The sequence below is a fragment of the Hymenobacter sp. J193 genome (assembly GCF_024700075.1).
GTDB lineage: Bacteria > Bacteroidota > Bacteroidia > Cytophagales > Hymenobacteraceae > Hymenobacter.
The window spans coordinates 3495001-3552671 of record NZ_JAJONE010000001.1 but is presented as its reverse complement, the minus strand read 5'-3'; the positions used below and the strand labels follow the sequence as shown (position 1 = coordinate 3552671).

At 58.9% G+C, this 57671-nt stretch carries 47 protein-coding genes and 2 pseudogenes (1 of these 49 running past the window's edge); 19 read left to right on the top strand and 30 right to left on the bottom strand.

Going from position 1 to position 57671, the window contains the following annotated elements; all coding sequences use genetic code 11:
- The 3 genes from LRS06_RS15595 to LRS06_RS15585 form a co-directional block, all read right to left on the bottom strand.
- Window positions 1–914, bottom strand: the 5' portion of a protein-coding gene (locus LRS06_RS15595; protein ID WP_257872313.1) for a CaiB/BaiF CoA-transferase family protein. It extends 220 nt beyond the left edge of the window; 914 of the gene's 1134 nt are visible here — the first part of the coding sequence; it begins with the start codon at window positions 912–914; its stop codon lies off the left edge, out of view.
- Between the two features lie 61 nt (window positions 915–975).
- Window positions 976–1650, bottom strand: coding sequence for an ATP-binding cassette domain-containing protein (locus tag LRS06_RS15590; RefSeq protein ID WP_257872312.1), 675 nt, complete (start codon window positions 1648–1650; stop codon window positions 976–978).
- A complete protein-coding gene (locus LRS06_RS15585) occupies window positions 1650–1967 on the bottom strand; it encodes a hypothetical protein (RefSeq protein ID WP_257872311.1) in 318 nt (105 codons plus the stop codon). Before LRS06_RS15585 ends, LRS06_RS15590 begins: the two co-directional genes overlap by 1 nt.
- Window positions 1968–2194: 227 nt before the next feature.
- Here LRS06_RS15585 and LRS06_RS15580 point away from each other — a divergent pair, with 227 nt between their 5' ends.
- The 7 genes from LRS06_RS15580 to LRS06_RS15550 all read left to right on the top strand — a co-directional run bounded on the left by LRS06_RS15580 (window position 2195) and on the right by LRS06_RS15550 (window position 14331).
- Window positions 2195–3853: a DUF6377 domain-containing protein gene (locus tag LRS06_RS15580; RefSeq protein WP_257872310.1), complete on the top strand. Its 1659-nt coding sequence runs from the start codon at window positions 2195–2197 to the stop codon at window positions 3851–3853.
- A 561-nt stretch (window positions 3854–4414) separates the two neighbouring features.
- Complete coding sequence (locus LRS06_RS15575; protein WP_257872309.1) at window positions 4415–7456, top strand: TonB-dependent receptor; 3042 nt, start codon at window positions 4415–4417, stop codon at window positions 7454–7456.
- A 29-nt stretch (window positions 7457–7485) separates the two neighbouring features.
- The gene (locus LRS06_RS15570; protein WP_257872308.1) at window positions 7486–8439 is read left to right on the top strand and encodes a RagB/SusD family nutrient uptake outer membrane protein; all 954 of its coding nucleotides are present in this window, start codon (window positions 7486–7488) and stop codon (window positions 8437–8439) included.
- A 79-nt stretch (window positions 8440–8518) separates the two neighbouring features.
- The gene (locus LRS06_RS15565) at window positions 8519–9190 is read left to right on the top strand and encodes a RagB/SusD family nutrient uptake outer membrane protein (protein ID WP_257872307.1); all 672 of its coding nucleotides are present in this window, start codon (window positions 8519–8521) and stop codon (window positions 9188–9190) included.
- A 59-nt stretch (window positions 9191–9249) separates the two neighbouring features.
- The gene (locus LRS06_RS15560; RefSeq protein ID WP_257872306.1) at window positions 9250–11352 is read left to right on the top strand and encodes a glycoside hydrolase family 97 protein; all 2103 of its coding nucleotides are present in this window, start codon (window positions 9250–9252) and stop codon (window positions 11350–11352) included.
- Window positions 11353–11435: 83 nt separating this feature from the next.
- On the top strand, window positions 11436–12851 hold the full coding sequence (locus tag LRS06_RS15555) for a T9SS type A sorting domain-containing protein (protein WP_257872305.1): 1416 nt from the start codon (window positions 11436–11438) through the stop codon (window positions 12849–12851).
- A 43-nt stretch (window positions 12852–12894) separates the two neighbouring features.
- On the top strand, window positions 12895–14331 hold the full coding sequence (locus LRS06_RS15550; protein ID WP_257872304.1) for a T9SS type A sorting domain-containing protein: 1437 nt from the start codon (window positions 12895–12897) through the stop codon (window positions 14329–14331).
- Between the two features lie 97 nt (window positions 14332–14428).
- Here the strand turns inward: LRS06_RS15550 and LRS06_RS15545 are convergent, their stop codons facing one another.
- The gene (locus tag LRS06_RS15545; RefSeq protein WP_257872303.1) at window positions 14429–15169 is read right to left on the bottom strand and encodes a class I SAM-dependent methyltransferase; all 741 of its coding nucleotides are present in this window, start codon (window positions 15167–15169) and stop codon (window positions 14429–14431) included.
- A 285-nt stretch (window positions 15170–15454) separates the two neighbouring features.
- On the opposite strand from LRS06_RS15545, the gene LRS06_RS15540 reads away from it, so the two are divergent.
- On the top strand, window positions 15455–16492 hold the full coding sequence (locus tag LRS06_RS15540) for a Gfo/Idh/MocA family oxidoreductase (RefSeq protein WP_257872302.1): 1038 nt from the start codon (window positions 15455–15457) through the stop codon (window positions 16490–16492).
- A 169-nt stretch (window positions 16493–16661) separates the two neighbouring features.
- Window positions 16662–18290 (top strand): DEAD/DEAH box helicase, encoded by a 1629-nt coding sequence (locus LRS06_RS15535; protein ID WP_257873422.1) that lies wholly within the window; start codon window positions 16662–16664, stop codon window positions 18288–18290.
- Between the two features lie 229 nt (window positions 18291–18519).
- Here LRS06_RS15535 and LRS06_RS15530 read toward each other — a convergent pair whose 3' ends face one another.
- On the bottom strand, window positions 18520–20256 hold the full coding sequence (locus LRS06_RS15530; RefSeq protein WP_257872301.1) for an RICIN domain-containing protein: 1737 nt from the start codon (window positions 20254–20256) through the stop codon (window positions 18520–18522).
- A 126-nt stretch (window positions 20257–20382) separates the two neighbouring features.
- On the opposite strand from LRS06_RS15530, the gene LRS06_RS15525 reads away from it, so the two are divergent.
- Complete coding sequence (locus LRS06_RS15525) at window positions 20383–20616, top strand: hypothetical protein (RefSeq protein ID WP_257872300.1); 234 nt, start codon at window positions 20383–20385, stop codon at window positions 20614–20616.
- Between the two features lie 146 nt (window positions 20617–20762).
- Here the strand turns inward: LRS06_RS15525 and LRS06_RS15520 are convergent, their stop codons facing one another.
- From LRS06_RS15520 to LRS06_RS15460, 13 genes are all read right to left on the bottom strand, one after another.
- Complete coding sequence (locus tag LRS06_RS15520) at window positions 20763–23189, bottom strand: glycoside hydrolase family 3 C-terminal domain-containing protein (protein ID WP_257872299.1); 2427 nt, start codon at window positions 23187–23189, stop codon at window positions 20763–20765.
- Between the two features lie 86 nt (window positions 23190–23275).
- Entirely contained in the window at window positions 23276–24568 is a 1293-nt protein-coding gene (locus LRS06_RS15515; RefSeq protein WP_257872298.1) for a sugar MFS transporter, read from the bottom strand.
- A 453-nt stretch (window positions 24569–25021) separates the two neighbouring features.
- On the bottom strand, window positions 25022–25900 hold the full coding sequence (locus tag LRS06_RS15510) for a glycoside hydrolase family 16 protein (protein ID WP_257872297.1): 879 nt from the start codon (window positions 25898–25900) through the stop codon (window positions 25022–25024).
- A gap of 436 nt (window positions 25901–26336) precedes the next feature.
- On the bottom strand, window positions 26337–26696 hold the full coding sequence (locus LRS06_RS15505) for a glycoside hydrolase family 16 protein (RefSeq protein ID WP_374679445.1): 360 nt from the start codon (window positions 26694–26696) through the stop codon (window positions 26337–26339).
- Window positions 26629–28299 carry a 7TM diverse intracellular signaling domain-containing protein gene (locus tag LRS06_RS15500; RefSeq protein ID WP_257872296.1) on the bottom strand — a complete coding sequence of 557 codons (1671 nt, stop codon included), beginning with the start codon at window positions 28297–28299 and terminating at the stop codon, window positions 26629–26631. Before LRS06_RS15500 ends, LRS06_RS15505 begins: the two co-directional genes overlap by 68 nt.
- Window positions 28300–28340: 41 nt before the next feature.
- Window positions 28341–30089: a cellulase family glycosylhydrolase gene (locus LRS06_RS15495; RefSeq protein WP_257872295.1), complete on the bottom strand. Its 1749-nt coding sequence runs from the start codon at window positions 30087–30089 to the stop codon at window positions 28341–28343.
- Between the two features lie 543 nt (window positions 30090–30632).
- The gene (locus tag LRS06_RS15490; RefSeq protein WP_257872294.1) at window positions 30633–31565 is read right to left on the bottom strand and encodes a 1,4-dihydroxy-2-naphthoate polyprenyltransferase; all 933 of its coding nucleotides are present in this window, start codon (window positions 31563–31565) and stop codon (window positions 30633–30635) included.
- Window positions 31566–31590: 25 nt separating this feature from the next.
- On the bottom strand, window positions 31591–32265 hold the full coding sequence (locus LRS06_RS15485) for an HAD family phosphatase (RefSeq protein ID WP_257872293.1): 675 nt from the start codon (window positions 32263–32265) through the stop codon (window positions 31591–31593).
- A gap of 128 nt (window positions 32266–32393) precedes the next feature.
- Entirely contained in the window at window positions 32394–32990 is a 597-nt protein-coding gene (locus LRS06_RS15480; protein WP_257872292.1) for a glutathione peroxidase, read from the bottom strand.
- Window positions 32991–33128: 138 nt separating this feature from the next.
- Window positions 33129–33710, bottom strand: coding sequence for a TIGR00730 family Rossman fold protein (locus LRS06_RS15475; RefSeq protein WP_257872291.1), 582 nt, complete (start codon window positions 33708–33710; stop codon window positions 33129–33131).
- A 133-nt stretch (window positions 33711–33843) separates the two neighbouring features.
- Window positions 33844–35637, bottom strand: coding sequence for an arginine--tRNA ligase (gene argS, locus LRS06_RS15470; RefSeq protein ID WP_257872290.1), 1794 nt, complete (start codon window positions 35635–35637; stop codon window positions 33844–33846).
- 260 nt (window positions 35638–35897) lie between these two features.
- The gene (locus tag LRS06_RS15465) at window positions 35898–36338 is read right to left on the bottom strand and encodes a YbaY family lipoprotein (protein WP_257872289.1); all 441 of its coding nucleotides are present in this window, start codon (window positions 36336–36338) and stop codon (window positions 35898–35900) included.
- Between the two features lie 75 nt (window positions 36339–36413).
- Window positions 36414–37388: an arginase gene (locus LRS06_RS15460; protein WP_257872288.1), complete on the bottom strand. Its 975-nt coding sequence runs from the start codon at window positions 37386–37388 to the stop codon at window positions 36414–36416.
- Between the two features lie 246 nt (window positions 37389–37634).
- Between LRS06_RS15460 and LRS06_RS15455 the strand changes: the two genes are divergently transcribed.
- The 3 genes from LRS06_RS15455 (at window position 37635) to LRS06_RS15445 (ending at window position 39624) form a co-directional block, all read left to right on the top strand.
- The gene (locus tag LRS06_RS15455; protein ID WP_257872287.1) at window positions 37635–39038 is read left to right on the top strand and encodes an arginine decarboxylase; all 1404 of its coding nucleotides are present in this window, start codon (window positions 37635–37637) and stop codon (window positions 39036–39038) included.
- A 95-nt stretch (window positions 39039–39133) separates the two neighbouring features.
- Complete coding sequence (locus tag LRS06_RS15450) at window positions 39134–39286, top strand: hypothetical protein (protein WP_196956721.1); 153 nt, start codon at window positions 39134–39136, stop codon at window positions 39284–39286.
- A gap of 188 nt (window positions 39287–39474) precedes the next feature.
- The gene (locus LRS06_RS15445) at window positions 39475–39624 is read left to right on the top strand and encodes a hypothetical protein (RefSeq protein WP_257872286.1); all 150 of its coding nucleotides are present in this window, start codon (window positions 39475–39477) and stop codon (window positions 39622–39624) included.
- 87 nt (window positions 39625–39711) lie between these two features.
- Here the strand turns inward: LRS06_RS15445 and LRS06_RS15440 are convergent, their stop codons facing one another.
- Window positions 39712–40257 (bottom strand): HAD family hydrolase, encoded by a 546-nt coding sequence (locus tag LRS06_RS15440; protein ID WP_257872285.1) that lies wholly within the window; start codon window positions 40255–40257, stop codon window positions 39712–39714.
- A gap of 67 nt (window positions 40258–40324) precedes the next feature.
- Between LRS06_RS15440 and LRS06_RS25560 the strand changes: the two are divergent.
- The 4 genes and pseudogenes from LRS06_RS25560 to LRS06_RS15425 all read left to right on the top strand — a co-directional run.
- Window positions 40325–40693 (top strand): annotated as a pseudogene (locus LRS06_RS25560) (FAD-dependent oxidoreductase); the annotation flags it as partial.
- 49 nt (window positions 40694–40742) lie between these two features.
- Window positions 40743–41678: pseudogene (gene hemG, locus LRS06_RS15435) on the top strand (protoporphyrinogen oxidase); the annotation flags it as partial.
- 18 nt (window positions 41679–41696) lie between these two features.
- On the top strand, window positions 41697–42491 hold the full coding sequence (locus tag LRS06_RS15430) for a polyprenol monophosphomannose synthase (RefSeq protein ID WP_257872284.1): 795 nt from the start codon (window positions 41697–41699) through the stop codon (window positions 42489–42491).
- Window positions 42492–42553: 62 nt separating this feature from the next.
- Window positions 42554–43513 (top strand): TerC family protein, encoded by a 960-nt coding sequence (locus LRS06_RS15425; RefSeq protein ID WP_257872283.1) that lies wholly within the window; start codon window positions 42554–42556, stop codon window positions 43511–43513.
- Window positions 43514–43600: 87 nt separating this feature from the next.
- On the opposite strand, the gene LRS06_RS15420 is transcribed toward LRS06_RS15425, so the two are convergent.
- Both LRS06_RS15420 and LRS06_RS15415 read right to left on the bottom strand, forming a co-directional pair.
- Window positions 43601–44440, bottom strand: a complete 840-nt coding sequence (locus LRS06_RS15420; protein ID WP_257872282.1) for a carboxypeptidase-like regulatory domain-containing protein — start codon at window positions 44438–44440, stop codon at window positions 43601–43603.
- A gap of 134 nt (window positions 44441–44574) precedes the next feature.
- A complete protein-coding gene (locus tag LRS06_RS15415; RefSeq protein WP_257872281.1) occupies window positions 44575–46710 on the bottom strand; it encodes a biosynthetic peptidoglycan transglycosylase in 2136 nt (711 codons plus the stop codon).
- 159 nt (window positions 46711–46869) lie between these two features.
- On the opposite strand from LRS06_RS15415, the gene purB reads away from it, so the two are divergent.
- Window positions 46870–48234 (top strand): adenylosuccinate lyase, encoded by a 1365-nt coding sequence (gene purB, locus LRS06_RS15410; protein ID WP_257872280.1) that lies wholly within the window; start codon window positions 46870–46872, stop codon window positions 48232–48234.
- Window positions 48235–48387: 153 nt separating this feature from the next.
- Here purB and LRS06_RS15405 read toward each other — a convergent pair whose 3' ends face one another.
- On the bottom strand, window positions 48388–48966 hold the full coding sequence (locus LRS06_RS15405; RefSeq protein WP_257872279.1) for a hypothetical protein: 579 nt from the start codon (window positions 48964–48966) through the stop codon (window positions 48388–48390).
- Window positions 48967–49119: 153 nt separating this feature from the next.
- On the opposite strand from LRS06_RS15405, the gene LRS06_RS15400 reads away from it, so the two are divergent.
- Window positions 49120–50217: a glycosyltransferase family 9 protein gene (locus tag LRS06_RS15400; protein ID WP_257872278.1), complete on the top strand. Its 1098-nt coding sequence runs from the start codon at window positions 49120–49122 to the stop codon at window positions 50215–50217.
- Window positions 50218–50238: 21 nt separating this feature from the next.
- Here LRS06_RS15400 and LRS06_RS15395 read toward each other — a convergent pair whose 3' ends face one another.
- The 8 genes from LRS06_RS15395 to LRS06_RS15360 form a co-directional block, all read right to left on the bottom strand.
- Entirely contained in the window at window positions 50239–51423 is a 1185-nt protein-coding gene (locus LRS06_RS15395) for a hypothetical protein (protein WP_257872277.1), read from the bottom strand.
- Window positions 51424–51436: 13 nt separating this feature from the next.
- Window positions 51437–52078, bottom strand: a complete 642-nt coding sequence (locus LRS06_RS15390) for a hypothetical protein (protein ID WP_257872276.1) — start codon at window positions 52076–52078, stop codon at window positions 51437–51439.
- Window positions 52079–52131: 53 nt separating this feature from the next.
- Window positions 52132–53256, bottom strand: coding sequence for a glycosyltransferase (locus tag LRS06_RS15385; RefSeq protein ID WP_257872275.1), 1125 nt, complete (start codon window positions 53254–53256; stop codon window positions 52132–52134).
- 135 nt (window positions 53257–53391) lie between these two features.
- Window positions 53392–54342, bottom strand: a complete 951-nt coding sequence (locus LRS06_RS15380) for a glycosyltransferase family 2 protein (RefSeq protein ID WP_257872274.1) — start codon at window positions 54340–54342, stop codon at window positions 53392–53394.
- 31 nt (window positions 54343–54373) lie between these two features.
- Window positions 54374–54904, bottom strand: a complete 531-nt coding sequence (locus LRS06_RS15375) for a DUF4199 domain-containing protein (protein ID WP_257872273.1) — start codon at window positions 54902–54904, stop codon at window positions 54374–54376.
- Between the two features lie 64 nt (window positions 54905–54968).
- Complete coding sequence (locus LRS06_RS15370) at window positions 54969–55463, bottom strand: DUF4199 domain-containing protein (protein WP_257872272.1); 495 nt, start codon at window positions 55461–55463, stop codon at window positions 54969–54971.
- Window positions 55464–55543: 80 nt separating this feature from the next.
- On the bottom strand, window positions 55544–56614 hold the full coding sequence (locus tag LRS06_RS15365; protein WP_257872271.1) for a hypothetical protein: 1071 nt from the start codon (window positions 56612–56614) through the stop codon (window positions 55544–55546).
- A 23-nt stretch (window positions 56615–56637) separates the two neighbouring features.
- On the bottom strand, window positions 56638–57591 hold the full coding sequence (locus tag LRS06_RS15360) for a BatA domain-containing protein (RefSeq protein ID WP_257872270.1): 954 nt from the start codon (window positions 57589–57591) through the stop codon (window positions 56638–56640).
- Between the last annotated feature and the right edge of the window lie 80 nt (window positions 57592–57671).

The window sequence follows — 57671 nt, the reverse complement described above, 5'->3', positions numbered from 1 at the left end:
CGCCCGCCTACCTCAGCAATACGTGCCCCCAGCAGCTCTTCCAACCCGGCCCGGTGCGCCACCCGGGCCGGGTTGGTTGCAAACCGCGCATCGGCGCTCCAATCGGGCGTTGACAGCACGGCGCAGAGCTGTTGAAACTGCCGGTCGGCGCCCACGGCCAGCAGCAGGCGGACTCCGTCTGCGGCCTCGTACACGGTGCCGTAGGGCACAATGCTGGGGTGGCCCGAGCCCAGCGGCTGGGGCTCCTGGCCCGTCACCAAGAAACTGGCTGCTTGGTTGGCCAGCGAAGCCAAGGCACTATCCCAGAGCGACACTTCAATTAGCGCGCCCCGGCCCGTCCGCTCGCGCTGATACAGAGCCGTGAGCAGCCCTTCTTTCAGCTGGTGGGCCGTAAGCAAATCCATCAGCGCTACGGGCATTTTCTGGGGCGGCTGGCCGGGCGCGGCCGCGTTCAAGTGCATAAATCCGGCTTCGGCCTGGAGCACAGCATCGTAGCCGGCGCGCGGCGCCGTGGGGCCGTAGCCGGTGATATGACCGTAGAGCAGGCGCGGGTTCAGGGCGGAGAGAGTGGCGTAATCGGCCCCCAGCTTTTCGGCGTCGCCGGGCTTGTAGCTGGCCAGCACGATATCGGCTTGAGTCGCCAGCTCGTGCAGGGCAGCGCGGCCGGGGGCGGTAGTGAGGTCGAGCACCCGGCTGGTTTTTCCCCAGTTGGCGCAGGCAAAGTACGCCGAAACGGTGGTGTCGGTGGCTTCGGCGGCGGTGCGCCAGGTGCGGGTGACGTCGCCGGCCGGGGCTTCAATCTTAAGCACTTCGGCGCCGAGCTCGGCCAGAAACTGGCCCACCTGCGGGCCGGCCAGCACCGAGGCCAGCTCCAGCACCCGTAGGCCGTGCAGTGGCAATTCAGCTGTATCCATGCCCCGAAGGTAGACGCGCGGCGGCAGACTAACGGAGTTTACCGACCGGCACACCCCAACTTCAATCAGGCAGATACCCCAGGTCGCGCAACTCGGCGCGAGGCTCCGCAAGTAGCTGCAGGCGGCCGTGGCGCAGCAAATAAACTACGTCGGCCACGTCCAGCACCTGCTGGTAGCGGTGGTCGGTGAGCAGGATACCGGAGTGCGCCCGTGCCGCCCGCAGGCAGTGGCTGAGCTGCTCGATGTGAACGGGCATAACCCCGGAAAATGGCTCATCCAGCAGCAGAAAACGGCTCCGGCGCGCCAGCAGCACCAGCGTCTGAATTAGCCGCCCGGTTCCGCCCGACAGCCCGGCACGCGTGCTTCCTTCAACTACCTGCTTTTGCAGCGCCGGAAAATCAACCAGCGCCTGCTCCAGGGACACGCCCAGCAGCCGGGCAGCCGAGGCCAGGGCCATACCGGACGGCCACAACTCAGTCTGGGGCAGGTAGCTCATTAGTCCCGGCTGACGGTAAGCTGGCATTACGGGGTGGCCATCTACCCGCACGGAAGCATCAGGCACGACCCGCGCCCCGAATACCGTTTGCAGCAGCGTGGATTTGCCCGAGCCATTAGCACCCAGCAGTGCCACAACCTGGCCGGTCTGTACCCGCAGATACACGCCCGACAGAACGTTGCGGTTATCAAACTGAACCTGGATACCGTCGGCCTCCAGCGTGTGTTGTTTTGCCGGCATCAGAGGGCAACTAAGAAGGCGAGCAGCCGGTGCGCCACCACGAGCAGCAAGGTATCCAGCACTATCACCCCGGCCCAAAGCTGCCAGGGGGCCAGGTGCAGGTTGCGGTAGAGCCAGTACTGCTGCGGCCGAAACTGGCCAATCAGGTAGATCAGCGCCGGAAAGGAGGCCAGTTTTTGTACTACTGCCAGGAAAAGCGGCGAGGGTAGCGGAGTACCCATCAGCAGCGGCGCCGCCAGTATAAGGACAGATATGGGGAGGGTGAGGCTCAGTACAGAGCGGTAGTAGACAGGCAGTACCTTCAGATAGGACAACATGGACAACGGAAATAATAGCTGGAGCCGGGGCCAGCAATTTTCCTGCCACCTGCCCCAACTATATAGCCCCCGTATAGCCGGGCTCCGGCCAAGCGGGAACCGTTAGGAGGTGGATATATGCCGGATGCGCGTCGCGGCACGCGCTAGCAGTGGCTCAAACAACCATATCCGTTATCTTAGCTCACTATCCGCTCTTTTGCAGATTGATTTTGGTGCCCCCGCTTGTTATGAGGCTGTTCTTAGTAGTCGTTCTGTTTCTGATATACCTGCTGCCATGTCGGGGCGCGGCGGGTTCTCTCGACAGCTTAGTAACTGAACTCAACCGGACCCTGGCCCACAAAGCTGATTATGACGCCCAGCGCTGGAGCCGGATTGGCGTGCTCACAAAAGAGTTTCGGGCGTACCAGGGCAACGACGACGCGAAGTTTGCGCTGGGCCTCAGCATCTACAACGAGTACAAGGCCTTTAAATACGATTCGGCTTTTGCCTACTGCCTGAAAATAACCCGGCTGGCCGAGCAGCTTCACAGCCCGCCCAAGCAGCAGGTAGCCAAGCTCCGGCTGGCCTTCGTGCTGCTGTCATCGGGACTGTTCAAGGAAACCTTCGATGCGCTGGACAGCATTCAGCCAAGTCAGCTAAGCGACGCTGATAAAGTTGAATACTACTTTATCAAGGCACGGGCTTACAATGACTTAGCCAATTTCAATCAGGATGATTTTTACCGTCCGGGTTACCTTACCAAGCTGCTGACCTACGCCGACAGCGCGCTGCAATATTGCCGACCGGGCTCTTACGAATGCCTGGCCGTGCAGGCTCTGGTTACCCAGGAAACCGGTAATCTGCAGAACGGCATTGCGGTATTCCGCCAGATCCGGCAGCTGCCGGGCCTGACGCACCATCAGCTGGCCATTGGAGCCAGTACGCTGGCCAACATTTACAGCCGGGCCGGGTACGAAGACAAGGCGTTTGAGCTCCTGCTGCTATCGGCCATTGCGGACGTAAAATCGGCTACGAAGGAAACGGTGGCTATGTCGGAAGTAGCCAATTACTGCTACCGGCGGGGCGACCTGGCCAACGCGTATGCCTTCATCAAGGAAGCCCAGGAGGAAGCTACTTTCTATAAAGCCCGGCAGCGCCAGGTGCAGATCAGCCAGTTTTCCTCCATCATCGACGGCAAGAAAATCGATATCATTGAAAGCCAGCGCAAGTCGCAAAACGTTTACATCATTCTGGTTACGCTGCTGGCTTTGGTAGTAGCGGCTTTTGCCGCCGTCATCTTCGGGCAGCTGCGCAAACTGCGCAAGGCTGGCCAGCTGATTGCGGCAACGATTCTGGAGCTTCGGGAGCGGAATACCGAGCAGCGCCTGCTCAACCAGGAGCTCACCCAGGCCAACAGCGCCCTGGCCGAAGCCAACGCCCGGCTGGCCGAAGCCAACAAGATCAAAGAGGAATATATCGGCTACTATTTCCACCACAACACCCAGTACCTGGATGAGCGTGAGACGCTGAAGAAGAAGGTAGGCACGCTGCTGAGCGCCAAACAGTATAACGGGGTACAGCAGCTGGCCGACAGCATCAACGTCAAGCGGGAACGTAGTGAGTTGTTCAAGGGGTTCGATACGGTATTTCTGCGGCTGTTCCCGGATTTCGTGGGGCAGTTCAACACCCTGTTTCGCGAAGAAGACCAGGTGCACCCCGATGAAGACCAGATGCTGACGGCCGAGCTGCGCATCTTCGCCCTTATCCGCCTGGGCATCGACGACAGTGAGCAGATCAGCCAGATGCTGGGCTATTCCATCAACACCATCTACGCCTATAAAACCCGGGTGAAAAACCGCGCCCTGGTTCCCAAGGAGGAATTTGAAGCCCGCATCCGGAGGTTCTGACGGATAGCCGGCACAGATGGCGTGCCGCCTAACTCTATCCAGAGTCCCTACTTTTCTGCAACCTATTGGTAGGTTGGGGGCCTGAAACTACGCCTACATCACACGCAGCAGCACTGTATCCGCCCTGTATAATTTTCAGGATTATATTACTTATTTATCTATCAGCCAACTATATATATGCACCTGAGGTTGATATTTCTTATACTTTAACTGTAGTATTTTTTGTTTAGCGCAATAGGGCTTGCTTTGTAGAAGCCCGGCCAGCTGGCCAGTACCGCAAGCGTTTGGCCAGGCCACCACTGCTACCCGCAAACGTTACCACTCCGGCCCGCTCTCCGGCTACTTACACGCACAGGTTTCGATGCAGTAGCAAACGCATTGGCTGCTACGACGACTTCTCCATCCTGCTCCGCTTCTCACCAAATCCCACTTCCTATGTTGTTTCCGGTACCTTTTCTATGTGGCCGAAGGCTTCTTACCCGGTTTCTACTCCTATCGGGTTTGGGGACTTTTGTGACCGGCTACCAATCCGTTCAGGCTGCGGGCTACCATTCCGGAGCTGTGCTGCTGCCTATAGCGGCTCCGTACTGGCTGCAAACCAACGGGGCCGTTACGGGTCGGGTGGTAGATGCCAAGGGGGAAGGCCTGCCGGGCGTAAATGTGCTGGTGCGCGGTACCACCAACGGTACTCAGACCGACGCCAATGGTGGGTATGCCTTGGCTAATGTACCCGACAACGCCACGCTGGTTTTTTCCTACGTGGGCTTTACGGCGCAGGAGCTGCCGCTCAACGGCCGGGCGGCTGTTGATGTGACGCTGGCGGAAGACGTGAAGGCGCTCAGCGAGGTGGTAGTGGTGGGCTACACCACCCAGAAGCGTACCGATGTAACCGGCTCAGTGGCCTCGATCAGCGGCACGGAGATTAAGTCGTTGCCGGTGACCAACGTGCAGGAGGCCTTGCAGGGCCGCATGGCCGGGGTAGAAGTAGTGAAAAGCTCCGGCGCACCGGATGCCACGGCCAGCATCCTGATTCGCGGGGTGTCGTCGCTCAACAACGCGCCGCCGCTTTATATCATCGACGGCGTCCGGCAATCCGGCGACAACATCAACATCCAGGATATTGCCTCGGTGGACGTGCTGAAGGATGCCAGCGCGGCGGCCATCTATGGCTCAGCCGCCGCCGGAGGCGTTATCGTTATTACCACCAAAAAAGGCAAACCCGGCCAGCCGGCCATCAACTTCAGCGCCCGGTATGGCGTCACGCAGCCGCTTACCCTTAAGCTGCTGAACCGGGACGATTTTATCCGGCTCAAGCAGAATATTGCTGACCCGGTGTACGTGGGCATGGAGCGCACCGACACCCTGCCCGATACGGACTGGACCAAGCAGATTTTTCGCGACGGAATCGAGCAGAACTACAACCTGTCGATTTCCGGCGGCACTCCGCAGCTCAGCTACCTGGTATCGGGCATCTACAACGACCAGAAAGGCGTGTATCTGAACAACCGCTCGGCGCTGGCCGGTGCCCGCGTGAACACGGAATACCAGCTTGGCAAGCGCATTAAGGTGGGCGAGCAGCTGTACGTGTGGCAGCGCCGCACCAAGCCCGTGACGATTACGCCCATCAATCCACCGTTCCGGACGGTGCCCACGATGGCGCCCTACACCAACGACCCGGCCAACCCCTACGGCCGCAACCCCGTGGGCTTTGCCGGCCCCAACCTCATTGCCCAGATTGGTACGGCCCACATCGACAACACCAAGTCCAACTTCCAGGGTAACGCGTTTGCTGAAATAACGCTGCCCCTGGACTTGAGCTTCCGCACCACTTTCGGCTATACCTACTACCTCGAAAACCAGAACTACTTCCAGGATTCCTACAACACCGGCGCGGTATCGGCCCCCATCAACAGCCTGACCAAGTCGAATGCCATGTACAGCACCCTGCTCAACAACTACGTGCTGTCGTACAACCACACGTTCGGAACCCACGCAGTGAGTGCGCTGGTGGGCTACGAGCAGATTCAGTCGGAGTACGATGCGTTGCGCGGCAGCCAGAATGCGGTGGGCGGCACCTCGTATGCTTTTCTGCCTACGTCGAACTCCATTACGCGCATCACGCCGGGCGGCTACGATACCAATGGGCTGATCAAATCGACGTTTGCCCAGCTGAATTACGGCTTCAACGAAAAGTACCTTTTCTCCCTTTCGGCCCGGCGCGACGGCAACTTTACGGTATTTGGGCCGGGTAATCAGTACGGCATATTCCCGGCGGCTTCAGCGGGCTGGCGCATCAGCGAGGAGCCATTGATCAAGAACGCGCTGCCCATGATCAACCAGCTCAAGCTGCGCGGCAGCTACGGCGTGCTGGGCAACAGCAACATTCCGCCGTACCTGTTTCTCTCGACTTATGAGTATGTAAACGCGCAGAACTTTTACCCCGGCGCGCCACCCAGCCTGGGCTACACCCAAACGCTTATTCCAAACCCAAACATCAAATGGGAAAGCGTGTACGAAAGCAACGTGGGCATCGACGTCGAAGCCTTCAACGGCCGGTATTTCCTGACGGTGGAATGGTACAATAAAACCACCGAAGACATGCTCTACGCGCTGCCCATTCCGCTTAGCGTGGGCATACCGTCCGGGCGCTTCTACACCAACATCGGGTCGGTGCGGAACCGGGGCCTGGATGTGGTGCTGGGCACCAAAGGCACCGCCCGGGACTTCCGCTACACCGCCACCGTCACGGGCTCCTTCAACCAGAACAAGGTGCTGAACCTGGACAACATCAACAGCAACCCCATTCAGGCCGGCGACAACAGCTACGGCAACCCTTCCTACGGGCAGCAAACCGGGCAGTTCCTCACCTATACCAAAGCGGGGCTGCCGTTCGGGCAGTTCTACGGCTACAAAACAGAAGGAATTTACCAGAGCCAGGAGCAGATTGAAGCGCACCCGCAGCGGGAAGGCTACAAAGCCAACATCGGCGACTTGATTTACCAGGACGTAAACGGCGACGGCATCATCAGCGACCTGGATAAAACCATCCTGGGCAACCCCAATCCCAAGCTCACCTACGGGGTAAACCTGAACCTGGGCTGGAAGCACTTCGACCTGGCCTTGCTCTTCAACGGCGTGGCTGGCGTGGACCTCTACAATGGCGTGGCCCCCTACGCGCAGTTTCCCTTCAGCGACGGCAACACCACCTACCAGGTTTTTGGGGCCTCGTTTCTGGGCGACAACCAGCTGACCTCGCAGCCGCGCCTGGGTGTGCTCACGCCCGGCAGCAACGGCTCCCCCGCCACGTTTGCCACCGACCCCAACGGCAACTACTCCTACGTGAGCGACTATTTTGTGGAGAAGGGCAACTACGTGAAACTAAAAAACCTGCAGCTGGGCTACACCTTCGGCGACGCGCTGCTGCAACGGGCCAAAATCAAAAGCGCCCGCCTGTATGTGATGGCCAACAACCTGTTCACCATCACCAACTACTCCGGCATCGACCCCGAAATCGGGGGCGACGTGATTACGCGGGGCATTGATGCGCCCCTGCAATACCCACATGCCCGCATTTACTCCCTGGGCGTGGACCTGACTTTCTAACGCTACGACCTGGGACCTCCCACCCTGCCATGTTGAAAAAATCCGCTTTTCTGGTTTTTGCCGCGCTGCTGCTGGGCAACTGCACCAAAGACCCCAACGATATTGCCCAGCCCGATAAGTACAGCAGCGGCAGCTACCCGGCCAGCCTCGCGGCGCTGTCGGGGGTGCTTACGCCGGCGTATGCCAACCTGCGCTCCTACGAGCTCAATGGCTTTCAGATGCTGTGCAAGGACTTTGCCTGCAGCGAGCATACCGCCGACCTGGCCTATGGGGGAGAACGGTCGTGGACGGAGCTGGCCCTCAATCACCTGAGCGTGGGCAACAGCTACGCCAACGACCTGTGGAAGGGCCTCTACACAGGCGTCAAGAACGCCAACGCCTTCCTGGACCGGGCCGACTTCTACGAGAAAAACTACATGGCCCCCTCGGAGCAGCAGGCCGTGAACACGCTGCGCGGCGAGGCCTACTTTCTGCGGGCGCTCTACTACTACCACCTGGAGTGCTTTTATGGCGAGGGCTACATCGCGGCTGGCGGCGGAAACGACAAGCTGGGGGTGCCGCTCTTCTCGACTATCCCCGCCACGCTGGAAGAAACGCAAAAGCCCCGCGCCTCGGCCCGGGAAGTGTGGGACTTCATCATCAGCGACCTGAAAAAATCGGCGGAGCTGCTTCACGGCATCGAGCGCACCGGCGTAGACCAAGGCCGGGTGACGGAGTGGGCCGCCAAGGGCTTGCTGGGCAAAGCCTACGTGTTCACCCAGGACTGGACCAATGCCAAGCCGGTGCTCCTGGATGTGATAACCAACAGCGGCAAAGCGTTGATGCCCTTCAGCAAGTACAAGAATGCCTTCAATGCGCAAAGCGGCAACGAATTCAACGAGGAGTCCTTGTTTGAGATAAACGTGGACCGCACCACGCCCGGCTACGGCATCTTCATCGACGGAGTGAATGCCAACCTCACTACCAGCCAGGGCCTGATCTGACAACCTCCCCATCTACTACCTGGTCAACAACCCCAATTTCGACCCCAGCAAGCCCGCGTCCTACAAAAACCCGCGGCGGGTGATTGACCCCGAGACCAAGCAAAAGTCGCTGGAGATGCGCGCCAACAAAACGGTGGACCCACGCCTGTACGTGTGCGCGCTTCAACCCTGGATTGACTCGGTAAGCCGTGACGGCTCGCAGTACCGGCCCGTGGTGAAGTGCTCGGGCATCGGGGCGGGCATCAAGCCCCTCTTCCAGGGTTGGAGCCTGAAGAAGTTCGTGACGACCGACAACAACATCTTTGCCTACAGCGCCGCCGACGGGGCCAACTACTACCTGCTGCGCCTGGCCGACGTATACCTGCTTTACGCCGAAGCCTGCAAGAACAGCGGCGACGAAAACCAGGCGCTGGAGTACCTGAATAAGGTAAAGCGCCGGGCCTACGATTACCCCATCAACGACCCCTCACCGGTAGACTACCACTCCTTCTCGGACCAGACCAGCGCCACCGACGAAAATCTGGCCACCAACCCGCTGTACTATGAGCGGTGGGCCGAGCTGTTTGCCGAAGGCCAATGGTGGTTTGATGTGGGCCGCTGGCGCATTGGCGCCGCCGAAGCCGAGTTCTACGGCAATACGCTGCCCACCGGAGGCAAAATTGAGTGGAGCGAGCAACGCTCCTACGCCTGGCCTATTCCCACCAGTGAGCTGAGCACCAACGCCAAGATGGTGCAGAACCCGGGGTATTAATTTTTCCTGCCGCTGGCGCGGCTTCTGCTGGCGTTGCTTGTCTGGCTGATTTTTCTTGTATGCGAATCTGTTTATTGCTTTTGCTGCTGGCTGCCCGCGTAGCCTCCGCCCAACCCGCCTCTCCCCTCACGGCCCAGCAAGGCAACGTGAAGCTGACGGTTGCGCTGGATGCCGAAGGCCGCCCCACGTATGCCGTTTCCTACCGTCAGCAGTCCGTCATCAAGCCTTCCAGGTTAGGCATGAAGCTGGCGGAGGGTCCGGGCTTCGACGGGCCGCTGACGCTGCTGGGCTCCGAAACCAAGGACGTGGACGACACCTGGCAGCCGGTGTGGGGCGAGGTAAAAAGCATCCGTAACCACTACCAGCAGCTTACGGTGCACCTGCGCCAGCCCCAGGCCCCGGGTCGGCGGCTGGATGTGGTGTTCCGCGTGTTTGCCGATGGGGTGGGCTTCCGCTATGAATTTCCGCAGCAGCCCAACCTGAAGTACTTCGTGGTAACCGACGAGGTAACGGAGTTTGGCCTGACCGGCAACCACAAAGCCTTCTGGATTCCCGGCGACTACGATACCAACGAGTACCCTTACACTACCTCGAAGCTGAGTGAGGTAAACAATGCGGCGCTGGTGCAAGCCTCCACGGCCATTGCCGTGCGCGAGGCCCCCGATGCCCAGGCGGTACAAACGCCGCTTATGCTCAAATCGGCCGAAGGATTGTACATCAACCTGCACGAGGCGGCGCTGCTGAACTACCCGGCCATGCAGCTCCACGTTGATCCGCAGACGTACCAGCTCACGGCCCGCCTGGTGCCCGACGCCACGGGCAGCAAAGCCTACCTGCACGCCCCCGACCATACCCCCTGGCGTACCATCATCGTCAGCGATAAAGCCACCGATATTCTGGCGTCCAAGCTCATTCTGAACCTGAACGAACCGAGCAAACTAACGGATACCGGCTGGATCAAGCCCATGAAGTTTGTGGGCGTATGGTGGGAAATGCAGACTGGCAAAAGCACCTGGAACTATGCCAACCGGGCCGACACCCTCACCGAAGCCGGCCAGCTGATTCCGCACGGCCGCCACGGCGCTACCACCGCCAACGTGAAGCGCTACATCGACTTTGCCGCCAAAAACGGCATTCCGGGCGTTCTGGTGGAAGGCTGGAATGTAGGCTGGGAAGACTGGTTTGGCAACTGGAAGGAAGACGTGTTCGACTTCGTGACGCCCTATCCTGATTTTAATGTGCAGGAGCTGCAGCAGTACGCGGCCGGCAAGGGCGTGCAGATGATTATGCACAACGAAACCTCGGGCTCGGCCACGGACTACGAGCGGCGCTTGGAAACCGCGTATACCTTCATGAACCAGCACGGCTACCCGGCCGTGAAAACCGGCTATGTGGGCCGCATTATACCGCGCGGGGAGCACCACGACGGACAGTGGATGGTCAACCACTACACCCGTGTGGCTGAAACGGCTGCCCGCCATCGCGTGATGGTGGACATGCACGAACCCGTGCGCCCCACGGGCCTGCACCGCACCTACCCCAACTGGCTGGCCTCTGAAGCCGGTCGCGGCAACGAGTACAACGCCTTCAGCGACGGAAACCGCCCCGACCACGAAACCATTCTGCCTTTCACCCGCCTCATGGGCGGGCCCATGGACTACACGCCCGGCATCTTCAAGCTGCGCAACTACTCCGCCGACGCCACGCGGCGGGTGCAAACCACCCTGGCCAAACAGCTGGCCCTGTACGTGACGCTCTACAGCCCGCTGCAAATGGCCGCCGACCTGCCGGAAAACTACGAAAAGGAGCCGGCCGCCTTCCAGTTTATCAAGGATGTGCCTGTAGACTGGGACGATACGCGCGTGCTGGAGGCGGAGCCCGGCGAATACGTAACCATTGCCCGCCAGGAAAAGGGTAAGAGCAACTGGTTTATCGGCGCTATTACCAACAAGAAAGGCCGCGCCACCACACTCAAGCTGGACTTCCTGGAAAAAGGGCGCAAGTACATGGCCACCGTGTATGCCGACGCAGCCAGTGCCGACTGGCAGTCAAACCCCGAAGCGTATCAGGTAACGAAAACAATGGTGCGAGCCGGCGCTAAGCTGCCGCTGCGTCTGGCCCCAGGTGGTGGAGCGGCCATTAGCATTATCGTCATTCCTTAGCCGTAAAGTAGTATCTTAAAGCAGTCAATATTTTATCCTAATCCGCCCTTATCCACTCTGTTTTCCGACCTCCTCTATCGTACATGAAAAAGCTGTTTTTACTTTTTTTCTTACTGCGGACAGCTACGGTGCTGGCCCAATCACCTAGCGTAGCTAAAACCAATCCGCAGCGGGTATATATGCACTATATGCCCTGGTTCGAGACGCCCCAGACTTCTGATAACCGGAGGTGGGGCCTGCACTGGACCATGAGCAACAAGAATCCCAATATCATTGACCCAGCTACGGGCAAGCGGCAGATTGCCGCGCACTATTACCCGCTGATCGGTCCCTACGCCAGTTCCGACCCTAACGTAATAGAGTACCATTTGCTGCTGCTCAAATACGCGGGCGTAGACGGGGTGCTGATTGACTTTTACGGCAATGGCGGCAACGACCTGCCCCTGCTGCTGCGCAATACCAACGCGCTGGTACCGCGCACGGCCGATGTAGGCCTCGGCTTCGCGGTGGTGTTTGAGGATCAGTTTGCGGCCACGCTCGCCGATGCTAAGGCGAACATGCAGTACGTGGGCACTAACTACTTCTCGCGCGCCAACTACCTCCAGCTCGATGGTAAGCCGCTGGTCCTCACCTTCGGGCCGCAGAAATACCAGACGCCCGCCGACTGGACACAGATTCTGGGGGTGCTTCCTACGCCGCCCACGTTCTTGCCCCTGTGGTACGAATCGGCTGATGCCGGGGCCAATGCCTCGGGCGAGTTCAGCTGGATTTACTCGGATTTCCTGACTGGCCTCACCAACTTCTACAAGAACCGGGCGCCCGGCCTCGGCGTAGCGGGTGGCGTGGCCTACCCCGGCTTCGACAGCTTTTACGCTAAAGGCGGCTGGGGCGGACCCACCTGGGTGATTCCGCACAACAACGGCCAGACGCTCAAGCAAACCCTGGACCTGGCCACGCAGTACCAAAGCCGCCTGGACTTCGTGCAGCTGGCCACGTTCAACGACTTCGGGGAAGGCACCATGCTGGAGCCCACGCAGGAGTTTGGCTTCGCGGCCCTGGAGCAGGTACAGGCTTTCACGGGCGTAGCTTACACCGTAGCGGAACTGAAGCTGGTTTACCAGCTCTATACCCTGCGCAAGTTTCACGCGGGCAATACCAGCGCCCAAGCTACCCTGGACCAGGCCTTTCAGAAGTTTGTTGCCCTGGATGTGCCCGCCGCGGCCAGTCTACTCAACAGCCTGGGGCAGCCTACGCCCGTGCGCCCCGCCTCTGGTAGTCTGCGCCTGCAGCTTTACCCCAACCCCGCCGGTAGCACCCTGAAACTGTTTTATCCGGCTGAGCTGAAAGGCGGTACCGTGCAGGTACTGGATGCTACTGGCCGGATAGTGATTACCCAACCCGGCCACCCTAGTTTGGACATCAGTGGTCTGGCCTCCGGCACTTATCGGCTGGTGTACAGCAAAGGCAACACCCACCTGAGCCAGTCCTTTGTAAAGTAGATGCTCCCCTATCTTTTCCATTTTCCCACCTTTTCCATTTCTCATGAAAATTTTTACCCAACTGCTGTGTGCCGCCGCCCTGCTGACTGTCAGCCAGCAAACCGCCGCCCAAACCCTGCTCGATAACTTCGAGACGACCCGCTTACTTTCCTACCCGGAGGCCCAGGGCGTCCTCACGCAGGAAGCAGCCAACCCTTTTAAAGGCACCGGCAATAACAGCACCTCGGTGGCCAAGTTTGTGCGGGATGTCAACTCCCCGTACTCTACTATCACCATCCGGCCCAGAAACGGCAAGTTTGCCGATGTGTCGGCGTACAAATCCGGCGCGCAGAAGCTTACGATGAAGTTTCTGAGCCCCGGCCCCGATTTGCGGGTAAACCTGGTAATGCAGGATAAAGACAAAGTAGCTTATCCGGCAGGCAATTACGCCGGCCTGTTCTTTGCCGTTACCACGGCAGCGGCCAACACCTGGGAGACACTTACCTTCACCTTTGAAGCGCCCGAAGGCTCCTTCGACCCAACCGTCACGGCCAAAGACATCGACCAGATTGCCATGCTCATTGCGCCCGGCGCCACGGGAGCCCCGGCCGGTGCTACCTACTACTTCGATGATTTTATGGGCCCGGCTACAGAGGCCATTCCCACCAGCGGTATGCCCCCTATTCTGCTAGATGACTTCGAAACAGACCGCTACGTGGAATACCCGGTGGCCCAGGGCGTGCTCACGGAAAAAGCCCCCAACCCGTTCAAAACCGCGGCTAATAACAGTGCTTCGGTAGCAAAATTCGAGCGTTCGGCCTCCGATATGTATTCTACCATTGCCATCCGTACCAAGAGCGGCTTTTTCGCCGATGTATCGGACTATGCCAGTGGCGCGCAGAAAATGACGATGAAATTCCTCAGCCCCGGCCCCGGCACCCGGGTACAACTGGTGCTCCAGAATGCCGCTACGGTAGCGTATCCGAAGGGCAACTACGCCGGTGACTTCTTCGCCACCACCACGGCGGCCGCTAACACCTGGGAAACCCTGACGTTTGACTTCACCCCCGGGGTTGCTAATGACACGTTCGACCCAACTGTAAAAGCCACCGACATTGACCAGATTGCCCTGCTGATTGCCCCCGGCTCCCAGAACAACGGTGCCACCTACTACTTCGACGACCTGATGGGTCCGGCCCTCGTGACGATGCCTACCGCGAACCGTGGCGCCCAGAACGCCACGGCTGCCTTCGCTGCTGTGTACCCCAACCCTGCTGCCGGCATCACCAAGCTGCCCTACAGCCTGCAGAAATCGGCCGTGGTGAGCTTGGCCGTATTCGACAACCTAGGCCGCCGTGTGGCTATGGTAGTTGACCGGCAGCAACAGCCCGCCGGCCAGTTCTCCGCCGAGCTGAACGCTGCTCGTCTGGCCCCCGGCCTCTATACCTGCCGCCTGACGGTAGATGGCGTAGCCCTTACCCGTCGGCTGAGCGTGCAGTAAGCCTGCGCTTAGCGTAATGTTTTTAAAGGGCCCCAGCCGAAACCGGCTGGGGCTCTTTGTTGGAACTCACCAGAAATACACCCTTACAGCTTCGGGCCTACTCCGGCATTTTACGGCCTAGCCGCACGAACACCTGAAACCGCACTTCCTGCTCTTCCGGCCCCCAGACTTTCGTCAGCTCGTCGGCCAGCAGTAGCACCGCGTCCTGGCCGTGCTGCTTCCGGTATTTTACCACGCTCGACCAGGTGCGCAGGTAGTTCAGGAAATGCTCGGCCGTCCAGCGGCGGGCCTCGGTGAAATGGGCGTATTCCACGTCGGCAAACGGGAAGGGCAAGCGGGCGTACTCGTCATCAATATGCCAGCGGTTCTCGTCCCAGTACGGGCGCATGGTTTCGGCGTAGAACCGGCGGATGAGCGAATCCAGCCCGGCACTTACCTGCACCAGCCCGTAGCCCCACTCGGCCACCACCCCGCCGGGGCGCAGCACCCGCAGCACTTCCCGGTTGAATGCCCCAGGCTCAAACCAATGCACTGCCTGCCCTACCGTTACCAAATCTACGGCCGCATCAGCCAGCGGCGCGTGCTCGGCCGGGGCCAGCTGGTAGGTGATGTTGGGCTGCCGGGGCGCTTCGGCCAGCTGGGCGGCGCTGATGTCGGTGGCCGTAACCTGGGCAAAGTGCCCGGCCAGCACCAAGGCTACCTGCCCGTTACCGGTGGCGCAGTCCCAGGCGTGCGACCGGCCCGACACGCGCAGCAGCAGCCACTCGTATAAAGCCGCTGGGTAGTCGATGCGGTAGCGGGCGTAGAGGCTGGCCTGATCGGAAAAACGGTCGAGCATGATGGGGAGACGGCTAGATGGTTGACGGTTATCCAGCTAATATAGCTGAACAGCTGCCTGGCTGGGATTCGAGGGGAGCGGCCGACACTCTTTGCTCTGGTGGCTATACTGATTTACTCGGCAAACTGCGCAACATTTGCGCAAATGCAGCAGGGTGCGGGGCTTGCGCCCTGCCGATTGGACACCGGTAGGTGGGTTCGTTCAACGCCGGGCAGGGACAAGCCCAGCCCCTACCGCATTACGGACATTAACCAGAAAACCATCTACCCATCTAACCTTTTAGCCATGTCTCTTCCAATTTCCACCGGGCTGCTGGCCTATGGCATGTCGGGCCGGGTGTTTCATGCGCCGTTCCTGGCCGCGCACCCCGGCTTCCAGCTGCAGGCCGTGGTAGAACGCACCCGCAAGGAAGCTGCCGCCACTTACCCCGCGGTGCAGAGCTATAATAGCGTGGCCGAGCTGCTGGCCGATGATACGCTGGAGCTGGTGGTAGTGAATACGCCCAACTTCACCCACTTCGACCTGGCCCGGCAGGCCCTGGAAGCCGGCAAGCATGTGCTGCTGGAAAAGCCCGTTACGGCTACCCTGGCCGAGCTGGATGTGCTGCTGGCGCTGGCCGAGAAACAGGGCAAACTGCTGTTGGCTTACCAGAACCGCCGCTGGGACGCCGACTTTCAGCTGGTGCGGCAAGTGGTGGAAAGCGGCCGGCTGGGCCAGCTCACGGAGGCGCACTTCCGCTTCGACCGGTTCAAGCCCGGCCTTAACCCCAAGGTGTTCAAAGAAGACCCCATCGTGCCCGCCAGCGGCTTCCACTACGACCTGGGCGCCCACGTGCTGGATGAGGCTCTGAGCCTGTTTGGCCGCCCCGAGCAGGTGCAGGTGGCCCAGGCCAGCCAGCGCCCCGGCTCCCGCGTGGTCGATTTTTTTCACGCCCACCTCACCTATGCTGCCGGCCTGCAGGTATTCGTGACGGTGAGCTTGCTGGCTGCGGCGCCGGTGCCCGCCTACGTGCTGCACGGCACCCAGGGCTCCTTCCAGAAGCGCCGCGCCGACGTGCAGGAAACTCAGCTGGCCGCCGGCATGCTGCCCACCGACGAAACCTATGGCTGGGAACCCGCCGAGGCGGCTGGTCAGCTGACGTTGGCGGAGGCAAACGGGCAGCTTTCCACCACCACTCTGGAGGCCCCGCGCGGCAGCTATCCAGCCCTTTTTGAGGCCGCATACCAAGCTATCCGCCACGGGCAGCCGTATCCCGTGCGGGCCGAGGAGCTGCGCTGGCAGCTGGAAATTCTGGAGCAAACCGTACGGCCGGCCCACGGCTGAGCTTCTGCGCGCGGCGGCCCGAAATCCTTCTATCTTTGTTTCCACCAGAATACCAGCTGCCGCAAGCTGACCAGGAAACCAGGGTCAGCCATTCATCATCTTAACTCGCTGAACCTTGACGTTTCACGAATTCAACCTCCACGACGACCTGCTGGCCGGCGTGGACGCCATGAACTACCAGCAGGCCACGCCCATCCAGGAACAGGCCATTCCGCGCATCCTCGAAGGCAAAGACCTGATTGCCTGCGCCCAGACCGGCACCGGCAAAACCGCCGCTTACCTGCTGCCCCTGCTCGACAAGATTTCGCACGCCAAGCACGGCACCACTTCCACACTAGTGCTGGTGCCCACCCGTGAGCTGGCTACCCAGATCGACGAGCAGATAACCGGCTTTGGCTACTTTGTGGAGGCCAGTTCCATTGCCATCTACGGCGGCGGCAAATCGGAAGGCTGGGAGCAGCAGAAGCGTGCCCTCACCTCCGGCGCCGACATCATTGTGGCCACGCCCGGCCGCCTCATTGCCCACATGCAGATGGGCTACGTGAAGTTTGAGGACCTGAAGTACCTGGTGCTCGACGAAGCCGACAAGATGATGGACATGGGCTTCTCCGATGACATTCTCAACATCGTGCGGCAGTTGCCCAAGCAGCGCCAGACGCTGCTGTTCTCGGCCACCATGCCCAGCAAAATCCGGGACTTCTCGCAGCAGCTGCTCCAGAACCCCGAAGAAATCCGGCTGGCTGTGAGCAAGCCCGCCGCCGGCATCGACCAGCAGTTCTACCTAGCCTTCGACCGTCAGAAGATTTACCTGCTCGAGCACATCATCAAAACTCAGGACGTGCAGAGCATGGTGCTTTTCACCAGCCAGAAAGCGGCGGTAGGTGGCATCGTCCGGGCCATTAATAAGCTCGGCATCGAGGCGCGCGGCATCAGCTCCGACCGGACCCAGGAGGAACGCGAGGAAATCATGCGGGCCTTCAAAAACAAGCAGTTCCCCATCCTGGTCGCTACCGACGTACTCAGCCGGGGCATCGATATCGATTCGCTCAGCCACGTAGTAAACTACGATATTCCGCGTGCCGCCGAGGACTACGTGCACCGCATTGGCCGCACGGCCCGCGCCGCTACCAAAGGCACGGCCATTACCTTCATTGCCGATCAGGATCAGGACCGGGTGCTGAAGATTGAGAAGCTGATTGAGCGCGAAGTTGAAAAGCAAAGCATTACGGAAGCCCTGGGTTTGGGCGAAGCGCCCGAGTTCGATCCTAAGCGCTTCAGCGGACTGCGCGGCAAAACCGGGGGCCGGCCCGAGCGCGGCGGCCGCTCCGGCGGCGCGGGCCACGACCGGGGCCCACGCCCCGAGGGTAGCCGTGGCCCCCGCGAAGGGGCGCGCTCCGGCGGGCGCGGCGACAAAGGCTCCCGGCCCGAGCGCGGCGACAAGCCCGACGCCGACCAGCAGGCCCGCATTGTGAAGGCCCAGGCTGCCCTGGCTGCCCTTGATGCCGGCCAGGCCCCGGCCCAGCCCTACCAGCGCCCTCCGCGTGAGCCGCGCCCCGAAGGCGAAGCGAAGGACGGCGCAAGCCAAACCCGCCCGCCCCGCCGGGAACCCCGGGCCCCACGCCCACCTCGCCCCGAGGGTGAAGCCGCCAGCTCCGTTCCTCAGGCCGAAGGTGAGCTAGCCGCCGAAGGCCAGCGCCGCCGCAAGCGCGGGGGCCGCAACCGCAAGCGCAGCGGCCGGCCCGCCGGCTCGGGCGCTGAGGCTACCCCGGCTGCTCCCGCCTCCCCCGGCGCCGAGTAACAAGCTCCAAACCGCAAGCAAAAGGCACCGCTACAGCTGTAGCGGTGCCTTTTTGTGGCCTCCTGGCTCAGGTAACAGCAGGTTTGACTTTATTGCTAATCGCCCGAAAATGAACAAAAAACTCATTTTGGGCTGAAACCTGGATAACGACTGCCGAATAAAAAAACACCTTCTCCACAGCGCGGAGAAGGTGCTTGAATGAGTCCCTACCTTCAAGTCTCAGGACTGACTATTTCACCAGAACCAGTCGTTGGCTCTGCGTCTTACCGTTAAGTTGCAGGCGGCAGGTATAGATGCCCGCCGGCAGTGTTTTTCCATCCAGAGTGAGCCGATATTCCCGGCCGCCCTCAGCCGTGGCGTCGAAGAGCGTGGCTACCGGCTGGCCCAGGGCATTATAGAGCCGCACCTGAGCCGGAGTACTCGCCCCAGCGCGGAACTGTACGGTAGTACGGTCGGTGAACGGGTTTGGATACGCTTCCAAAGGCTGCTCCAGTACAGGGGCGGCCGCCTTGGTGACGTTGCCCGAAATGCGGGCTGCGGCCCCGGCAATGTACCAGCGCTGCCCCCGGTTGCCGTTCTGGTCCCACAAAGCCAGCTGGGTGCCGGCCGCAGAGGAGGCTCCGGGTACTTCAATCACCCGCGTTCCCGTCAGGGAAGTCATCAGGTAAGCGCCGTCGGCCGTGCGCTCAATTTTGAATTTCTGGCAGTTGTTGTTCAGGTAAGGCCAGAGCTGCAGCTTGGCACCGTTGCTGGCGCTGCAGTTCACCACATCAGCCGCCAGCCCCCCTTGCGCGTTGGTAATCTTGTAGGCGCCATCGCCCACGGGTGCGAAATCCCACTTCTGGCACGTGAGGTTGTTGTACGTGCCCTGGGCAATAGCCTGCCCCTGCACGCCGGTGCAGCCCCAGGCATCCCACGATAGGCCGCTGTTCTGGTTGGTGATGCGGTAGCGCCCGGCCGCCACCCAGTCGCGCGTTACAAAGGGCCACCCATCGGCTCCGCTCCCACCCATGTTGGCAATATCCAGCTTGGCGTTGCCGTTGTCGTTGCCATCGTAGTAGTGCATTGACACGAAGTTGGCCCCATTCTCGCGCAGCAAGCCAAAGTGGCCAGGGCCGATGTACTTGCCGGAAGAGGATAGGATGCGCGTGCCGCCGTTGCTGCGCAGGTCTACGTTATTTTTGTCTTTGTAAGGCCCGTTGATGCTGGTGGAGCGGCCCATTACCAGGTAATACGTGCTATTGACGCCCTGGCAGCAGGCGCCACGGTTGACCACGAGGTAGTAGTAGCTGCCTTCCTTGAACAAGTACGGCGCTTCCCAGGAGGCCCGGCTACCGCCTGCTACGTGTACCACAGCAGCGCCCGCCTTCTTCAGTCCCGTAGCGGCGTCCAGCTCAATAATACCAATGCCGCCAGAAAACGAGCCGTAGGTCATGTACACCCGGCCGTTGCTGTCCTTGAGCAAGGCCGGGTCAATGGCGTTGATGTCCGTTTGCGTGGACGATGAAACCACCATGCCTAAGTCCGTCCATTTGTAGCTGGCCGAGTTCTGGTCGAGCGTGGGGCTGGTAGCCACGCCAATGGCCGAACGCGGGGAGCCGAACGTGGAGCAGGAATAATAGAGGTAATACTTGCCGTTCATGTACAGCACGTCGGGCGCCCAGAACGTGCCGTCGAAGCCGGGCACGGCTTGGTTGACCCACGCGGGCCAGGTGCCAATGGGAAACACCGATTTGGGCGCCTTAGTCCAGCGAAACAAGTCCGTAGAATAGGCCGCGTAGATGCCCGCACCGGTCGTAAACATCCAGTATTTGTTGCCGTCTTTAATGAGCGTCGACGGGTCGTGTGAGCCAGTAGCTCCATCGAGGGCCTTCACCGGGCCTATACTGACAGTTAGCAGCACCCAGAGCAGCGTGGCTGCCTTAAGCGTCCTCTTGCACACGTTCAACCAACTGGTTTTCTCCATGTACTGTTCAGTTACTCTGCTGCTAAACGTTGCAGCGCTGCCGTCAGCCGCGTTTATCCGGCTTGAAGGTCCCTTTTCGTGTAGTGAGTGCCTCATAGGAAGAATGTGGGAATTGAATGGGAAAGAATGAAAACAGCACAATCGATTGTGAAAAAACATAAAAAGATATTAGAAGACGTTCACAATCGATTGTGTAAAGAGGTACAGATTACCATTCCAACCCCTTTGCTACACAAACTCAGAGAAGCCGCCGCAAGTTCTGTTCTGGATATTGACCAAAACATTCAGGCTTTCAGACAATACAAAGGAATAGAAGTTAGCAGTAAGTGCCAAGGCCTTAGCCTGATTTTTATTGAATAACATCTTGGCTTTCACTATACAGCCCGTGTTTGGTTACAAAAGGTGCCCTTGTACATAAGCCAGCATATGTGCTATGCCCACAAAAAAGCTGCGCCTCTTGCAGGAGACGCAGCTTTCACTCTTCACTCACCCTTATGCGTAAATCCTTAGTACACTTCCAGCGACCGGCTGTACGAGTTATTGTCTTCCAGCCATTCCTTCAGCTTTTTGTCGGCGTCGATGGTAGCACGCACGGTGGTTTTGCCAGCGGACGGGGCCTGCCAGGTGCTTTGCGTGGCCGGAACAAGCGTAGCCTGACCCGGCTGGAGCGTTAGGCTGGTGCCGGGCGCACTGGCCACCGCAGCATTGTTCACGCTGAAGCTCAGATTCAGCTTTTGGCCCGTTACGGGGGCATTGCCCAGGTTTCGTACCAGCGCGTAGAACCGCACCGCCTCCCCTGCTCTGGGGAATCGGGGCAAGCTGAACACCTCCGTTACTTTCAGGTCGGGACGGGCTGCGCCGCTTTTCAGGGTAACGTCCTGGGTTAGCGGCAGACGGTCGGAGGCGCCCCCGACGCGCACGGTGTAGCGGCCGGCATTTACCTGGTAGGCTTTCTGCTGCTCGTTCCAGCGGTAGAAGTCCTCGGCCGTAAGCTGGAAGGTCACGGTTTTCTTTTCGCCGGGAGCCAGCGTCAGGCGCTCAAAGCCTTTCAACTCCTTTTTGGGCATCCACACCGGCGAGTTGTGCGTGGTGAGGTAAAGCTGAGTTACTTCGTCCCCGGCCAGCTTGCCGGTGTTCTGCACATCCAACATTACCTGCACTGGGGCACCGGCTACGAGCGAGCTAGCGGAGGTGCGCAGGTTGCTGTATTGGAAAGTGGTGTAGCTAAGGCCCGCGCCAAAGGCAAACTCCGGGGTCAGGGCTTTTTCGTCGTACCAGCGGTAGCCGTTGCCGAAGTCGTCGGTGAAGTCGTCGTTCCACTCGGGCAGCTGATTGTCGGCGGTGGGCATGGTCACGGGCATGCGGCCGGCGGGGTTGTAGTCACCAAACAGCACATCGGCCAGCGCCGTACCGGCTTCCTGCCCGGCGTAGAAGGAATACACCAGCCCTTTCGCGGCGGGCAGGCTTTCGTGCAGGGAGCATACGCCCCCGCTTTGCAGCACCACCACCACGTTAGGGTTCACGCGGGCCAGCGCCCGAATCAGGCGCTGCTGCATGCCGGGCAGCACAGTAGAGTTGTTCACCCGGTCGCTGCCGCCGTTATAGCCCTCCCCTTCCTGAGTCAGGTCGAGGCCACCGGCAAACACCACCACATCGGCCTGACGGGCCAGCTCGGTAGCGGCCCGGAAGCCGGTGGTGTCGATGCTGTTGATGTCGCAGCCCTTGGCGTAGTACACCTTGGTCGCGCCCAGCTTGGTATCCAGCGCCTGCTTGAGGCTCACGGCGTAGGCCGGAGTAGTTTCGCTGCTGCCAAAGCAGTTCAGGTTCGACTGGTCGGCGTTGGGGCCGATAACGGCAATGTGCTTGGTCGTGCTTTTGTTGAAAGGCAGCACGTTGCCCGTGTTTTTCAACAGCACCACGGACTCGCGGGCACCCTGCAGGGCTACTTCCTGGTGCGCGGGCGTATTGGCCGATTTAGCAGGTGTGGAAGTCGGATAGAAATCCAGCATACCGGCCATGATTTTGGAACGCAGCACGTTGCGCACGGCCGCGTCAATCACCGTCATGGGCACTTTGCCGCTGGCGACTAGGCCGGGCAAATCTTTCTGGTAGTCGTCGGAGCCCATGCACACGTCGTTGCCGGCCACAATGGCTTTCTGACTGTCGTGCACCGCGTCCCAGTCGGATACTACATAGAACGGGAAACCCCAGCGCTGGCGCAGCACCGTGTTCATCAGGTACGGACTCTCGGCCGCGTGTTCCCCGTTGATCAGATTGTAGGACGACATCACGCTGAGCGCGCCTCCTTCCTGCACTGCCATGCGGAAGTTGTAGCCGAACTGCTCCATCACGCCCCGGTCGGTGAATATCTGGTTGCGGCTGTGGCGCGTGCTCTGCTTGCCCTCAATCATGAAGTGCTTGGCCGTGGCCATCACCGGGGTAGTCTGGATGCCGCGAATGATATAGCCGCCCAACTGCCCGATGAGGAAAGGGTCTTCGCCACCGGCCTCGGCGTTGCGGCCGGCGCGCGGATCCTGCACAATATCGAGGCACGGGCCCAGCTGCTGATGCTTGCCATAGGCCCAGAACTCCTCGCCCATGGCCTGACCCAGGCGGTACGCCAGGGCCCGGTTCCAAGTAGCAGCCACGGCCATACCGGTCGGAAACGACGAAGCCCGCTCGAAGCGCACCCCGTGGGGGCCATCGTCCATCACGAAGCCGGGCACTTTCAGCCGCTCGTTGGTGGGCGTGGTCATGAAGCCGTTGTTGTAGAGCTGGGCCAGCTTTTCCTCGGTGCTCATCTGCTGCAGCAGGCTTTCCACACGGGCATCGGCGGTGAGCGGCAACTGCTGCGCCTGCCCCGAGTGGTAGCCCAGCAAACCCAGTGAGAAAACAAAGGCCGTGCGGCGCAGTGGTAACAGAATACTCAGCATGAAGCTAGCAGATGGGTGGAACTCCAGACCGTAGCTTTACTACGGTACTATGTTTGAAGGAAGGATAAATACAGATTACAATAACCCTAAACGTCTTGGCGGACGTGTCCTTTCAAACCATACCAAGTGATGTACAGGTAGCAGAGGGCTGGCAGCAAGAAAGCCAAGCGCAGTGCGTGTACTCCACCTCCACCTAAGTGGCTGTCAGCTATCATGCCGAACAGTGGCGGAATAATAGCTCCACCTACAATGGCGGCTGACAGCAGCCCTGATGCATCCTCCGTGTGCCGCCCCAGCCCGGCCACAGCCAGCGTAAAAATTACTGGGAACATAATTGAGTTCATCAGCCCTACCGCCAGCAGACTCCACATAGCCACCGCTCCACTGGTGTTCATTGATACGATCAGCAGCAGAACAGCTCCCACGGCATTGACAGCCAGTACCCGTCCCGGACGCACGTTGCGAAGTACAAAAATACCAGCAAACCGACCGATCATGGCTCCCAGCCAGTACAGCCCTACTTGGTAGCCTGCTGCTGCCGCCGACATGCCAACTACCTCCGGCTGCTGCAGATAGGAAACAATGTGCGAGCCAATGGCTACCTCGGCGCCGACATAGGTGAAGATGCCTACCAGTCCCAGCACTAGGTGCCGGTAGTGCCAAGCCCGGCGCGTGTCCCCGGCCGCGGCCGGGGCATGCTCTACCTGCGGCAGTTTTAGAAAAGCCAGCACTGCGCTGATAAGAATCAGCACCGCGCCAATTACCAGATAAAGCTGCTGCACGGCTGATACGTCTAACCCGGCAGCTTGCGCGGGAGAGAGTTGCTTGAGGTCAGGCAGGTGAGAGAGAATCAGCATTGAGCCCAGTGGCGGTGCAATGGCCGTAGCCAATGAGTTGAAGGCCTGCGTGAGCGTGAGTCGGGAAGAGGCCGTTTCAGGCGGGCCTAGGATAGAAACGTAGGGGTTACCAGCTACTTGCAGCGTAACAATACCCGTCGCCAGTACAAACAGGGCACCTAGGAACAGGGCGAAAGTGCGGCTCTCAGCAGCGGGGAAAAACAAGCAGCAGCCCAGCGCCGCTATCAGAAAGCCTACCAGCATGCCGCGCTTATAGCCCAGAATTTTGACCACCCAGCCAGCGGGCACACCCATAACCAGATAAGCGCCAAAAAAGCAGAAGTTAACCAAGTTAACTTCCGTGTAGGAGAGTGTGAAGAGGCCTTTGAGGTACGGAATCAGGATGTCGTTCAGACAGGTAATGAACCCCATCATGAAAAACAGGACCGTGAGCGAAGCCAGAGCCGACGTGTAGCGTGGCGACGCCCCTGAAGGGTCGGTAGTGGCGGGGGCAGAAACTGAGGAGGGAGCGGCCAGAGCCATAGTCGAACGAAAAAAAGGTGAGCAAACAGCCCGGGAAGGGCACAAAATAGCCTATACCCGGCCGGTGCGACGGCAGCCGACCGGGTATAGGCTGATCAGGAGCGGAGTGGCAAAGCTATAGCAATATTAATGTTGCCCACCTAGTTTCTGCGTGGTTACCTGTCCGCCCGTTTCCAGACGCAGTTGGTACAGAGTGCAGGTAGTTTTTTTCATCACGCTAGAAGGTGAATTGATGCTGGTTTCGGTAGCACTGAATTGCATTGTCGCAAACAAACAGAAAGCAGTTCAAATGAAATAGGCCTTTCTCCATGGAAAGCGAATTTTCCACTGTTCCTAAAGGGCCGGCGTGCTCCCCTTACATTGCTACGCCGGCCCCGGAACCGAACCGACGAGGCTGAGCCTGAGTCGGGGCGGATAAACAGCGGGTGGGGCGTCTCCCCTTCCCGCTATGTTTTATTCTGATTTCATGTTATAGATCCGCACATAATCCACCAGCATCCGCTGCGGAAAGGCTGTTTCATCGATGCCTTTGGCACCACCCCACTCGCCTCCTACCGCTACATTCAGCAGCAGGTGAAACGGATGGTCCCAGGGCCAGGCTTCCCAGCCCGTACGCTCGTTGGTGCTGGTGAAGTAAGCCTTGCCATCCATAAAGGCCGTAATGGACTCGGGCGTCCACTCAACCGCATACACATGAAATGCGCTAGTGGCATCAGGAACCTGAATGGTAGCTGTTTTCTGGTTGTTGGTACGGAAATAGTATTTGTTGCAGTGCGTCGAGGCATGTACCACACCGGGGTCATATCCTACGTACTCCATAATGTCGATTTCGCCGTTATCAGGCCAGCTTTTATTGCCGTATTGCCAGTTATCAGGCAGCATCCAGATGGCAGGCCAGGTGCCGCGCCCTCCTGGCAGCTGCGCCCGTATTTCAAATCGGCCGTATGCCTGGCTTCCCCCTTTCCCGGGCCCGCCAAGCGAAACCAGCCGCGCAGACGTATAGGCGTTACCAGGGTTCAGCTGCTCACGGCGAGCTTCTATCACTAGGTTGCCATTCTCAACGCGGGCGTTTTCCGAACGGGCCTTGGTGTAATACTGTAACTCCTTATTCCCCCAGCCGCTGCCCCCTTCGTCGTAGCCCCATTTAGCTGGGTTAGGCAAGCCATTCTGGTCAAACTCATCCTGCCAGGCCAGTTCCTTGAAGGTGTACTTAATGGCAGTAGAGCCGCCAGTAGTACCGGTTCCTTTGGGTGGCGTTAGAGTCGTTGTACAAGCGCCTGTTGCCAGTATTCCCCCTAGTAGCACGAAAAAAAGCGAATTGCGCAGGTTCATTAGTATGGGGTTACGAACGAGCAATACTGGGCGCGCTACCGCTACTGAAAAGCATATGAGAGAACTCCCTCTCCTCCGGCGGATACCGTTTGCCGGAAAAAGCAGAAAATTTCAACAGCGGCTGAATAACAACCGGAAAATTCGCGTTTAGGGCCCAAAGGACCGGGGAAATACCTGAACAACACCTTGATTAACAGGCACTTGTCGGTGCATTGTCAGACTTTGCAGGTAGGCAGCACCTATCTCCACATTGCCACTTGAGGGCATTATATAGCTCTCGGCAGCAATGTAGTACACTTCATTAAGCTCTCTTGATTAGGTAGCAGCACCCCGGCGGCGTCCGCCGGGGGCTACTTCCTAAACCAGTGCTGTGCGGTTGCAGCTCCGCCCGCCGGGGCATTGTTTCCCACCCAGCATCCGACGGGTGCGCACTGGTTTACTTGGCGTCCTTGTACTGGTAGAAACGAACGTAGTCAACCCGCATCTGCTGCGGAAAAACGGTAGAGCCGTTGGGGTTACCATCGAAGTTGCCGCCCACCGCAACGTTCAGAATCATGAAGAATGGGTTGTTGAACGGGTTGGGCGACGCGTTACCGGGCGAGAAAGAAAACACTTCCCGGCCATCTATGTACGTCCGGATCAGGTCTTTGCTACGCACCACGCTATACAGGTGATAATCGTCGGCGTAGGTACCTTCGGCCAGCGTCTGCCACTGGTTGCTTTTGTACTCACGATTGCCCATGCTGTTGGCGTAATGCATCGTGGAAAGTACCCGGTTGGGTTGGCTGCCCTGCATTTCCATGATGTCGATTTCGCCGCATACCGGCCAGTTCACCTGGTCGATGTTGGAACCCAGCATCCAGATAAGTATTGAGCTTTTCAATTGCGGCTGATTGCAAGGCGAGTAACCCGTTTGCCTGAAGCAACTCCCGGTTCTGGGCCACAATTGTTTCGCTCTGGCGACGCAACTCTTCCGTGCGCTTAGCTACCTGCGCTTCCAGATCCGAATTCAACTGATCTTTCAACTCCTGGTTCTGGCGTAGCTGCTCTACCAACTGGTCTTGGGCCTGGTGACGTTTGCGGAGTTGCTTTACCACTTTTTCCTGCGCCCGGATAGTGGCATCCTTGATTCCCTTTATTTTATCTCCCAGCGCATACGATAAAACAGCCACCTCAAGCACAAGCGCCATATTCATGCTATACACCGTGAAGGTATTGGTAAAGAAGCTGATACCTAACTTGCGGGTAATGAGAAACAGTACACTGATGGCTACCAGCGCGTGCGCCAACAGGAAATAACGAGCAGGCTTGAAACCCTTCCAGTACACCTGCAGAGCGGCATAATAAATCATGCCATATGGCAGCATATACAACCAGAAGCTCAGGCCTGTCTCTAATACGAGCATGTCCAAGAGCAGCAGGCCGGCACTGATGAGTACTACCATGCGGGTAAGTCGGTCGTAGCGCGGCAGCTGCTGGGGCGCATCCAGAAACATGCGGGCATAGTAGCTGAAGGTGAGCAGCAGCAGCAAAGGCGTACCCGTATTTACCAGAGAGTTCAGCCAAGGCCAGCTAGGCCAAAAAAACTGGAAGCCCAGCCCGTCTTCTGATAAAAATAGCAAGCTGCAGCTAAGTACATACAGCACGTAGCGAAGATAGGTCTGCTCACCAATGAAGAGGTAAATGCACAGATTGTACACTACCATAATAAACAGAATACCATAAAATGCTCCGAGCAGGCCATACTCCGTTTGGGTATGCGCAGCCAGCAGCTGCTCGTTGCGCAAACGTGATAGAAAGGAAGTCTTCGAGGTCGATTGGAACTTCAGGTAGTACGTCTGGGTCTGGCCAGCCTGCAAAGGCAACGGAAACAGAAAATTCTTGTATGGATACTGGCGGGAGGCAAACGGCCGCTCAGCGCCGGTATAGATGCTGTCGTAGCGGCCAGCATTGGTAGGATGGTAAAAAGTCAGGTAGCCAATATGCGAGTCGAAGGTTTCGAGGTACCAGTGCTGCTCGGCGCGGTTGGTGTTGTGCAGCGTCAGGCGCATCCAGTAAGTGGAGCTGGTATTACGGATGGCCCGATTGTCGGGGTGATTGGCATTGAATCGGCTGCTCCAGGACTGCTGTTGTACCTGAGCGAGTGTAAGCTGATTGGTAGGGTCTTCCAGAATGCTATAGAAGCCCGGGTCAACAAACAACTCACCCAGCCCTTTCTGCAGACGAAGTGTGTCTTCAGCAGTATGACGCGGAGCAGCCTGCGCTGTCACTAGTCCATTTGCCAACAGGCAACAGACCAGCAGAGGGCGCCATACAAGAGAAAACCTAATAAAAACCTGATAGTACATGATTGGTGTCATTAGAGCCGCCCAATTTACTAAACCAGTACAAGTAACCACTCACTTAAAGGAGGCTGCTACCTGAAACCGTGCGCTCGTGCCTAACGCATGGCCCTGGTCATACCAGAGGCAGGCGCTGCAGCCCGTTCAAATCTCAGCCAGCTTAGGCGGGCACCCGGCTGCGCCGTTACAACGCGCAGTTGGTGCTCCCCGGCAGAAAGAGTACTGCCCGGCACGGTAAGCGTAACCCAGCTATCGGCCTGACCGGTGGGTGGCACGGTAATTTCCGTCAGCAGTTGCCCATCCAGCAACAGCTGAAGCACAGCAGCCGAGGTGGTAGCATTGGCTACCCGAGCATACACCTGAAAAGCACCAGGTTGAGGTACAGTCACCGAGTATTGCAGCCACTCGTTTGGTTCCAGCAGGTCTACGGCCACATTATGCGCAGTGGGGTCAGCTACTTTACTGAGGTCGACACCGTCGTTACGATAGTGGCTACCCAGGTTCCAGTTTTCCTTTTGTACGAATTCGGTTCGTTGCGAATAAGTATCCTGATAAGCTGATCCGGCACGCCCCAAGTCATAGTGCGCGGCTACCAGCAAGCCAGGCAGTTGCTGCTGAACATTGAAGGCCCGCGCGCCTTCCACCGGCCGGATTAACGCCTGCACCACGTCGCGGTTTATCTTGCTGCGCTTGAACCGTACGTTGCGCAATAGAGCTGTGCGGCCAGCGGGAGTTAGAATGCTCCCGTAGGCGGGCACCGAAAAAATGCCCGTAGTAGCCTCAACTCGCTTAATATTCCAGTGGCACCAGCCTATGTTCAGCTTATTAAGCTCAGTTACAGCGGCGGCAAACCACTCGTTGGCATTTTCGCCCGTCTCCCCTACCCAAACAGGCACTTGCCAGTGGTCGCGGAAAGCCGCTAGGTTACGAAAGAGGTTGATCTGATTGGGGTTGGGGTCACCAGCAGCGGCCTCATTGGTACACCAGTAGCGGTGGGCATTGTAGATCAAATTGGAGCGAAGTGCTTCGGGGAGCTTATCCGGCGTCAGGTTGGTGTACTCGTTGCCATACCCGTTGCCCTCTAGCATCAGCAGGTGCTGGTCGTTCTGGCTGCGCACGGCTTCCAGCAAGCGTATATATAAGGAGCGCAGTTCCTGATTATCGTCACTAAGCCCATTCTTGGCACTTAATCCGTGCGGCTCATTGACCAGATCGTAGAAGGCTATGCGAGCATCCTGACGGTAGCGGCCCGCCAGCTGTTTCCAAAGTTGCACGGTAGCGTCCTGATATACCAGACGGCCTTTACTGTCGCGGCGCTTCCATAAGTCCAGTGGCACCATGTTATCATTGATATTGCGGTCAACACCCTGGCCGCCAGGCGCTGCGTGCAAATCAAGCACTACATACAGGTTACGGCTGCCACTCCACCGCAGTACATCATCCAGATGCCGGAAGCCTTCGAGGTTGCGGCCCGTAAAGAGCTGGCCCCGGTCGTTCCAGGCGGCTATGGAGTCGGCATAGGCGGCGTGCAGGGCTGGTTTTAAAAGTGCTTGCCGCCGGAACGCCCGTTGCTTGGGCGTCAGAAACAGATCATAGTGAAACGGCACCCGGATACAGTTAAAGCCCTGATCCGCCAGAAAATCAATATCGGCTTTGGTAACGAAGCTGTTGCGAAAGCGGCGGTAGAAATCTTCCACTGCCTTCTCAGGCATGGTCCGCAACATGGCTGCCTGAATCCGCCCTTGGGAGTTCAGCGTATCGGTGCGTAGTATATAGCTTTCCTGCAGCAGCCAGCCGCCCACGTTCACGCCGCGCAGGACCACCTTCTGGTTGTGGGCATCTACCATATCGGGCCCTTGCGCCCGCAAAAGCTCCTGCCCCCTGGCTGGCGCTACTCCCGCACTCGCCCAACAAAGCGCCACAATTCCTAAACGTAGCCGCAAGCATCTTACCGCGTAGTTCCACTTATTTCTATCAAACATAGGAAGTTCCCCTGCTGAGGGTATAATTTCCCCAACCCAACTCACACACGAGTTGAACCAAAGAAAAACCAGGAATGCGGGGAGACTCCTAAGCGGTAACTTAAACGATTGCGGAACTCAGGAGACAGCGGCTGTCATATCTGATGCGCAATCCAAAAAGCGGACTTTAGGTAGCAGGTCAAAATAACACTGTGTGTGTGGAAAAAGCAAGCTGTTCATTCGTCTGAACACTTCAGAATACGCTTCAACGTTTAAATGGCAAAAATATCTATGCGCTTCCCTCACAACATTAATTTAGCTAGTTCATTGGTGTTAAGGCACCTGCTTCGTACATCAGGCAGAAATACTTCCTGAAAGAAACAATACCCCAATAAGCATACACTCTGCTGGCGCCATAATATTGTAAGACTATACTATCTGCCCTAGGCCAAATAACAGGGTAAAGAGTAAGGTAGTCATGGCCATCTGTTTGAGCAGGGGGTCGAGTTGTAAAGAATCCTGCCGCCGCCACACCAGCAAGGCATTGCGCAGGAGCAATGGGGACGAAAGGATGAACAGCCATTGCCAGGGAGAATGATACGTAAAGGCCACATAAAGCAGCGCACACCCAAAGCCCAGCAGCAACAGAAGCCAGTGGTACTGCCGGGCTTTTACCGGGCCCAGCCGCACCGGAATCGTAATCTTACCGGCCAGTGCGTCGGAGCGGATGTCGCGGATGTTGTTGACATTGAGTACGGCGGTGGCAAAGCAGCCTAGGGCTGCGGCCGGCAGCAGAACCGGCAGCGGGAGGGCGCGGGTTTGCAGGAAATACGTACCGCAAACACCTACTATCCCGAAGAAAACAAACACCGATAGGTCGCCCAGGCCCGCGTACCCATACGGCTTCGAGCCGGCTGTATAGTTAATGGCTGCCCAGATAGCTGAAAGGCCCAGCACGAAAAACGCTGCAAAAACCCAGGCTCCTGCCGTGCCCAGCGCGACCCACAGCAGTGCCAGGCCACTCAGCAATGACAAAAGCCCAAACAGGCCCATGCCACGCTTCATCTGTGCCGGACTAATGGCCCCGCTTTGCACCGCCCGCTGCGGCCCTTCCCGGTGCACGCTGTCGGCGCCGTTCTGGGAGTCACCGTAGTCATTGGCCAGATTGCTCAGGATTTGAAGTAGAATTGTAGTCAGTGCGGCCAGACCTACTACCTCGGACCGGAATTGGCCGTGGCTGGCGGCCAGAAAGCCTCCGGCCATAATACTGGCCAGCGCCAGCGGCAGGGTGCGCGGCCGAAAAGCCGACAGCCAAGCTTTGGCAGAACTTCCCGAAGCAACTGGCGCGGTAGAGGAAGGCATAAAAATGGAAGTAATGTATGAGTGGTTAGCGTTCAATAACCAGCGGTTCTATACTGGCAATCGTGTGCGCTGACAGTTTGGCGAAATGGTCCACTACCCTATCGGCTGAACTCAGGTCCTGGAGGGCGGAATGCTCGCTCTGGTAGCCGATACAGTAGATGCCCGCCGCTTTGGCAGCCGCTACCCCATTGGTAGAGTCTTCAATCACCACGCATTCGTGCACCGGGCTGCCAGCCAGCGTGGCGGCATGGGCAAAGATGGCGGGATCGGGCTTAGAGCGGGCAAAGTCCTCCCCACTGACCAGGTGCGTAAAGTACGGCCCCAGTGCAAAGCGGCGCATTACGCGGTTGATGGTGGAGCGGGAAGCAGAAGAGGCCAGCACCAGCTGCAGGCCGTGGGCGTGCAGGTCTTCGATAAGCTCCCGTACTCCGGCCAGCAGTTCCAGATCGGGCTGCTCATCGAAAGCCTGATTGAACTGCGCCCGCTTGGCCAGAACCATTTCCTCCACCGGGTAGGGCAGGTTGTACCGGCTTTGCAGCTGCTGGTACACGTTTTTGGTGGAAGCGCCCGTGAACTGCGCAAACTCCTCGTCCGAAACCGTAATGCCCAGCTCCGCAAAGTGCCGAAAATAGGCGTAGCGGTGCACGGGCTCGGTATCGACGATAACGCCGTCCATGTCAAAAATTACAGTGCGAATCATGCTGGAAATAGTGGCTGCGGGCACGAAGGTAAAAAACCAGCGGGCTTGGACCATCAAAGCCGCAGCCCGTGCTGCCCCGGCCGCAGGTGGCTGGAGCAACGCGGGCTGCAAGCAAAACAAAGCAAAAGCTATTTCAGGATGGCCGCTACCATCTCGTCGCTCATGGGCTTCACCTTCGACGGGTAAAAAGCAACAACCTGCCCCTGCTCATTCACCAGGTACTTGCAGAAATTCCAGGTAGGAGCGTCGCTGACGGCGCCATTCTTCGATTTATCGGCTAAGAACTGGTAGAGTGGAGCGGTGTCGTCGCCGGTTACGGATACTTTCGCAAACAGCGGGAAGCTCACGCCGTAGTTTTTCTCGCAAAACTTGGCAATCTGCTCATTGGAGCCCGGCTCCTGCCCGCCAAAGTTGTTGGCCGGAAAGCCCAGCACTACCACCCGGTCACTGTACTTGTTATACAGCTCTTCCAGTTCCTTGTACTGCGGCGTGTAGCCGCACTCCGAGGCCGTATTCACAATCAGCAGCTTCTTGCCTTTGTACTGGCTGAGCTTTACGGGCTTGCCGTCAATAGTTTGCACCGTGAAATCGTAGACGGAGCCGGGTGCGGTAGCAGGTTCAGTGGTAGGGTTCATGGGGGCAGCAGCGGTTTTCTGGGAAGAGGTGGAAGATGACAGCCCGCAGGCCGCCAAAGAAAGCAACAGAACGGGTAGCGCAAGTTTCATAGAGGAGCGGTGGAGAGAAGAGCGGAAATGCACTTGCCGGCGCCAAGGTAACGCCGGCTACGCACACATGTTCACTTACCCGAAGATAACGGTTTCGCAGCTACTCTACTCCCCACTCTTTGCCGAGGCCATTCGGGCTCAGGTAGTGCGGGGCGTAAGCCACTTCTCCACGTCGACGGGCTGCCAACGAGCCATCTGATCGAGCAGAGTCGCCGGGTCTTCATTCTGCAGCAGCTGGGCGCGGTGTTCCTGGCGCAGCAGCTCTTCACTGGCCATGTGGTCAAGGGCGCGGAGCAGGTGGTCGTAGTAGCCGGCCACGTTCAGCACGGCCACCGGCTTGCGGTGCAGCCCCAGCTGGCCCCAGGTAAGTACCTCAAACAGCTCTTCCAGCGTACCAAAGCCGCCGGGCATGGCCACGAAGCCTTCGGCCAGCTCGGCCATCTTTAGCTTCCGCTCGTGCATGCTTTTCACCACGTGCAGCTCCGTAACGCCGAGGTGCGCCAACTCTTTATCGGCCAGGAAATCGGGAATGACGCCCACTACCCGGCCGCCGTGCCGGAGGGCTCCATCGGCTACGGCGCCCATCAGCCCCACGCGGCCGCCGCCGTACACCAGCGTCTGCCCCCGTTCAGCCAGGGTGCGGCCCATCAGCAGGGCCTGCTGGGTGAACAGCTCGTTGGAGCCGCTGTTGGCCCCGCAATACACAGCTATGCTTTTCATTCTCAGTTGTCATTGTGAGCAGCGCGAAGCAATGCTTCTTCTCTCTGCTCTGGGTTTTAAAAACGCAATAAGTCCTTAGCGTGAGGTATACGCTAAGGACTTATCATTTGAGGCAATTTACCGCTCACGTGTGTTACATCCGCTCGGGCACCTGAATGCCAAGCAGCCCCATGCTGGCCTTGATGGCCTGCGCCGTTTGGGCCGACAGAGCCACGCGGAAGGCTTTTTTGTCTTCGTCGGCTTCGCGGAAGATTTCCACTTCAGTATATACCCGGTTATAAGCCTTGGCCAAATCATAAGCGTACTGCGCCACTACGGCCGGCGACTGGGTGCGGGCGGCTTCGGCTATTACGGTGGCGTAGCGGGCCAGTTCCTGCACCAGTTCCCGCTCGGTGGCGTGCAGCTCCGTAATACTGCTCAGGTCAGCGTCTTCGGTAAGGCCCAGTTCAGCCGCTTTGCGCCGGATGGCCGAAATACGGGCGTGTGAGTACTGAATAAACGGCCCGGTATGACCTTCTAAGCTCACCGACTCCTCGGGGTTGAAGAGCATCCGCTTCTTGGGGTCGACTTTCAGCAGGTAGTATTTGAGGGCGCCCAAGCCCAGCATGTGGTACAACTGGTCAGCTTCCTGCTCGCTGAGGCCTTCGGTTTTGCCCTTTTCGAGGGTAGCGGCTTTGGCGGCTTCTACCACCTCGCGCACCAGCTCATCGGCGTCTACCACAGTGCCTTCGCGGGACTTCATCTTGCCGGAAGGCAGATCCACCATGCCGTAGCTGAGGTGGTAGATGGCGTCGGCGTAGGGCTTGCCCAGCTTTTTGAGCACCGCCTTGAGCACCTGCATGTGGTAGTTCTGCTCGTCGGCAATGACGTACACACTCAGGTCGTAGCCGAAATCCTGGTACTTCAGCTCGGCCGTGCCCAGGTCCTGGGTGATGTACACGCTGGTGCCGTCGGCGCGGAGCAGCAGCTTTTCGTCGAGGCCTTCTTCCTTCAGGTCTACCCACACGGAGCCGTCTTCCTTCTTGAAGAACACGCCTTTCTGCAGGCCTTCCTCCACCCGCTCCTTGCCCAGCAGGTAGGTGCCCGACTCGTAGTAATACTTGTCGAAGTCGACGCCGATGCTCTTATAGGTCGCGTCGAAGCCCTCGTACACCCAGCCGTTCATCTGGCGCCAGAGGCTTACTACGGCTTCGTCGCCGGCTTCCCACTGGCGCAGCATGTCCTGGGCTTCCAGCATCATGGGGGCCTGGCGCTTGGCTACGTCGGGCAGTACGCCTTCGGCTTCGAGCTGCCGCACCTGCTCGCGGTAGTGCTTCTCAAACAGCACGTAGTACTTGCCCGCCAGATGGTCGCCTTTGATGCCGGCGCTCTGTGGGGTTTCGCCCTGCCCGTACTGCAGATAAGCCAGCATCGACTTGCAGATGTGGATGCCCCGGTCGTTGACGAGGTTGGCTTTGGTGACGGTAGCGCCGGTAGCTTTCAGAATCTCAGCCACCGAGTAGCCCAGGAAGTTGTTGCGCAAGTGGCCCAGGTGCAGGGGCTTGTTGGTGTTAGGCGAGGAATATTCCACCACCACGTTCTGCGGGCCGCCGGTGGGCACGGGCGTACCGGCGGGCGTCTGGTGGAGCTGAATGAACACTTTTACCCACTCGGCGTCAGCTACTTCCAGGTTCAGAAAGCCCTTCACCACGTTATAGCCCTGCACCTGAGGCGTATTAGCTACCAGCCACTCGCCTACGGCCTGCCCAATCTGCTCGGGACCTTTGCCCAGAAGTTTGGTAAAGGGGAACGTAACGAGCGTAAACTGACCGGCAAAGTCCTTGCGCGTGGGCTGCAGTGTGAGCTGACTGGCCGGCACTTCCTGGCCGAAAACCTGTTGAATGGCCGCGCCCAGGGCTGCTTTGAGTTTTTGTTCGAGTTGTTGCACAGAAAAAGCGAAATGCGAAGATGAAGCGGGCCCAGTACCAAGCCAAGGTTCCCGAATAGGTAGCCAGCCGAAGAAGCGTAACCCGCAGCCGCCCGGCCCGGAAAAATCCGGCAGGTGCAGCTTACGCTAGAATCGTCGTTGAAACTGGCTACAGGGGCTGGACTTCATAAAGATTGGGCAGCTCCCGACTTCGGCCGCTGCCGCCGCAAAGGTAGAAAGCCCGGTCAGATGGCGGCCAAAAAGTTGCGACTTCGCCCGGGCTACCGGCTGGCCCGGCGCAGCATCATCTGCACCTGCCGGGGGTTGCCGCGCGTGAGCACCGGGTAAGACACGTCGCTGACGAACAGCAGCTGACCGCCGTCCTCGATGCGCGCCTGCAAGGCGTAGGTCATGTTTTCCTGGATGCGGGCCGGGTCGAAGCGCAGGGTGAAAGCCAGCGGCACCTGCCGCCCCTGGGGCCGTAGCGTCACCGAGTCGATAACCACGGCGGCGGCATCCTGCCGGGAAACGTCCTGCAGCTGGAGGCGCACCACAGCCGTGGGCGAGAGGGCTATCCGCTCCCGGTAAGCTACGGTACCGGTAATGGAATCCTCGGCTGCTACGGCCGCATGCTGGCCGCCGCTGCCCGCCGTGGGGGGCATGGTAGTGCAGGAGGCCAGCAGCGCTAGGGCGCCAGATAGGAAAAGCAGGGAGTATTTCATAGCTAAAAAGCAAGCGGATACTTCCGCGGCGCTGGCCACGAATGTATCCGCTTTTTCGGGTTTGGCAAGCGGCGGCTACCGGCTTACGACTTCCTCCAGGCGCAGGCGGCGCTGAATAGCGTCGGTGGCGGCTTCCAGAATATCGAAGGCGTTAGTGGCCATGGTATTTTCGGAGTCCAGGGTGGGGTTGATTTCCACCATCTCAAAGCACACTACCCGGTCGTTGTCGAGCAGGGCGCGGCACAGGCTGATGGCTTCTTCCACGTTCAGGCCTTCCTCCACGGGCGTGCCGGTGCCCTTCGAGAAGCGCGAGTCCAGCGAGTCTACGTCGAAGCTGATGTACACCATGTCGCAGAAGCGCAGCCGCTCGTAAATCTCACGTGCTACCTGGCGGGTGCCTTTGGCCTTTACTTCGTCGAGCTTGTAGTTTTTGATGCCCAGGCGCTCAATAATAGCGTTTTCCTCGGCCTCTGTGTCGCGCACCACCACGTAGATCAGATGCTCGCCCGTGATTTTGGGGCCCGGCTCGCCCAGGTCTTTCAGGCGCTGCCAGAAGAATTCGGTTTCCGGCTCGGGCTGGTTGCGCTGGCACTGGCGGTTGTCGTCGCCGAGGCTGATAGCCAGGGGCATGCCGTGCATGTTGCCGGACGGGGTGGTGTAGGGCGAGTGAATATCGGCATGGGCATCTACCCACACCACGCCCAAAGTCTTGTGCGGATAAGCCGCCTTGATGCCCGCAATGGTGGCGGAGGCGTTGCTATGGTCGCCGGCTAGTACCAGCGGAAACTCGCCGAAGCGCAGGGTTTGCTCCACGGTGCTGGCAATGCCTTTCTGCACCGTGTAAATAGAGTCGATGTGCTTGGCCTTCGGGAAATGGGTTTTGTCGAAGAGCACATGGTTCAGGTCCGGAATGTGAACCGAGTTGAACCGGCGGAAGTAGTCGGAGCCCTTGTTGAGGCAGGCCACCTTGAGGGCGTCGATGCCCAGGCTGGCGCCACGGGTTCCGGCTCCAAGTTCGGAGCGGACTTCCAGAAGCTTGATGCGTCGCATATTACATTGGCAGGAAAAGGGTTAGAGTGGTTTAGATGCTTGCCGATTGAGCGGGTGGGGTCCTCTCAGGCTTGACGCGCGCGGACCTTCCGGCGCAACCAACGAACAAAGCACAACCAAAACCCCGCAGGCGGGGTATCTTTGCGGGCACTAAGTTCGGCAAAAGCTCGACCAGTTGAAAATCTCCTGTCATCCTGCGCTTGCGAAGGATGACAGTTCTTTTAACTTCTCCTCTCCCCTCCTTCAATGGATACCTACCACGACCTGATTTCCCAGACGTTCGACTTTCCTACCGACGAGTTTCAGGTAGAGCAAAATGAGCTGCGCTTCAACGACATCGACCTGATGGCGCTGGTCAAGAAGCACGGCACGCCCCTACGCCTCACCTACCTGCCCAAGATTTCCTCCCAGATTCAGCGGGCCAAGGAGTGGTTCCGGGCCGGCATTGAGAAGATTGGCTACCAGGGCAAGTACTCCTATGCTTACTGCACCAAGGCCTCGCACTTCAGCTTTGTGGTGGAGGAAGCCCTTAAAAACGGCGTGCATATCGAAACCTCGTCGTGGTTTGATACCAGCATCATCCGGGCCATGCACCAGAAAGGCAAGGTTTCGAAGGACACCTACATTATCTGTAACGGCTTCAAGCCGGAAGAATACAAGCGCGAAATCACCAGCCTCATCAACGAAGGCTTCGTGAACTGCATGCCCATCCTCGACTCGCCCAACGAGGTGGAGTACTACCACGATAACGTGCGCGAGAAGTGCAACGTGGGCATGCGCCTGGCTTCCGACGAGGAGCCGCGCTTTCAGTTCTACACCTCCCGCCTGGGTATCCGCTACGCCGACGCGCTGCCGCTCTACGAGCAGAAAATCAAGGACGACCCGCGCTTTGAGCTCACGATGCTGCACTACTTCATCAACACGGGCATCAAGGACACCAGCTATTACTGGTCGGAGCTGAGCCGCTTCGTGCATAAGTACTGCGAGTTGCGCAAGGTCTGCCCTACCCTCACCACCATCGACATCGGTGGCGGCCTGCCCATCCAGACCTCCATTCAGAAGGAGTACGACTATGCGTACATGATTGAAGAGGTGCTGCGCACCATTCAGCGTATTTGCCAGGAGGAGGAAGTGCCGGAGCCGGACATCTTCACCGAGTTCGGTATTTTCACGGTGGGCGAGTCAGGTGCTACCATCTACTCCATTCTGGACGAGAAGCTGCAGAACGACAAGGAACTGTGGTACATGATTGATGGCTCGTTCATCACCAACCTGCCCGACACCTGGGCCCTGAACCAGCGCTTCATCATGCTGGCCCTTAACGGCTGGAACAAGCGCTACAAAAAACTGCAGCTGGGCGGCCTCACCTGCGACTCCCAGGATTACTACAACGCCGAAAAGCACATCTACCAGGTATTTCTGCCGGAGCGTCGCCCAGACCGGGATACCGAGCCACTGTACGTGGGCTTTTTCCATACCGGTGCCTACCAGGAAAGCCTGTCGGGCTATGGCGGCATCAAGCACTGCCTGATTCCGGCGCCCAAGCACGTGATTCTGGACCGTGCCGCGGATGGCACGCTCACCGATTACGTGTTTGCCGAAAAGCAGAACGGCGAATCGATGATGCGCATCCTGGGCTATCAGGCATAGCGCATATTTAATGGGCGAATAGTTGCGCCGCCCCCGCCGGAATTGTACTTTTGACTTCCAACTTCCTCTTCGACTATAACTTTTCTGCCCGTACGATGAAAAAATTACTGATTCTGGCCTCCGTGGCCCTAGTAGGCCTGGGCGCCTGCAACCGCACCCAATGCCCCGCCTACACCAGCACGAAAGAAGCCAACCGCGTTTCTTCGCCCGTTATGGCCAGCACTGCCACCAGCGCCGAGCATCAGTAAGCTTTTCTTCAGCACAGGCTGATAGGATAAAAGCCGGTTTCCGTCATTTCGGGAGCCGGCTTTTTCGTGCCCTGAACTTTAGGACAAAGGAATAATGAAACGGCTTTGGGAACGTTTAGGCGACTAAAATCCTTTTCACAGCAAGAAAATCATTCTTGTTTGCCCACCGTTTTTCTTTGTACTTAATCATGAAAAAATTTCTTCTCCTGGCCTTTGTGGGAGTTGCAGGTTTGGCCTCGTGCCGCACCCAATGCCCCGCTTACACTTCCGTAAAGCTGGCCGCGCACCAGGCTTCGCCCGTTATGGCCTCCGCCGCCGATGCCGCGCCCCGGCAATAGTACCGACTTCCCCTACCGTGCGGGCTGCTTCTTGCCATAGGGCAGGAAGCGGCCCGCGTCGTTTTCGGGAAAACCAAGGCCATTGCACTACCCAGCCGGCGCAGCCAGAATCAGGTCAGTAGCGGCCAGCAGGCTGGGCGCCTGGCGGGCAAACGCCACGGCTTCCGTTTCACCGATCAGGATGCCCGGCACGCCTACCTTGGTACCGGCTTCTATGTCGCGCAGCCGGTCACCCACCAGCCAGCACCGCGCCGGGTCGAGGTGAAAGCGGGCTATGGCTTTTTCGAGCATGAGCGAATCGGGCTTGCGCAGGAGCGACTCCGACACCGACGGATGGGCCGAAGCAAAGTACAGCGCATCGAGTACGCCGCCGCAGGCTTGCTGCAGCTTGTCGTGGCAAGCCTGCACGTCGGTAGCAGTGTAGAGCTTCTTGGCAATGCCGGCCTGGTTGGTCACGACGACCAGATAATAGCCGGCGGCCTTGAGGCGTTGTAGCGCTTCGGGCACGCCGGGCAGTACCTCAAATTCGGCGGGGCGCCACACGTAGTCGCCCATTTCGCGGTTCAGCACCCCGTCGCGGTCCAGGAAAACGGCTTTGCCGGCGGGTTCAGTTAAAGAATTACCAGGTATCATCAGCTCAAAACTACGGATTCCTGTTTTTGCCGGGCGTACTTTTGCGGCCTACTCTACTGCACACCCAATGCCTTCACCTACGCGCATTGCCATTCTGGGGGGCGGCATCACGGGCCTCACTGCTGCGTATTACCTTTCCCGCGGCGGCCTCGACTTCGATTTGTTTGAAGCGGCCGATGAGCCCGGAGGCAACATGCGCAGCCGCCGCGAGGGCGAATATATTACGGAGCTGGGGCCTAATTCCCTGCTGCTTTCACCTGAGCTGGAAGATCTGCTGCGGGAGCTGGACCTTACCGACCAGATTCAGGAGCCCCCCGCGGGCGTGGGGGCCAACCGCTACGTACTGCGCGCCGGCCGCTACCGCAAGCTGCCTTCTTCGCCGCCGGCCTTGCTGCTGTCGGGTTTTTTCAGCCTGAAGGCCCGGCTCGACATTCTGCGCGAGCTGACCCGCCCCGCCGCCGCTCCCGCCCCCCACCGAAACCGTAGCCGCTTTTTTCCGCCGCCGCTTCGACCAGGAAATCGTGGATTACGCCGTCAACCCGTTCGTATCGGGCATCTACGCCGGCGACCCGGCTCAGCTTCTGGTACAGCAGGCTTTCCCAAAGCTGGTGGAGCTGGAACAGCAGCACGGCTCGGTGCTGCGCGGGCTGGCCAAGGCCGGCGTGGGGCAACGCCGCCGCACAGTGTCGCTCCAGGGTGGTTTGCAGGCCCTGCCCGACGCGCTGGCTGCCCGATTGGCCGGGCACGTGTACTTTCACCAGCCCGTTACGGCCCTCACCCGCGACGAGGCTGGCCTTTACCGCGTGCATACGCCCGGCGGAGCCTTTGCCGACCGCGCGTACTCGCAGGTGCTCATTGCGCTGCCGGCCTACGTGGCAGCGGAGCTTTTAGAGCCGGTTTTTCCTGCCCAGGCCGCCGCTTTTGCTCAGGTGTACTACCCACCCATGGCCGCCGTGCACACGGCTTACCGCCGCCAAGACGTGCAGCACCCGCTCCACGGCTTTGGGGCGCTGCACCCGAAGGTAGAAGGCGCCTACGCGGCTGGCAGCATCTGGAGCAGTTCCCTCTATCCCGACCGGTGCCCCACCGATGAGGTGCTGTTCACAACGTTCGTGGGCGGCGCGCAGTCGGCCGAAGCGGCCCAGGATGCGGAAGCCGAGATGCTGCCCCGCGTTCACGAGGAGCTGTGCCGCCTGTATGGGATTTCGGCCGATGTGCCGCAGTGGCAGCGCCGCTATGTGTGGGAGCAGGCCATTCCGCAGGCCGACGCGCAGCTGGCCCCGGCAAGAGAAGCCGCGGCAGCGCTGGCAACCTACGGGATAGAAGTGGTGTCTAATTGGCAGGCGGGTGTCTCCGTGCCCGACTGCGTGCGTTATGCACGCCAGGTGGCCGAAAAAATTTCGGCGGCATCCATCTGCTGACCTGTTATATTTGGCCAAATGAACGATTCGCTCGTCCTCATACCGACCTACAACGAGCGGGAAAACGCCGAGCTAATCATTCGCAAGGTGTTTTCTCTGGCGAAGCCGTTTGATGTGCTCATCATCGACGACGGCTCGCCCGATGGCACGGCCCAGATTGTGCGCGACCTGATGCCGGAGTTTCCGGGTCGGTTGTTTCTGGAGCAGCGCCCGGGCAAGTTAGGCCTCGGCACGGCGTATATACATGGGTTTAAGTGGGGTTTGGCCCGCGGCTACAGCTACCTGTTCGAGATGGATGCCGACTTTTCGCACAATCCCGAAGACCTCCTGAAACTGTATGATGCCTGCTCCGCGCAGGGTTATGATATGGCCATCGGCTCGCGCTACATCCACGGCGTGAACGTGGTGAACTGGCCCATGAGCCGGGTGCTGATGTCGTATTTCGCCTCGGCCTACGTGCGCCTTATCACCGGCATGCCCATCATGGACGCTACGGCCGGCTTCAAGTGCTACACGGCCCGGGTATTGCGCACCATTCCGCTGGAAAATATCCGCTTTATCGGTTACGCCTTTCAGATTGAGATGAAGTGGCTGGCCTTCAAGTATGGCTTCCGCATCAAGGAAGTGGCCATTATCTTCACCGACCGCACGCGGGGCGCGTCCAAAATGAGCAAGGGCATCTTCCGGGAGGCCTTGCTGGGCGTAGTCCAGATGAAAGTCAGCAGCCTGTTTCGCCGCTTCGACCGCAGGGCCGCGCCCGCGCCCGCGTCGGTTTCCACGGCCAGCTTTACTTCCGCTTCCGAAACGCGGTAAGATTTTCTGCTACCTTCAACCTCGCCTGGCCGTACGCAGCGGCCGGGGTAGCTGGCTGCTGCATGGAAAATACACCCTTGTTCTGGGCGGCATTTACGGCCTTCGTGCTGGCAATGCTCCTGCTCGATCTGCTGGTATTCAACCGCAAAGCCCACGTGGTGCACATGCGCGAGGCTTTGGGCTGGAGCGCGTTCTGGGTGGTGCTGTCATTAGGCTTCAACTACCTGGTTTGGCGTACCATGGGCCAGACGGCAGCCATTGAGTTTCTCACCGGCTACCTGATCGAGAAGTCCCTGAGCGTGGACAACCTGTTCGTGTTCCTGCTCATCTTCACGTATTTCCGGGTGCCGCAGGAGTACCAGCACAAAATCCTGTTCTGGGGCATCATTGGGGCGCTGGTACTGCGGGCAGTGTTTATTCTGGTGGGTGCGGCGCTACTGGCCAAGTTTCACTTCCTGCTGTATTTGCTGGGCGCGTTTCTGGTATATACCGGCGTGAAAATGGCTTCCTCGGCCGGGGAGCCGGAAATTGACCCCGATGCCAACCCGGTGGTAAAGTTTCTGAGCCGCCACCTGCCCATCACCAGCAAGCTGGAAGGCGGCAAGTTTTTCGTGCGCAAAGAAAAGCTGCTGTTTGCCACGCCCTTGTTCGTGGTGCTGGTGATGGTGGAAACCACCGACGTGGTATTTGCCGCCGACTCCATTCCGGCTATTCTGGCCGTGTCGCAGAATACGTTTATCGTGTTTACGTCCAACGTATTTGCCTTGCTGGGTTTGCGGGCTCTATACTTTGCGCTGGCCGGCCTCATGAAGCTGTTTCACTACCTGCACTACGGCCTGGCTCTTATCCTGATTTTTATCGGGGGCAAGCTGCTGGTTTCCGAGCTGGTGCACATCCCCATGGGCATTTCCCTGGGCGTGGTAGGCGCGCTCCTGCTGGGCTCTATCCTGCTGTCGTTGCTGCGCCCACTGCCCCCAAAGAAGGAGGCTGAACCTAACAGCCCATCGGATGGGCATATCTGAAGTCGGTCCGGAAGCTTGCGTACTACAAGCCCCAACATCCGGCAAAACCGCCATTCCATGCATTGGCCACAACCGTCCTGCGCTGGCTTACTGCCACACCGTCACGTAAGCAGCCAGTGAAGCACCCGATTCTCGCTTCCATATGCCCAGGCTGCTTGTGCGCACAACTACGGCTCCACCAAACTGCGCTCCATAGCTGAAAGCCGGAATAGCCCCTTGCTTTTCGGGTAAGAACTCGAAGCCCAGGTAGAAGTCATTTTGCAGGGTGAGTGCATATTTCGTCAAGTCAATGGTTAGCCAGCCATTCTGGATGGCCGTGCGCAGGAGGATGGATTGCTCTACCGCCCGCTCACCCGGTAATCCGTGGGAAACCCGGTAGAAATTAAGCCGAAAAGTAACCGTGTCTACCGTTGGCCGACGCAGAAATATATGAGCCTGCACCAACTGCGAGGCTTTATTACCCAAAGAAAGTAAGGTGGCAAATTCGCCGATATCGTGGGTGTCTTTGCTGACGACGTTTCCCCAGAGAAACGGATTGTGGGTGGTAGTACCAATGCGCCGCACTTTAGCAGCTTTGGCGCGCACAACCACCTCTGCTAGGGTTGTGGTCTTCTGCGTGAGCAATAAGGGTTGCAAGTGCCGGTCTTCTAGCTGTGCTAGCGGCCAAGCCTGCTCCTCGTACCCTACAGCCGAAAAAGTGAGAGTATCTCCAGTTCGGGCCGCCGGTACCCGCAGCGAAAAGGCGCCGTTCTCGTCGGCAACAGTGCCGGTATTTTTCCCCCGGATACCAATATTGACGTAGGGAAGCGGCAGCCGGGTTTCAAGCGCCTGCACAACCCCGGTCAGTGTTCGGTCCTGCGCAAAAGTGGGCAACAGTGCACTGGCGCCATACAGGCAAACGGCGGCAAGCAAGCGGCGAAAGGTCATAGATGAGAACAATCAGGCAACTAGGAGAAACTGGTTTACTTCTCCTGATACCCAAAGTCCCGCCAGAGTTGTCAACCCGGTTTTACCGCAGTTGATTCTTACCTCGCATGGCCGTCCCTATACTTAAAACATACTTAATTTTTCGGGGGTGCTTGCGCGGGCGCAGCCGTACCAGCATCCACTGGCGTATTAGTATTCACGCCTTCATCGGCCCCGCCGCCCAGCAGGTCAATCAGGTTCAGGGGCTGATACTGGCTGGAGTCGGCGGCTACTACGGTGCGGGTGGTATCGGGGCGCGGAATGAAGCCCATGCGGCTGGGGTTGCTGAAGTTCACGGAGTAGCCCAAGCCCTCGTACTCATCCTGCGAAATGTAGCCTTTGCGGGCCATCAGCTGGGCAATAAGCCGGTGGAAATACCGGGCGCTCCGGCGCATGTCGCCGTACTGGTTGAAGCCCAGGCGGTAAAGCTTGGGACGCGGAATGATGCTGGCCAGGTACAGGCTTTCGGACAGCGTCAGCTCGTTGGGCTGCTTGCTGAAGTAGAACCGTGCTGCCTCCGTCACCCCATAAATCTTCGGGCCCCACTCAATGATGTTGAGGTACACCTCCATCATGCGCTCCTTAGTGGCCACGCGGGTATTTTCGATCAGCCACACTATCAGGGCTTCCTCAATCTTGCGCGTCACAGTCTTTTGGCGGGTCAGAAATACGTTCTTCACCAGTTGCATGGAAATGGTGCTGCCACCCCGGGCAAAGCGCTTTTCCTTGATATTTTGAATAATGGAATTAACGAAAGCCTTGGCCATAAAGCCCTTGTGCGTGAAAAATCGCGGGTCTTCGGCTGTAAGGATGGCGTGCTTAAGGTACTGCGACACTTGGTTGAAGGGCACGAACTCGGGGTTGGGCGGCCCCACCTGAAAGGTCTTGATGGAGTCACCCTTGTCGTTGTAGGCCGTGTACGCGAAAGGCGTGTTGAGTTTGCCCAGGTCTTCGCGGCCAAAGCGTGTGAGGCGAAAGTTTTTGCCCGTGAGCGAGGAGCTGAACTTGAGGCTGTCGAGCTGGTTCATGTCCAGGTCGGCCAGCAGGCGGTAGGTGAGCGTGCCTTCGCCCTGCGTGCCCTCCAGCGTGCTGAACATGCCTTCGGGCAAGGCCGCGAAGAAGTCGTTGGCTTTCGTCTCGCCCGATTTTATATTCACTTTCAGCTGCAAGCCGGCCAGCAGCTCATCCGGCGACTCCACCCCGTTCGCCTTGCCCGTCAGGCGCTGCTTGCGGGGCAGCTTGCGCACCGAAATTTCCGGAAAGAACTCCATCCGGTTCAGCGTGATTTTGGTGCCGTTTTCCAGCGCCCCGTAGGCTTTGCCCAGCGTGGCCACGTAGTCGATGCCGGCGCGGGGAAAGCGCACGTCGTGGTCGGCCAGCTTGGGGTGATTTACTACAAAGTTGCGGGCCCAGGCCGTGCCGCGCACCGTCAGCTGGTCGTCGTCGAGGTCTTTATCCGACAAGCTCACCTGCACCGTGTCGAACTGCACCCGGGCTCCGTAGCGGCGCTGCACGTAGGGCAGCAGCACGGGCCGCCCGTTCAGCCCGTACACATTGGCCTCCAGGGCGTAGTCGCCGGGCTCGATGTGGCCCTGCAGCCCGAAGGTGTTTACCACCGAGTCGATATCGGCCGTGAGCTGCCCGGTCAGGTCGCCGTCTTCGATGGCGAAGCGCGGCATGGTGAGCGTGGCGTTGTGGTCGGGGCTGCGGTAGGTAACCAGGAAGTTGCGGAAATCTGCTTCGCCGGGCACGTTATCAAATGCCGTTTCCAACAGCTGGTTCAGCAGCAGACCGTAGTTGGCGCCCTGGGTGGTGTCGCGACGCACAGGCGTCTTTTTCTTGGCGAAAAAGAAGGAGTAGTTGTCAGTAGTTTCGGTTTTGCGAGCTGTGAGGCGGGCTGAGTCAATCTGCAGGTCGCTGAACACCGGACGCCGCGCAAAAAGGGTTTTCAGCGAGATGGAAGCGTTGATGCGCCGGGCCTGCAGCAGTGTGTCGCGGTCGGTGGGCACCAGCGCCACGCCGTCGATGCGCACCGTGTTGAGGTCGGTAAAGCGGGCCGGGCCCAGCGTGAGCGTGACGGGGTACTTTTTCTCGACCTTGGTTTTGACTTCGCGCAGGGCGTACTCCAGCAGTTCCTGGCGCTTGAGCAGAAACACTGCCAGGCCCACGGCCAGCAGCGCCACCACTACCCCTACACCAATACCTAGTTTTTTCTTCGTAGCTGGATTCACGCGCACAAACAGAGAGGGACAGTCGCGGCCGGGCCTTACCAGATTCGTGCCGAACCCGCCGCCGCTCGGAATACAAAGGTAGGGAAAAGCACTGCGTGGGCTATCCGGGCGCCAAGGCCATTGTGTACCTTTGGCGCTTCCGGCCAACTCCCTATACGCATGTCTGCCTCAACCGATACCACGTCCTTCTCCGCCCTCACTGCCGTGTCGCCGCTCGATGGGCGCTACCGCCGCCAAACGGTACCTCTGGCCGCCTTCTTTTCGGAGCTGGCCCTGATCCGCTACCGCGTGCTGGTGGAGGTGGAGTACTTCGTGGCGTTGTGCCAGCTGCCCCTGCCCCAGCTGGCGGAGGTATCCAAGGACATTTTTACGGATCTGCGTCAGATCTACCTCGACTTCTCGGCCGAGGATGCTGAAGCCGTGAAGGCCCACGAAAAGGTGACCAACCACGATGTAAAAGCCGTGGAATACTTCCTGCGCGACAAGTTCACGGCCCTGGGCCTGGGCCAGTACCTGGAGTTCATTCACTTCGGCCTCACGTCCCAGGACATCAACAACACCGCCATTCCGCTTAGTTTGCAGCACGCCGTGGTGAAGGTGCTGCTGCCTGCCTACGCGCAGGTGCGCAACCAGCTGGCCAGCCGCGCCAAGGACTGGGAGGCCGTCCCCATGCTGGCCCGCACCCACGGTCAGCCGGCCTCGCCTACCCGCCTGGGCAAGGAAATTCAGGTGTTTGTGGCCCGCCTCGATGCCCAGGTGGAGCTATTGAGCCAGGTGCCCTTCGCTGCCAAGTTTGGGGGTGCTACCGGCAACTTCAATGCCCACCACGTAGCCTACCCGGCCATCGACTGGCACGAGTTCGGGCAGCACTTCGTGCAGGACCGGCTGGGGCTGCACCGCTCCTTCCCCACCACCCAGATTGAGCACTACGACCACCTCGCGGCCCTTTGCGACGGGGTGAAGCGCCTTAACACCATCCTCACCGATCTGGCCCGGGACGTGTGGCAGTACATTTCCCTGGGCTACTTCCGCCAGACCATCAAGGCCGGGGAAGTGGGCTCCTCGGCCATGCCGCACAAGGTCAACCCCATTGATTTTGAAAACGCCGAGGGCAACCTGGGTCTGGCCAACGCCGTGCTCGAGCACCTGTCGGCCAAGCTGCCTATCAGCCGCCTGCAGCGCGACTTGACGGACTCTACCGTGCTGCGCAACCTGGGCGTGCCCTTGGGCCACACGCTCATTGCCCTCACTGCCCTGCAGCGCGGCCTCGATAAGCTGGCCCTCGACGAAGCCGCCCTGCGCCGCGACCTGAACGATAACTGGGCCGTGGTAGCCGAAGCCCTGCAAACCATTCTGCGCCGCGAAAACTACCCCGACCCCTACAACGCCCTCAAGGCCCTCACCCGCACCGGCGAGGCCATCACCGAGCAAACTATTCAGGAGTTCATCGAAACGCTGAATGTGCGCGAGGATGTGAAAGCCGAGCTGCGGGTTATTTCGCCCAGCAACTACGTAGGCGTGTAACGCCTCCCGAACGAGGTAGAGACGCGACACTTCGCGTCTCGTCGTCCGCGCCGCTGACCTTCGGGCACTGATGTTGTTCGGTCGGCACGGTTCTGGTCGTTCAACGAGGAGACGCGAAGTGTCGCGTCTCTACATTGTTTACCGTTTCTGGAATTACGCCGACTGGGCTAACAGTTGTTCAATTTCCTTCACTTCAAAGGCCAGCACCCGCAGCCGCAATGCCAGTAGCAGAGCAGCGGGTTCCTCTTTGGCCAGTATAGCCCGACTGTCCCGCTCCAGCCATTTCAGCCATTGCTCTGTCAGCTCATCGGCCGGGGAAAAGGCCACGTGAAGGGCGGGTAGCGCCTGCTGCCGAAGACGAGCCTGGGCCAGATGTACCCTACACTGCGCCAGCTTCTGCTCCAGCCGGTATTGTTGCAAGGCAATTTCCCGTCGACGGAAATCCAGCGTTTCCCGGTCGGCGGCGGGCAGTGGAGCAAGTACGACAGGCACCGGCGGCGTAGGAGCCGGACCGTGCGGGGCCGGTAACAGCTGTTGCCACGCCAGCAACCGTAGCACGGCCGTCGTTGGCAGGTTGCGGGCTTTGCCCTTCGCATCGTACTGGTTTAGCGCTACTCTTGACACATCCAGTACCTGCGACAGCTGCTCCTGCGTCAGCCCAAAGTGGGCCTGAATAGCTTTCAGCAGCGACTGGTGAGGGGAAGGAGCACGGTGGCGGGAAAATTTACGCATGGTGCAGCGCGGACTGTTACATCTTTTTCTGTTACAAAATAAAATGTAACAAAAAAGATGTAACAAGGTGGGGGTTGGCCCAAACAACCGGTCAGTCTTTTCGGCTGTCTGCCTTGGGTCTGCTATTTTTACCGGCTCATTCTCTATTCCCTGATGCCCCAGCTCTCCGGCGTTACCGTTCATCCCGACTGCCGCCATTTTCGCGGTGATATTCCCTGCCGCCCCAACAAGGAGCACGGCTACCAGTGCCAGGACTGCCCCGTGTACGCGCCCGTGCAGCAGCGCCTGCTCGTCATCAAGCTCGGGGCCATTGGGGACGTAATCCGCACCACGCCCCTGCTGCGGCGGCTGCGGCAGGAGTATCCACAGGCCAAAATCACCTGGATTACGCTCACGCCAGCCATTTTGCCCCAGGGCGAGATTGATGAGGTTCTGAAGCTGGACCTAGCCTCGGTGCTGCACCTGCAGCAGCGGGATTTCGACGTCCTCTTCAACCTCGATAAAGACAAGGAAGCCTGCGCCCTGGCCGACTCGGTGCACGCTGCGGAGAAGTACGGCTACCGCCTGCACCCGCAGTACGGCGTGGCCTGGCCCGGCAACGAGCAAGCCGCGCACAAGTACCTCACCGGCGTGTTCGACCAGTTGAGCCTGCAGAATCAGAAGCCCTACGCGCAGGAAATCTTCGAGCTGTGCGGCTTTGAGTTTCGGGGCGAGGAGTACGTGTTCGACACCCACGAAGACAAGGGCTACGACTGGAGCCAGCTGCCTACCGGCAAGCCCCGCATCGGCCTGAACACGGGCTGCGGCGACCGATGGACCACGCGCCTCTGGAGCGACGAAAAGTGGACCCGACTGATCGGGCAGCTCCAGCAGGCCGGCTACGCGCCCGTGCTGCTGGGCGGCGAGGCTGAAGCGGAGCGCAACCGCCGCCTGCACGCTGCCACCGGCGCGGCCTACCCCGGCACGTTCCCCCTGTCCCAGTTCATCAACCTCATGCACCAGATGGACGGCATCGTGACGCAGGTGACCATGGCCATGCACATCAGCATTGCCCTGCGCAAGCCCACCATTCTGATGAACAACATCTTCAACCCCTACGAATTCGACCTCTACGGCCGCGGCCAGCTAGTGCAGCCAGACAAGCCCTGCGTGTGCTTCTACCGAGGCTCCTGCCAGCTAGGCACCAGCTGTATGGAGGATTTGCCGGCAGAGAAGGTATTCGAGGCAGTGCGGGCGAGTGTACCGGGGTAATTCTATTTGATGGTTACCAGCCTATCGGTCCTGTCGGTAACTCTCCGTTGTCCAATGAGGTGAGGCTTGCAACAGAGGCAACTGCCGCCACGGTAGCCGCTGGGTGCGCCACACCACCCGCTTACCCTGCAAATATCCCTGGAAGTACACTGTGTTGCCTGCAACCCGGAATTCCAGGGTATCGAGCTGGTCTTCGTGGTCGCGCAACAACAAGCGTTGTCCGGCGAGATACGCAAGACGAAAGTCGTAAAGTTGCTCGTCTTCGAACTGCAGGATGAAGTAGCCTCTTCGATGTACAAATACGCGCCGGGGTAATGTGGTAGCAGAAGTGGTAGCCTGACGCGCCACCACATACGCACCGTGCAGCAACGGGCGCTTCTGCCGGTCGTCATTGAAACTCGCCGTTTGCACAAATCCGCCAGTAGCTTCCACCAACAACACCCCTAGTCCCAGGCCGCGCAAGCCGCCCACCCACCGGCCTTGCCACTGAGCCGGCCGCTGCGGAAAGGCTGGCCGCCAACGGCGTTCTACTAAAGCAGCATACCCCATTCGCAACGCCGGCCCGGCCACTATGCAAGCCAGCAACAGCAGGAAAGACGACCATACCTTCACGGATATATCCAGCCCGAAGTTCAGGGCTACTACCTGAGCCAGCACTGCCAGCGCCACCACGCCGCCCACCAGCCGCAGCCGTCCCCATAGCAGCAGCAGTGCCGCAGCTACTTCCAGCAGGCCCAGAAAAATAGTGTACGGCCTTACGGCGCCCAATAAGCTCCAATAAGCAATGTCCGGGGTAAGAAAGCCCAGGGGCGTATATAGAGTATTCGGTTCCGGCAGATAAAACTGGTGCTTAAATACCTTGTCGAAGCCATAGATCAACAGGTGCAGCGCCAGAAACCACGCTGCCCCTGTGTGCAGGTAGTACCAAAGTGAAGCCGCAGAATCGGTACGCTGCCCAGCCCTTAACGTCCAGATAAGCGCCGCAACGGCTGAGGCCACTGCCAACCCGCCAACCATCAGATAGAGCCCCAGGGTATCTGAATGCAGCGTTAGCCCTGTCGCAGGAGGCTGTAGCACCGCTTGGGCTATCCTGTTCAGCAGCGGCATAGCCAGATGGCCTAGCCCCCAGTTGGGAAGCAGCCAGTAGAAGAAAGGCACAGCCAGCACCGTGGTCCCCAGGAATAGAACCAGCCAGCGCAGGCCCATTACGGGTAAGCCCTTACGCCAAGGCATTGTTGGCAGCGGGGCGCGGCTTTTCGCTCAGCAGCCAGCCTAGGAATGTCAGCGTCAGAATAGCGGTGAGTCCCAGGAGGGTAATGCGCCGGGTTGTTGGCCGGGTCACTGCCGGAGCCGGCTGCGGCGGTTGGCTGGCTGGGGGCTCCCGCCTGACTACGGCGGCAACGGTGGCTTTAGCTGGTTTCGGGGCGGCCTTTCCCGGCATTTGCGGACTGGTGGCTTTCCGTTGTTTCGGGGCCTTCCGTTGCTCTGATTTGGCAAAGCCAACAAGCGTAGCCCGCGGAAAACGGGCTTTCAGAGCCAGCATTAATTTGTTTCCAGTTAAGAGCTTGGGGTAGGCGCTGTGCTGAAGCGTATAGGCTGCTACGCCAAGCTTCTCAACCAATACCGTGGAATCCGATACCCAAATTACAGCGTTGGCTTCTGCATCAGGAGTATCATCTATCCGCTGTTCGTATGGCTTTGCTACTAGACCAAAGTTGTCATTTATAGCAGGCTCAAACGTAGCCAAACGGCCGCTGTGGCTGCGGTGAGCAATCAGGGCTGTTTGCGCCGTTGTTGGTAGTATAGTACCAATCCAACATGTTGCAATCAGGCCTATATAACGGAAGCGGCAAGCAGCCATTTTCACTAAGAGTAAAGGATTCGTCTTTTAGTAAATATAAGCCATTAAACGACTTACCCTGCTACTTCCTTCAGCGCCTTTACCATCTCGCTCCAAGAGAAGTCCTTCTTTTTCGCCCATACGCCGGCGGTGAGTTCTTCTTCGCGCTGGTGCTCGTAGAAATCCACTAAGGCATCGGCAATGGACTGGGGCGTGGGCGGCACCACGTAGCCTACTTCGCCGTTCGGAATCAGCTCCGCCAGCCCACCTACATCGGTGACCAGCATGGGTCGGCTGAAGTGGTAGGCAATCTGCGATACGCCGCTCTGGGTGGCGTTTTTGTAGGGCTGCACCACCATATCCGCGGCGCAGAAATAGTCGGCTACCTTTTCGTTGGGTATAAAGTCGGTGGCGCGGATGAGGCGGCTTTCCAAGTGGTGCCGGCGGATGATTTCCTCGTAGGGCGCGGCATCTTCGTAGTACTCGCCGGCTATGATGAGCTTGATAGGTAGCCGAGCCAAGCGTGCATCGGCAAAGGCCTCCAGCAGGATATCCAGCCCCTTATAGGCACGGATAAACCCGAAGAACAGCAGGTAGCCGAACTGCGGATCAAGGCCCAGAGCGGACAGGGCAGTGGCTTTTGGCTTGATGGGGCCGAAGTTGTCGTAGAGCGGGTGCGGGCGGTAGAGGGCCGGCTGCTTGAAGTGCAGGCGGCGCAGGTCGGCCAGCACGGCGCGGCTCATCGTCACGAAGCCGTGACAGGCCGAGAGGAAATACCGCGTGAGCGGCCGGTCGCCGGGGCGCTTCTCGTGGGGAATGACGTTGTCGGTAATAGCCACCACGCGGGTGTGGCCATTGCGGCGGATGCGGCGGGCAATAAACCCCAGCGCCGGCCCCATAAACGGCAGCCAGAACCGAAATATCACCAGATCGGGTTTCTGCCGGCGCAGCTTCTCCCCTACTTTCCACCAGCTGAGTGGGTTCACGGAGTTGATGCTTACGTCGATGGAGAGGTCGGCGGGGCCGGGCTCGGTGCTGAACTGCGTTTGGCCCGGGAACAGGAAGTTGGGGTACTGCAGCGAAAACGTCACCAGCCGCACGTCGTCGCCGGCTTCGCGGAAAGCGCGGGCCAGCCGCTCGTTGTACGTGGCCAGCCCGCCCCGCAGCGGGTACGCCGGCCCGATGATGACGACGTTCATATCCTCCTATTAGTTTACACTCGCCCGTCATTCTGAGCGTAGTCGAGGAATCTCGCGTGCTGATGTTGTAATGGTAAATACTACACTAGCGAGATTCCTCGGCTTCGCTCGGAATGACGTTCTGGCTTTTCTTTTCTAATTCAGATTCAGCTTTTCCCGAATCAGGTATTGGTTTTTGCGGGAGCCGCTAAGGGAAACCATTTCAGCCAGAAAGCCCGCCACAAATACCTGCACGCCCACTATCACGGCCACCAGCGCCAGGAAAAACAGCGGCTGGTCCGTCACGCTGCGGGCTTTCAGGTTGTGCAGGGCCAGGTACCATTTTTCCCCGACCAGCCAGATTGTGATAAGCATGCCCACCAGAAAGGAAAGCGTGCCCACCGTGCCGAAAAAGTGCATGGGGCGCTTGCGGAAGCGGCTTACGAAGGTGATGCTGAGCAAATCCAGAAAGCCGAAAACGAAGCGCTCCAGCCCGAACTTGGTAGTGCCGTACTTGCGCTCCTGGTGCTGCACTACTTTCTCGCCAATCTTGCGGAAGCCGGCCCACTTGGCAATGACGGGAATGTAGCGGTGCATCTCGCCGTACACTTCCACGGCCTTCACCACGCGGTGGTCGTAGGCTTTGAGGCCGCAGTTGAAATCGTGCAGCTGAATCCCCGACAGCCAGCGCGTGACGCCGTTGAAGAGCTTAGTGGGAATAGTTTTGCTGAGGGGGTCGAAGCGCTTTTTCTTCCAGCCGCTCACCAGGTCGTAACCGTCCTGGGTGATCATGCGGTAGAGTTCGGGCAGCTCTTCGGGGGAGTCCTGCAGATCGGCATCCATGGTGCACACCACACGCCCCTGCGCGGCCCGGAAGCCCGTGTCCAGCGCCGCCGACTTGCCGTAGTTGCGGTTGAAGCGGATGCCGCGTATATGCACGTCCTCCTGAGCGAGGTCTTCAATCACCTCCCAGGAGTCGTCCGTGGAGCCATCATCAATCAGCAGCACCTCGTAGGTGAGGCCGTGCTGGGCAAGAACGCGGTGAATCCAGCGCGTGAGCTCCGGCAACGACTCGGCTTCGTTCAGCAGCGGAACGACGATGGACAACTCAACGGGAAAATGCTGCGGCAAACGCTTACTACTCAAACTGCGGACGGTTATGCTTGGTAATGGCGGAAATGATGAGGGAAAGCAGGAAGGCAAAGAAAGCAGTGGCCAGAATAGCCCATAGGATGCTCAAGGGGCCAGTCGGCATCATCTTGGCTGTCCATTCCATAGCCGTCTCGATTTGCTCGTCGCTCATGTTGCCATCAGCTTCCATTTTGGCCCGGGTAGTATCCAGCACTTTCTGGCTGTAGCCCGAGTCAATGAAATTGACGTAGATATAGCGAAATACCCCACTCAGGGTTCCAATAATCGCACCCATAACGGCGGCTATTCCAAGTCCTTGGCTATAGCTCATAAAGCCACCATTGTGCTGCTTATAGTACCGGTGGCCCATTACAATACCGCCAATCAGAATAGCAAACGTTACAAAGCCCAGTACGGGCTGCTGCTCCAGGCCAGTGGCCATGAGCACAAACGAATAGATAACTGTGACAATACCCGTAATCAGACCATAGCGAATACCGGCATTGCTAGGCGTGACGAGCGTAGTTGTGTTTTCCATGAGGTTGTGAAGGTTGTGAGGGTCAGGAATGGATTGTGCGAGCCTAAAGGAACAAAATCCTGTCTTATTTCCGCAGAAATATTCCCCCCGGTATACCGACTATCGTTCCCAGCAACAGCTTTTTCAGAAACTCATCCTGCCCGAAGCCTTCCGGCGTGTGCGCCAGATTGCGCAAGGTGGCTTCGTACTGTTTCAGGCCGTTGGCTTCTTTCGCGTACAGCGGCTTGGCGGCGGCCAGCATTTTATGCGCTTCAGCCAGGTGCTGCTCGATCAGGCCCGGGCCCGCTGCCTGCGCAAACAGATACAAAGCCGTAGCAGCTACGGCAGCCGCCAGCAGCGTGGTCAGTAGGCCTACGCCCACCGCCCGCGCCAGCCCCGGTCCCTGCGCGTACTGCCGCCGCAGCCACACCTGGCTGAGGATGGCCGCAATGGGCGGGAAAAAGTCGGACAGGGTGCGCTTGGGGCCGTAGGGGTTGTTGCCGGTTTTGTACAGAAACAGCACCCACAGAAAGCACAAGGCCCCGGTAAGGACGCCGCACAGCGCGGCTGTGCGTACCATTGGGCGGGAAGAAACAGCAGTGGTAGACTCCAAAATAAACGCCAACGTGAAAGGGCGCAAGATACGAGGACTTCCGCAACCTAAACGGCCAGGGGCTGGCCGGCTGCTGGCTGCCGCCGCGTCCCAAAGCGCAGTAACAGCACTTCAGCCAGCAGAAACACCAGCGCACCTACCACGCAGTATTGCCATAGAGGAGTACCTACCCGTTCAGCCCGGTAACGAGCCGCCACCGACGTTCCGGCACTGGCATCGTACACCTGAATGTTTGGTTTGCCGGCCCACATCTGGCGCAGCTCATCCGCCGAGTAGTGCGCCAGCTCCGACTCGCGCTTATCAAAGTTGAAAGCCAGCGTAGCCAGCTTGCGGCCATTGCGTTCCAGCGTGTAGAAACCTGGTTCCCGCATGCCTGGTGGAATATCCAGCTGCAGGGTTCCCGCCACCGTGCGCTGGGCAGGAATAAGCGTCAGGCTGTCCTTCACCAACTTGGCGACCTGCTCAGCTGCGTTGCTCGCCGGAGGCGCGGGCACCACTATGCTGCCTTGGTTGAGCCGGTAGGCTGGCTGTTCGGTGCTACGGTAGCTCTGCATAGCCAAGCGGTACATCACTGGCACGAACAGCGCATGCGCGGTAAAATCGGAGTACTCCCCGCTGAATGGGGCCGCAAACACATACACCATTCCCCGCCCACTCTGGAAACCCGACAAATAACCTTCCCCCTCGCGCAGCTTCAGAATGTCGGTTCCTGACCGGGCCCACCGCAACACCGGTGCTACACTGGGCAGCGTTACCTGCCGCTGCTGAGGCCCGAATACGTCGCGGAAAAACGGATTTTGCCGACTAGGCATGGCTACTTCCCTGCGTTGCGGCTTTTGCGCCGATGAGGTCGGCTCCCATTGCACGGGCCCCACGCCCAGTTCCCGAAATAGCTCCGTGTAGGATGCCTGCGCTCCCGGGTTAGCCGGGGGCACTATCACTACCGAGCCACCCCGCTGTACCACTTGTTTCAGCTGTTCCCGCACCTGCACTTCAATGCGTGGCAGCTCCTGCACCAAAGCCAACTGCGCTGTAGACAAGCTACCTCCACCAGCGCCCCGGCTGTGCGTGTACGCAAACAAAGATTCATTGCTGTACAGGCGTTGAGTGGCTGGCAATTCTCCGCTGGTAATATCCGTAATCAGAATCCGGGGGAAGGCGTCAAAGTGAAGTAGAAGGTATTGTCGAACGTAACCGGATAGTCCTCCACCTCCACCCGGCATTCCTGCGTAGCGTTGCCAGTAAGCTGAACGCGCGCCGCCAGCGTAGCCTGCCCATTGGCCGGCACCGTCACCCGAAACGCCCCCGCCTGCCGGTCGCCGACAAACAATTTTACTTGGCTGTTCTCCGCTGTAGTCTTGCCGCCATTGCGCACGCGTATCTGCAGAGTAACATCGGTTCCGCTCCGCACAAAAGCATCATTCAACAGGACGCTGTCCACGTACACATTGTGCGTGGCAACACCCGCTACCGGCACCAGAAATACCTGCGTGGTGCTATCCAACTTTTGCAGCTGACTGCGGGGAAAGCCGCTTTTCTGAAAGTCAGAAAACAAAAACAGCTGCTGGTTTCTGCCTGCACTGTTTGTCTTCGCCAAAGCGGCCGCCATAGAGCTAGCTTCTCCGCTAATCTGCAACTGATCTACCGCACTGCGGAACGCCGCCCCGGCTACCGAGTAAGATGAGTTGTTTAGTAGTTTAAAGCGACTTGAAGCGGGATAAGCTGCCGGCAGCTCCCGCGCCTGCTCGACGGCTAGCTCAAAGGCAGACTGCTCAGCCTCTACCCCGGCTTGCATACTGGGCGTGACATCCACAGCTACCTGCACCGCATTCCTTGGCAGCGCAGCCGACAAGGGAGCCGGAATAAACGGCTGAGCAAATAATAATACCAAGCTGATAATAAGCCCAATGCGGCTCAGCAATACCAACAGATGCTTGACCTTGCGTTGCCGGGCTGTCACTAGCTTCACTTCCCGCAGAAACTCCACGTTAGTGAAGGCTACGCGCTTGGGCTGCCGAAGCTCAAATAAGTGAAGGGCAATGGGAATGGCAAGTGCCAACAATCCCCAAAGAAAACCTGGATACGCGAATGTCATACGCTGCTAAAGTACTACGAACAACAGACACTGATAATAAGCCGCAAGCTGTACCGCTTTGAAATAATGAAGACTACACT

What these genes read in the sequence shown, in the direction of transcription:
- LRS06_RS15590 (WP_257872312.1), bottom strand. Translation starts at nt 1,650, where the DNA reads ATGCCGGCAAAACAACACACGCTGGAGGCCGACGGTATCCAGGTTCAG.
- LRS06_RS15585 (WP_257872311.1), bottom strand. Translation starts at nt 1,967, where the DNA reads ATGTTGTCCTATCTGAAGGTACTGCCTGTCTACTACCGCTCTGTACTG.
- LRS06_RS15580 (WP_257872310.1), top strand. Translation starts at nt 2,195, where the DNA reads ATGAGGCTGTTCTTAGTAGTCGTTCTGTTTCTGATATACCTGCTGCCA.
- LRS06_RS15570 (WP_257872308.1), top strand. Translation starts at nt 7,486, where the DNA reads ATGTTGAAAAAATCCGCTTTTCTGGTTTTTGCCGCGCTGCTGCTGGGC.
- LRS06_RS15560 (WP_257872306.1), top strand. Translation starts at nt 9,250, where the DNA reads ATGCGAATCTGTTTATTGCTTTTGCTGCTGGCTGCCCGCGTAGCCTCC.
- LRS06_RS15555 (WP_257872305.1), top strand. Translation starts at nt 11,436, where the DNA reads ATGAAAAAGCTGTTTTTACTTTTTTTCTTACTGCGGACAGCTACGGTG.
- LRS06_RS15550 (WP_257872304.1), top strand. Translation starts at nt 12,895, where the DNA reads ATGAAAATTTTTACCCAACTGCTGTGTGCCGCCGCCCTGCTGACTGTC.
- LRS06_RS15545 (WP_257872303.1), bottom strand. Translation starts at nt 15,169, where the DNA reads ATGCTCGACCGTTTTTCCGATCAGGCCAGCCTCTACGCCCGCTACCGC.
- LRS06_RS15540 (WP_257872302.1), top strand. Translation starts at nt 15,455, where the DNA reads ATGTCTCTTCCAATTTCCACCGGGCTGCTGGCCTATGGCATGTCGGGC.
- LRS06_RS15535 (WP_257873422.1), top strand. Translation starts at nt 16,662, where the DNA reads ATGAACTACCAGCAGGCCACGCCCATCCAGGAACAGGCCATTCCGCGC.
- LRS06_RS15530 (WP_257872301.1), bottom strand. Translation starts at nt 20,256, where the DNA reads ATGGAGAAAACCAGTTGGTTGAACGTGTGCAAGAGGACGCTTAAGGCA.
- LRS06_RS15525 (WP_257872300.1), top strand. Translation starts at nt 20,383, where the DNA reads ATGAAAACAGCACAATCGATTGTGAAAAAACATAAAAAGATATTAGAA.
- LRS06_RS15520 (WP_257872299.1), bottom strand. Translation starts at nt 23,189, where the DNA reads ATGCTGAGTATTCTGTTACCACTGCGCCGCACGGCCTTTGTTTTCTCA.
- LRS06_RS15515 (WP_257872298.1), bottom strand. Translation starts at nt 24,568, where the DNA reads ATGGCTCTGGCCGCTCCCTCCTCAGTTTCTGCCCCCGCCACTACCGAC.
- LRS06_RS15510 (WP_257872297.1), bottom strand. Translation starts at nt 25,900, where the DNA reads ATGAACCTGCGCAATTCGCTTTTTTTCGTGCTACTAGGGGGAATACTG.
- LRS06_RS15505 (WP_374679445.1), bottom strand. Translation starts at nt 26,696, where the DNA reads ATGCAGGGCAGCCAACCCAACCGGGTACTTTCCACGATGCATTACGCC.
- LRS06_RS15495 (WP_257872295.1), bottom strand. Translation starts at nt 30,089, where the DNA reads ATGGTAGATGCCCACAACCAGAAGGTGGTCCTGCGCGGCGTGAACGTG.
- LRS06_RS15490 (WP_257872294.1), bottom strand. Translation starts at nt 31,565, where the DNA reads ATGCCTTCCTCTACCGCGCCAGTTGCTTCGGGAAGTTCTGCCAAAGCT.
- LRS06_RS15485 (WP_257872293.1), bottom strand. Translation starts at nt 32,265, where the DNA reads ATGATTCGCACTGTAATTTTTGACATGGACGGCGTTATCGTCGATACC.
- LRS06_RS15480 (WP_257872292.1), bottom strand. Translation starts at nt 32,990, where the DNA reads ATGAAACTTGCGCTACCCGTTCTGTTGCTTTCTTTGGCGGCCTGCGGG.
- LRS06_RS15475 (WP_257872291.1), bottom strand. Translation starts at nt 33,710, where the DNA reads ATGAAAAGCATAGCTGTGTATTGCGGGGCCAACAGCGGCTCCAACGAG.
- LRS06_RS15465 (WP_257872289.1), bottom strand. Translation starts at nt 36,338, where the DNA reads ATGAAATACTCCCTGCTTTTCCTATCTGGCGCCCTAGCGCTGCTGGCC.
- LRS06_RS15460 (WP_257872288.1), bottom strand. Translation starts at nt 37,388, where the DNA reads ATGCGACGCATCAAGCTTCTGGAAGTCCGCTCCGAACTTGGAGCCGGA.
- LRS06_RS15455 (WP_257872287.1), top strand. Translation starts at nt 37,635, where the DNA reads ATGGATACCTACCACGACCTGATTTCCCAGACGTTCGACTTTCCTACC.
- LRS06_RS15450 (WP_196956721.1), top strand. Translation starts at nt 39,134, where the DNA reads ATGAAAAAATTACTGATTCTGGCCTCCGTGGCCCTAGTAGGCCTGGGC.
- LRS06_RS15445 (WP_257872286.1), top strand. Translation starts at nt 39,475, where the DNA reads ATGAAAAAATTTCTTCTCCTGGCCTTTGTGGGAGTTGCAGGTTTGGCC.
- LRS06_RS15440 (WP_257872285.1), bottom strand. Translation starts at nt 40,257, where the DNA reads ATGATACCTGGTAATTCTTTAACTGAACCCGCCGGCAAAGCCGTTTTC.
- LRS06_RS15430 (WP_257872284.1), top strand. Translation starts at nt 41,697, where the DNA reads ATGAACGATTCGCTCGTCCTCATACCGACCTACAACGAGCGGGAAAAC.
- LRS06_RS15425 (WP_257872283.1), top strand. Translation starts at nt 42,554, where the DNA reads ATGGAAAATACACCCTTGTTCTGGGCGGCATTTACGGCCTTCGTGCTG.
- LRS06_RS15420 (WP_257872282.1), bottom strand. Translation starts at nt 44,440, where the DNA reads ATGACCTTTCGCCGCTTGCTTGCCGCCGTTTGCCTGTATGGCGCCAGT.
- purB (WP_257872280.1), top strand. Translation starts at nt 46,870, where the DNA reads ATGTCTGCCTCAACCGATACCACGTCCTTCTCCGCCCTCACTGCCGTG.
- LRS06_RS15405 (WP_257872279.1), bottom strand. Translation starts at nt 48,966, where the DNA reads ATGCGTAAATTTTCCCGCCACCGTGCTCCTTCCCCTCACCAGTCGCTG.
- LRS06_RS15400 (WP_257872278.1), top strand. Translation starts at nt 49,120, where the DNA reads ATGCCCCAGCTCTCCGGCGTTACCGTTCATCCCGACTGCCGCCATTTT.
- LRS06_RS15395 (WP_257872277.1), bottom strand. Translation starts at nt 51,423, where the DNA reads ATGGGCCTGCGCTGGCTGGTTCTATTCCTGGGGACCACGGTGCTGGCT.
- LRS06_RS15390 (WP_257872276.1), bottom strand. Translation starts at nt 52,078, where the DNA reads ATGGCTGCTTGCCGCTTCCGTTATATAGGCCTGATTGCAACATGTTGG.
- LRS06_RS15385 (WP_257872275.1), bottom strand. Translation starts at nt 53,256, where the DNA reads ATGAACGTCGTCATCATCGGGCCGGCGTACCCGCTGCGGGGCGGGCTG.
- LRS06_RS15375 (WP_257872273.1), bottom strand. Translation starts at nt 54,904, where the DNA reads ATGGAAAACACAACTACGCTCGTCACGCCTAGCAATGCCGGTATTCGC.
- LRS06_RS15370 (WP_257872272.1), bottom strand. Translation starts at nt 55,463, where the DNA reads ATGGTACGCACAGCCGCGCTGTGCGGCGTCCTTACCGGGGCCTTGTGC.
- LRS06_RS15360 (WP_257872270.1), bottom strand. Translation starts at nt 57,591, where the DNA reads ATGACATTCGCGTATCCAGGTTTTCTTTGGGGATTGTTGGCACTTGCC.